The organism is Brevibacillus agri, assembly GCF_004117055.1.
GTDB lineage: Bacteria > Bacillota > Bacilli > Brevibacillales > Brevibacillaceae > Brevibacillus > Brevibacillus agri.
This window is the reverse complement of sequence record NZ_CP026363.1, coordinates 1,610,829-1,666,929: the sequence shown is the minus strand read 5'-3', so window position 1 is coordinate 1,666,929 and position 56,101 is coordinate 1,610,829. Positions and strand designations below refer to the sequence as shown.

At 55.3% G+C, this 56,101-nt stretch carries 53 protein-coding genes and 5 pseudogenes (2 of these 58 only partly in view); 14 read left to right on the top strand and 44 right to left on the bottom strand.

The genetic code is table 11. The features are described from left to right. The 3 genes from BA6348_RS08360 to BA6348_RS08350 all read right to left on the bottom strand — a co-directional run. Positions 1 to 1,023, bottom strand: the 5' portion of a protein-coding gene (locus BA6348_RS08360) for an amidohydrolase (protein ID WP_122953320.1). 609 nt of this gene lie to the left of the window's left edge; only the first 1,023 of its 1,632 coding nucleotides appear in the window; it begins with the start codon at positions 1,021 to 1,023; the stop codon falls past the left edge of the window. Positions 1,024 to 1,086: 63 nt separating this feature from the next. Further along, positions 1,087 to 2,433 carry an APC family permease gene (locus BA6348_RS08355; protein ID WP_005830467.1) on the bottom strand — a complete coding sequence of 449 codons (1,347 nt, stop codon included), beginning with the start codon at positions 2,431 to 2,433 and terminating at the stop codon, positions 1,087 to 1,089. 327 nt (positions 2,434 to 2,760) lie between these two features. Beyond that, positions 2,761 to 3,348 carry a CocE/NonD family hydrolase gene (locus tag BA6348_RS08350; protein WP_174435215.1) on the bottom strand — a complete coding sequence of 196 codons (588 nt, stop codon included), beginning with the start codon at positions 3,346 to 3,348 and terminating at the stop codon, positions 2,761 to 2,763. Positions 3,349 to 3,367: 19 nt separating this feature from the next. Between BA6348_RS08350 and BA6348_RS08345 the strand changes: the two are divergent. After that, positions 3,368 to 3,868, top strand: a pseudogene (locus BA6348_RS08345) (IS1595 family transposase); the annotation flags it as partial. A gap of 155 nt (positions 3,869 to 4,023) precedes the next feature. Here the strand turns inward: BA6348_RS08345 and BA6348_RS08340 are convergent. The 6 genes from BA6348_RS08340 to BA6348_RS08315 all read right to left on the bottom strand — a co-directional run bounded on the left by BA6348_RS08340 (position 4,024) and on the right by BA6348_RS08315 (position 8,123). Next, positions 4,024 to 4,284 (bottom strand): hypothetical protein, encoded by a 261-nt coding sequence (locus BA6348_RS08340; protein ID WP_005830473.1) that lies wholly within the window; start codon positions 4,282 to 4,284, stop codon positions 4,024 to 4,026. A gap of 228 nt (positions 4,285 to 4,512) precedes the next feature. Continuing rightward, on the bottom strand, positions 4,513 to 4,932 hold the full coding sequence (locus tag BA6348_RS08335; RefSeq protein ID WP_026558163.1) for a hypothetical protein: 420 nt from the start codon (positions 4,930 to 4,932) through the stop codon (positions 4,513 to 4,515). Between the two features lie 473 nt (positions 4,933 to 5,405). Next, positions 5,406 to 5,933 carry a dipeptidase gene (locus tag BA6348_RS08330; protein WP_025847564.1) on the bottom strand — a complete coding sequence of 176 codons (528 nt, stop codon included), beginning with the start codon at positions 5,931 to 5,933 and terminating at the stop codon, positions 5,406 to 5,408. Positions 5,934 to 5,939: 6 nt separating this feature from the next. Beyond that, complete coding sequence (locus BA6348_RS08325) at positions 5,940 to 6,593, bottom strand: helix-turn-helix transcriptional regulator (protein ID WP_122953319.1); 654 nt, start codon at positions 6,591 to 6,593, stop codon at positions 5,940 to 5,942. A gap of 34 nt (positions 6,594 to 6,627) precedes the next feature. Beyond that, positions 6,628 to 7,089 (bottom strand): RidA family protein, encoded by a 462-nt coding sequence (locus BA6348_RS08320; protein ID WP_122953318.1) that lies wholly within the window; start codon positions 7,087 to 7,089, stop codon positions 6,628 to 6,630. A 275-nt stretch (positions 7,090 to 7,364) separates the two neighbouring features. Then, positions 7,365 to 8,123, bottom strand: a complete 759-nt coding sequence (locus tag BA6348_RS08315; protein WP_005827386.1) for a TrmB family transcriptional regulator — start codon at positions 8,121 to 8,123, stop codon at positions 7,365 to 7,367. Positions 8,124 to 8,395: 272 nt separating this feature from the next. Here BA6348_RS08315 and BA6348_RS08310 point away from each other — a divergent pair, with 272 nt between their 5' ends. Next, positions 8,396 to 9,580, top strand: coding sequence for a NupC/NupG family nucleoside CNT transporter (locus BA6348_RS08310; protein WP_005827388.1), 1,185 nt, complete (start codon positions 8,396 to 8,398; stop codon positions 9,578 to 9,580). 95 nt (positions 9,581 to 9,675) lie between these two features. Here the strand turns inward: BA6348_RS08310 and BA6348_RS08305 are convergent, their stop codons facing one another. The 11 genes from BA6348_RS08305 to BA6348_RS08255 form a co-directional block, all read right to left on the bottom strand. Then, entirely contained in the window at positions 9,676 to 10,878 is a 1,203-nt protein-coding gene (locus BA6348_RS08305; RefSeq protein ID WP_007786723.1) for a sensor histidine kinase, read from the bottom strand. A gap of 213 nt (positions 10,879 to 11,091) precedes the next feature. After that, complete coding sequence (locus BA6348_RS08300; RefSeq protein WP_025847556.1) at positions 11,092 to 12,255, bottom strand: serine hydrolase; 1,164 nt, start codon at positions 12,253 to 12,255, stop codon at positions 11,092 to 11,094. Further along, a complete protein-coding gene (locus BA6348_RS08295; protein ID WP_005827393.1) occupies positions 12,255 to 13,145 on the bottom strand; it encodes a serine hydrolase in 891 nt (296 codons plus the stop codon). The genes BA6348_RS08300 and BA6348_RS08295 overlap by 1 nt, the downstream gene beginning before the upstream one ends. A 73-nt stretch (positions 13,146 to 13,218) precedes the next feature. Beyond that, complete coding sequence (locus BA6348_RS08290; protein WP_039970410.1) at positions 13,219 to 14,859, bottom strand: peptide ABC transporter substrate-binding protein; 1,641 nt, start codon at positions 14,857 to 14,859, stop codon at positions 13,219 to 13,221. Between the two features lie 284 nt (positions 14,860 to 15,143). Beyond that, complete coding sequence (locus BA6348_RS08285; RefSeq protein WP_007786731.1) at positions 15,144 to 15,425, bottom strand: DUF2325 domain-containing protein; 282 nt, start codon at positions 15,423 to 15,425, stop codon at positions 15,144 to 15,146. A gap of 71 nt (positions 15,426 to 15,496) precedes the next feature. Continuing rightward, on the bottom strand, positions 15,497 to 15,691 hold the full coding sequence (locus tag BA6348_RS08280) for a YezD family protein (RefSeq protein ID WP_005827399.1): 195 nt from the start codon (positions 15,689 to 15,691) through the stop codon (positions 15,497 to 15,499). 390 nt (positions 15,692 to 16,081) lie between these two features. Next, positions 16,082 to 17,047 (bottom strand): ABC transporter ATP-binding protein, encoded by a 966-nt coding sequence (locus tag BA6348_RS08275; RefSeq protein WP_122953317.1) that lies wholly within the window; start codon positions 17,045 to 17,047, stop codon positions 16,082 to 16,084. Next, positions 17,037 to 18,023 (bottom strand): ABC transporter ATP-binding protein, encoded by a 987-nt coding sequence (locus BA6348_RS08270; RefSeq protein WP_005827402.1) that lies wholly within the window; start codon positions 18,021 to 18,023, stop codon positions 17,037 to 17,039. Before BA6348_RS08270 ends, BA6348_RS08275 begins: the two co-directional genes overlap by 11 nt. 7 nt (positions 18,024 to 18,030) lie before the next feature. Continuing rightward, on the bottom strand, positions 18,031 to 18,963 hold the full coding sequence (gene opp4C / locus BA6348_RS08265) for an oligopeptide ABC transporter permease (protein ID WP_122953316.1): 933 nt from the start codon (positions 18,961 to 18,963) through the stop codon (positions 18,031 to 18,033). Between the two features lie 13 nt (positions 18,964 to 18,976). Further along, a complete protein-coding gene (locus BA6348_RS08260) occupies positions 18,977 to 19,933 on the bottom strand; it encodes an ABC transporter permease (protein ID WP_005827406.1) in 957 nt (318 codons plus the stop codon). Positions 19,934 to 20,169: 236 nt separating this feature from the next. After that, positions 20,170 to 20,505, bottom strand: a complete 336-nt coding sequence (locus BA6348_RS08255; protein WP_025847541.1) for a helix-turn-helix domain-containing protein — start codon at positions 20,503 to 20,505, stop codon at positions 20,170 to 20,172. A 273-nt stretch (positions 20,506 to 20,778) separates the two neighbouring features. On the opposite strand from BA6348_RS08255, the gene BA6348_RS08250 reads away from it, so the two are divergent. Further along, complete coding sequence (locus BA6348_RS08250; RefSeq protein WP_005837477.1) at positions 20,779 to 21,924, top strand: IS4 family transposase; 1,146 nt, start codon at positions 20,779 to 20,781, stop codon at positions 21,922 to 21,924. A gap of 261 nt (positions 21,925 to 22,185) precedes the next feature. Here the strand turns inward: BA6348_RS08250 and BA6348_RS08245 are convergent, their stop codons facing one another. Next, complete coding sequence (locus BA6348_RS08245) at positions 22,186 to 23,571, bottom strand: aminotransferase-like domain-containing protein (RefSeq protein ID WP_005827411.1); 1,386 nt, start codon at positions 23,569 to 23,571, stop codon at positions 22,186 to 22,188. 124 nt (positions 23,572 to 23,695) lie between these two features. On the opposite strand from BA6348_RS08245, the gene BA6348_RS08240 reads away from it, so the two are divergent. Then, positions 23,696 to 24,112, top strand: coding sequence for a GNAT family N-acetyltransferase (locus BA6348_RS08240; protein ID WP_005827413.1), 417 nt, complete (start codon positions 23,696 to 23,698; stop codon positions 24,110 to 24,112). A gap of 82 nt (positions 24,113 to 24,194) precedes the next feature. Here the strand turns inward: BA6348_RS08240 and BA6348_RS08235 are convergent, their stop codons facing one another. Continuing rightward, positions 24,195 to 25,253, bottom strand: a complete 1,059-nt coding sequence (locus tag BA6348_RS08235; RefSeq protein WP_122952985.1) for a CapA family protein — start codon at positions 25,251 to 25,253, stop codon at positions 24,195 to 24,197. Between the two features lie 197 nt (positions 25,254 to 25,450). Here BA6348_RS08235 and BA6348_RS08230 point away from each other — a divergent pair, with 197 nt between their 5' ends. After that, positions 25,451 to 26,254, top strand: coding sequence for a helix-turn-helix transcriptional regulator (locus BA6348_RS08230; RefSeq protein ID WP_242507494.1), 804 nt, complete (start codon positions 25,451 to 25,453; stop codon positions 26,252 to 26,254). Positions 26,255 to 26,287: 33 nt separating this feature from the next. On the opposite strand, the gene BA6348_RS08225 is transcribed toward BA6348_RS08230, so the two are convergent. The 11 genes and pseudogenes from BA6348_RS08225 to BA6348_RS08180 form a co-directional block, all read right to left on the bottom strand. Further along, positions 26,288 to 27,058, bottom strand: coding sequence for a 3-hydroxyacyl-CoA dehydrogenase (locus BA6348_RS08225; RefSeq protein WP_026558155.1), 771 nt, complete (start codon positions 27,056 to 27,058; stop codon positions 26,288 to 26,290). A gap of 321 nt (positions 27,059 to 27,379) precedes the next feature. Further along, entirely contained in the window at positions 27,380 to 27,517 is a 138-nt protein-coding gene (locus tag BA6348_RS26560; protein ID WP_155808718.1) for a hypothetical protein, read from the bottom strand. Positions 27,518 to 27,599: 82 nt separating this feature from the next. Then, positions 27,600 to 28,103, bottom strand: a complete 504-nt coding sequence (locus BA6348_RS08220; RefSeq protein WP_005827420.1) for a DUF2179 domain-containing protein — start codon at positions 28,101 to 28,103, stop codon at positions 27,600 to 27,602. 60 nt (positions 28,104 to 28,163) lie between these two features. After that, positions 28,164 to 29,258 (bottom strand): tartrate dehydrogenase, encoded by a 1,095-nt coding sequence (locus tag BA6348_RS08215; RefSeq protein WP_005827421.1) that lies wholly within the window; start codon positions 29,256 to 29,258, stop codon positions 28,164 to 28,166. Then, a complete protein-coding gene (locus BA6348_RS08210) occupies positions 29,255 to 29,854 on the bottom strand; it encodes a GDSL-type esterase/lipase family protein (RefSeq protein ID WP_122952987.1) in 600 nt (199 codons plus the stop codon). Before BA6348_RS08210 ends, BA6348_RS08215 begins: the two co-directional genes overlap by 4 nt. Positions 29,855 to 29,871: 17 nt before the next feature. Beyond that, on the bottom strand, positions 29,872 to 30,528 hold the full coding sequence (locus tag BA6348_RS08205; protein WP_005827424.1) for an ABC transporter permease: 657 nt from the start codon (positions 30,526 to 30,528) through the stop codon (positions 29,872 to 29,874). A gap of 31 nt (positions 30,529 to 30,559) precedes the next feature. Then, positions 30,560 to 31,465: an osmoprotectant ABC transporter substrate-binding protein gene (locus BA6348_RS08200; RefSeq protein ID WP_026558154.1), complete on the bottom strand. Its 906-nt coding sequence runs from the start codon at positions 31,463 to 31,465 to the stop codon at positions 30,560 to 30,562. Positions 31,466 to 31,517: 52 nt separating this feature from the next. Beyond that, positions 31,518 to 32,156: an ABC transporter permease gene (locus BA6348_RS08195; RefSeq protein WP_122952988.1), complete on the bottom strand. Its 639-nt coding sequence runs from the start codon at positions 32,154 to 32,156 to the stop codon at positions 31,518 to 31,520. A gap of 53 nt (positions 32,157 to 32,209) precedes the next feature. Next, a pseudogene (locus tag BA6348_RS08190) lies at positions 32,210 to 32,935 on the bottom strand (ABC transporter ATP-binding protein); the annotation flags it as partial. A gap of 27 nt (positions 32,936 to 32,962) precedes the next feature. Next, positions 32,963 to 34,420 carry an aldehyde dehydrogenase family protein gene (locus BA6348_RS08185; protein ID WP_122952989.1) on the bottom strand — a complete coding sequence of 486 codons (1,458 nt, stop codon included), beginning with the start codon at positions 34,418 to 34,420 and terminating at the stop codon, positions 32,963 to 32,965. Continuing rightward, positions 34,417 to 35,514 carry an aromatic ring-hydroxylating oxygenase subunit alpha gene (locus BA6348_RS08180; protein WP_122952990.1) on the bottom strand — a complete coding sequence of 366 codons (1,098 nt, stop codon included), beginning with the start codon at positions 35,512 to 35,514 and terminating at the stop codon, positions 34,417 to 34,419. Before BA6348_RS08180 ends, BA6348_RS08185 begins: the two co-directional genes overlap by 4 nt. Positions 35,515 to 35,733: 219 nt before the next feature. On the opposite strand from BA6348_RS08180, the gene BA6348_RS08175 reads away from it, so the two are divergent. Both BA6348_RS08175 and BA6348_RS08170 read left to right on the top strand, forming a co-directional pair. Beyond that, entirely contained in the window at positions 35,734 to 37,116 is a 1,383-nt protein-coding gene (locus tag BA6348_RS08175) for a sigma-54 interaction domain-containing protein (protein ID WP_122952991.1), read from the top strand. A 466-nt stretch (positions 37,117 to 37,582) separates the two neighbouring features. After that, positions 37,583 to 38,107 carry a hypothetical protein gene (locus tag BA6348_RS08170; protein ID WP_122952992.1) on the top strand — a complete coding sequence of 175 codons (525 nt, stop codon included), beginning with the start codon at positions 37,583 to 37,585 and terminating at the stop codon, positions 38,105 to 38,107. 100 nt (positions 38,108 to 38,207) lie between these two features. Here BA6348_RS08170 and BA6348_RS08165 read toward each other — a convergent pair whose 3' ends face one another. The 4 genes from BA6348_RS08165 to BA6348_RS08150 all read right to left on the bottom strand — a co-directional run bounded on the left by BA6348_RS08165 (position 38,208) and on the right by BA6348_RS08150 (position 41,673). Further along, positions 38,208 to 39,185 carry a tripartite tricarboxylate transporter substrate binding protein gene (locus tag BA6348_RS08165; RefSeq protein ID WP_035988430.1) on the bottom strand — a complete coding sequence of 326 codons (978 nt, stop codon included), beginning with the start codon at positions 39,183 to 39,185 and terminating at the stop codon, positions 38,208 to 38,210. 55 nt (positions 39,186 to 39,240) lie between these two features. Further along, positions 39,241 to 40,767, bottom strand: a complete 1,527-nt coding sequence (locus BA6348_RS08160; RefSeq protein ID WP_007783871.1) for a tripartite tricarboxylate transporter permease — start codon at positions 40,765 to 40,767, stop codon at positions 39,241 to 39,243. Positions 40,768 to 40,770: 3 nt separating this feature from the next. Further along, a complete protein-coding gene (locus tag BA6348_RS08155) occupies positions 40,771 to 41,250 on the bottom strand; it encodes a tripartite tricarboxylate transporter TctB family protein (protein ID WP_242507463.1) in 480 nt (159 codons plus the stop codon). 108 nt (positions 41,251 to 41,358) lie between these two features. Further along, positions 41,359 to 41,673 (bottom strand): hypothetical protein, encoded by a 315-nt coding sequence (locus BA6348_RS08150; protein ID WP_007783876.1) that lies wholly within the window; start codon positions 41,671 to 41,673, stop codon positions 41,359 to 41,361. Positions 41,674 to 41,893: 220 nt separating this feature from the next. On the opposite strand from BA6348_RS08150, the gene BA6348_RS08145 reads away from it, so the two are divergent. Continuing rightward, positions 41,894 to 42,421 carry a hypothetical protein gene (locus BA6348_RS08145; protein ID WP_242507462.1) on the top strand — a complete coding sequence of 176 codons (528 nt, stop codon included), beginning with the start codon at positions 41,894 to 41,896 and terminating at the stop codon, positions 42,419 to 42,421. A gap of 150 nt (positions 42,422 to 42,571) precedes the next feature. On the opposite strand, the gene adhP is transcribed toward BA6348_RS08145, so the two are convergent. Continuing rightward, a complete protein-coding gene (gene adhP / locus BA6348_RS08140; protein WP_005827442.1) occupies positions 42,572 to 43,585 on the bottom strand; it encodes an alcohol dehydrogenase AdhP in 1,014 nt (337 codons plus the stop codon). A 273-nt stretch (positions 43,586 to 43,858) separates the two neighbouring features. Here adhP and BA6348_RS08135 point away from each other — a divergent pair, with 273 nt between their 5' ends. The 4 genes from BA6348_RS08135 to BA6348_RS08120 are packed head-to-tail and all read left to right on the top strand — an operon-like array spanning position 43,859 to position 49,058. After that, positions 43,859 to 45,007, top strand: a complete 1,149-nt coding sequence (locus BA6348_RS08135) for an iron-containing alcohol dehydrogenase (RefSeq protein ID WP_005827443.1) — start codon at positions 43,859 to 43,861, stop codon at positions 45,005 to 45,007. A 9-nt stretch (positions 45,008 to 45,016) separates the two neighbouring features. Continuing rightward, complete coding sequence (locus BA6348_RS08130; RefSeq protein ID WP_007783883.1) at positions 45,017 to 46,330, top strand: sensor histidine kinase; 1,314 nt, start codon at positions 45,017 to 45,019, stop codon at positions 46,328 to 46,330. After that, complete coding sequence (locus BA6348_RS08125; protein WP_005827447.1) at positions 46,299 to 47,762, top strand: sigma-54-dependent transcriptional regulator; 1,464 nt, start codon at positions 46,299 to 46,301, stop codon at positions 47,760 to 47,762. Before BA6348_RS08130 ends, BA6348_RS08125 begins: the two co-directional genes overlap by 32 nt. 45 nt (positions 47,763 to 47,807) lie before the next feature. Further along, positions 47,808 to 49,058 (top strand): benzoate/H(+) symporter BenE family transporter, encoded by a 1,251-nt coding sequence (locus tag BA6348_RS08120; RefSeq protein WP_005827448.1) that lies wholly within the window; start codon positions 47,808 to 47,810, stop codon positions 49,056 to 49,058. Positions 49,059 to 49,262: 204 nt separating this feature from the next. Here BA6348_RS08120 and BA6348_RS08115 read toward each other — a convergent pair whose 3' ends face one another. Continuing rightward, a complete protein-coding gene (locus tag BA6348_RS08115) occupies positions 49,263 to 50,138 on the bottom strand; it encodes an SDR family oxidoreductase (protein ID WP_122952993.1) in 876 nt (291 codons plus the stop codon). Between the two features lie 187 nt (positions 50,139 to 50,325). On the opposite strand from BA6348_RS08115, the gene BA6348_RS08110 reads away from it, so the two are divergent. Further along, positions 50,326 to 51,294 carry a helix-turn-helix transcriptional regulator gene (locus BA6348_RS08110; RefSeq protein WP_007783892.1) on the top strand — a complete coding sequence of 323 codons (969 nt, stop codon included), beginning with the start codon at positions 50,326 to 50,328 and terminating at the stop codon, positions 51,292 to 51,294. A gap of 174 nt (positions 51,295 to 51,468) precedes the next feature. Here the strand turns inward: BA6348_RS08110 and BA6348_RS08105 are convergent, their stop codons facing one another. From BA6348_RS08105 to BA6348_RS08090, 4 genes and pseudogenes are all read right to left on the bottom strand, one after another. Beyond that, positions 51,469 to 52,650 (bottom strand): MFS transporter, encoded by a 1,182-nt coding sequence (locus BA6348_RS08105; RefSeq protein ID WP_007783895.1) that lies wholly within the window; start codon positions 52,648 to 52,650, stop codon positions 51,469 to 51,471. 459 nt (positions 52,651 to 53,109) lie between these two features. Further along, positions 53,110 to 53,949, bottom strand: coding sequence for an MFS transporter (locus BA6348_RS08100; RefSeq protein WP_007783897.1), 840 nt, complete (start codon positions 53,947 to 53,949; stop codon positions 53,110 to 53,112). Between the two features lie 134 nt (positions 53,950 to 54,083). Beyond that, positions 54,084 to 54,407, bottom strand: a pseudogene (locus BA6348_RS08095) (helix-turn-helix transcriptional regulator); the annotation flags it as partial. A 61-nt stretch (positions 54,408 to 54,468) separates the two neighbouring features. Then, positions 54,469 to 54,942: pseudogene (locus tag BA6348_RS08090) on the bottom strand (LysR substrate-binding domain-containing protein); the annotation flags it as partial. A gap of 86 nt (positions 54,943 to 55,028) precedes the next feature. Between BA6348_RS08090 and BA6348_RS08085 the strand changes: the two are divergent. Then, positions 55,029 to 55,724 (top strand): annotated as a pseudogene (locus tag BA6348_RS08085) (EamA family transporter); the annotation flags it as partial. Between the two features lie 114 nt (positions 55,725 to 55,838). On the opposite strand, the gene BA6348_RS08080 reads toward BA6348_RS08085, so the two are convergent. After that, a protein-coding gene (locus BA6348_RS08080) for a penicillin-binding transpeptidase domain-containing protein (protein ID WP_007783902.1) crosses the window boundary here: on the bottom strand, positions 55,839 to 56,101 show its 3' portion. The gene runs 1,054 nt beyond the window's last position; only the last 263 of its 1,317 coding nucleotides appear in the window; its start codon lies beyond the right edge, outside the window; the stop codon is at positions 55,839 to 55,841.

Below are 56,101 nucleotides of genomic sequence, written 5' to 3'. Positions count from 1 at the left end.
GGCGTGGAAGCGAATGGAAAAGCCTTCCTTGTCGGCCTCCACCACCCATTTTTTGATCGTCTCCGGCGGAAACGACGTCTCTCCGCGCGTATCCGGCTGGTCGGCGTACGGCTCCAGCAAATAGGCGGTACGCGCCGTAATGACGCCGTCGATGAACTGCTTCAAGCCCGACACTCGCAGCTTGTCTGACTGGTACGTCTCCCGCAGCCTTTTCGCCCGCTCCAGGTCGCCGTCCAGGGCAGGCCAGAGGTGAAGCCGCGCCGTCAGCTCCCCTGTGTCCTCGAACTCCTTGAACAGCTCGTAATCCGTCAGCATATCCATCGATTCTGTGGCGAACAGGTCGTGCACGGCAGTGACGCCGAGACTCGCTGCGTGCGCCAGGAAGTTTTTGAACAGCTCCTGCTTCTTTGCTTTTGTAAAATGATAGGCGTGCTTGACGACGGCCCCCATCGCTTTTTCGTACAGCAGGCCATCCGGCTCTCCGGTTTCGTCTTTGCCGATAATCCCGAAGGCAGGGTCTTCCGTGTTCCGGTCGATGCCTGCAATCTCCAGCGCCTTGGAGTTCACCCAGACGTAGTGGCCTTCGGCGTGGAACATGATCGCAGGCCGATCGGGGACAACCCGGTCGAGGGAGTAGCGATTCGGCAGTCGCTGCGTGTCCCAGTAGCCGGCATCCCAGACCGCGCCGATGACCCACGGTTCATTCGGCTTCGCTTGCGCAAATTCGCGGATGATCTCCAGCGCTTCCGCTTCGGAGCGGGCGGAAAACAGCATCGCGCTTTCCATCATCACCGCTCCGTGCATCACGTGCAGATGGAAGTCGTGAAACCCTGGCATGACGAGCTGATCCTGAAAATCGTATCGTTTTGTCTCTTCCCCTGCGTACTTGCTGATTTCTTCCTTGGAGCCAACCGCGATAATCCGGTTGCCCGCGATGGCAATAGCGGCAGGCTCCGGCCGGTCGGAAAGCCCGGTAAAAACGGCGTTGCTCGATACAATCAGGTCGGCTGTTTGCGTGGTCATAAATATCCATCCTCTCCAGATCGTGTTTGCTGTGAAAAAACGTTTGCCTCATTCCGTACGCCTTTAGTGCACCTCGTCGACAGTGAGCATGGGGGGCGGCTGCCTGAACATTTTCGTCAGCCCCAGCAGATAAAGAAAGCCGATCAGCAGCCAGCTTCCCCCGAGCAGCAAGGAGTGTTTGTCCAGCTTGACAAAAAACAGGCCGATGAGCGCCGCACCGATCAGCGGCAGGAGCAAGTATTGAATCGTGCCTTTGAACGATCGCTGTTTCTCGCGAATGTAGTAATGGGCAATCACGGCCAGATTGACGAAGAAAAAGGCGAATAAGGCCCCGAAATTGATAAACGATACGGCCGTCATGAGATCGAGAAACAGCGCGCTCATCGCGACTACGCCGATGAGGACGATATTCGGAATCGGCGTGCGGAACTTCGGCGACAAATAGCCAAACACTTTTTTCGGCAAAACATTTTCCCTGCCCATCGCGTACAAAATGCGCGAGGCGCTCGTGCCTGACGCTACGGCGGAGGCAAAACCCGCTGTCAGCCCGACCGCAATCACAATGCTCGTAAACACGTTTCCGCCGATGTACGCGGCAATCTCCAAGTAAGCGGAGTCGGGATTTTGGAAGGACTGATACTGCGGGAAAATGAGTTGCGCGAAATAAGAGCCGGAAATAAACAGCAGCCCGCCAATCAGCGTAATCATGTAAATCGCTCGCGGCAATGTTTTCGTCGCGTCCTTCGTCTCCTCCGAAAGCGTCGTCACCGCGTCAAAACCGAGGAAGCTGAAACAGAGCAGCGGAACGACGGACAAAAGCGTCGGAACGTTGATTTTTGCATCGTAAAAGGGCAGCGTCGAGAACAGTGTCCCTGCCCCCTTGCCGTTTTGCAGTCCGTAAATCGCCAAAACGAAAAACAGCAGGAAGACGAACAGTTGCAAAAACAGCATGTACGTATTGAACTGCGCTGCCAGCTTGATCCCGAGAATGTTGACCGCCGTAATGACGGCAACAAACGAAACGATCCAGACGAACATCGGGACGGAAGGAAAGAAGGCGGACAGCGAGATGCCGATGAGCAGCGAGCTAATCATCGGGCTGAACATGTAGTCGATGATGATCGTCCAGCCGACGATAAAGCCGACGTGCGGGCTGATCGTTTTTTGCGTAAACGTGTAGGCCGCTCCCGCATTCGGAAACGCTTTTACCAGTTGCGCATAGCTGTACGCCGTAAACAGCATGACAATCAGCGCAATCGCATACGCCGTGGGCATCATCCCGTTTGTGCTGTGTACGGCAACACCGTAGGTCGAAAAAAACGTTTGCGGGGCCATGAAAGCCAGCCCGAAAAAGACGATGTGTTTCAAGGTAAGCGAGCGTTTCAGCGTTGGTGCAGTCGGATGCTCCATAGATCAATCCCCCAGTTCTTTTGCTAGGCTCCTCTCCTTTTTCGAGAAGTTGTCCTCTGCATATTTTGTACCAAGTCTGATTATTTAGGAATTTCAGTTTATTTTCACCCTGTTTCGAAACGTTTTTGCCGTAGCATCTATGCAATCGCGCATCGGCAACCCATTTTTGCATAATCAGATCAGAAAATTTGGCTGCGACAAGCCATTGGTACAGCCTTAGTTGCACGTATGCTGGCACGAGAAAAAACGGCTGCCGAACTTGCTGGCAGCCGCTGTTTCATGATTGGCATGTGCTGGCGAAAATTCGCCCTGTGCCTGTGCCGCCTGCTACCTGTTTTTTGGCAGCAAAGGAAGGCGAATGTGGCTCGGGTGCTGTTCATCGTGGTAAATGTGCTGCCGGGCCACCACCGTCTCGGTTTCCGTCGCCAAATCTGTCCCGGTGTTCGGATTCGGGAACGAAAAGTTCTCCGCCCCGGACGTGACACAGACCCGAATGCGGTGGCCTTTTTCGAAGACGTTGGCGATTTTGCCCATGCGGATTTCGTAGCGCTCAATCTGGCCTGGCTCAAGCAGCTTCGGCTCGGCAAAAGAATGACGGTAGCGGGCGCAGATGATTCCGTCCGACAGCCGGATGGAGTTGCCCTCTTCATCGACGTCGCTCAGGCGCACCAGCCAGTCCGTATCCCGCGCAGAGCTTGCCGCGTACAGGACAGCCGAGATTTCCCCCGCGATCGCGACGTCTTCCTGCAACGGCTCCGAGGTGTAGACTAGCACGTCCGGGCGCTTTTCGACCTCCCGGTAATTTTCCGGCACGCTGTTTTCGTTTTCGGACAAATCGAGCAAATAAGGCGCGGCGTCCAGCGGGTCAAACAAGTACGCGTCGGCTGGCTCGTTGCCCGGAGCCGCGAGCGTCAGAGCGCCGTCTCCCGCGCTCTTGGGTTGTGTCCATTGTGGTAGTACATCGGTTAAACGGAACGGTATCTATCGCTCAAGACAACGCTATCTATGTAATGATTGTGGAAAATCTTTCAATGATCTGACAAATACGCCATTTTCAGGCTCTCGATACCCTGAAAAATGGGTGAAATACATTGAATTAATGGTAGAGGGATATACCCTACCAAAAATCGCTGAAAAACTCCAAATACACATTTCTACTGCCTTTTATTGGAGGCATAAAATCTTGAACGCATTAGGAAGTCTTGGCTTTAATCAACTGCAAGGTATCGTTGAGAGTGACGAAACCTTCTTTCGTGAGTCTATGAAAGGTAGAGAAATCACTCATAGAAAATCCAAGAAACGAGGTGAAAAAGACGAAAAAAGAGGAATTTCCAACCTTAAAATTGCTGTTGTAGTTGCACAAGACCGTAACGGTAGTGTGATTGCTCGAAAAGCAGGAACAGGTCGTGTAAGAGCTGAAGAAATTGACACTGTTCCGTTGGCTTGAATTAGGCAAGTATTTGGCATTTGAAAAACGTGTTGAGCAAATGCTTATTTCAGCGTGTCAAAAATCGACCAACACCACAGTCAATTCTTTAAGGTCTGTTTTATAAGGCATAAAAAAGGATAGCGTATGCTACCCGTCTTGCATCAATTTTCGGCAATACCATTGGCAAGTAATGAAATATATCCGATTGTACAAATTGCAATAATGTTAAGTATTATTAGTAGCCATTTCATTATGCCTTTTTTGGCTTTTAGTCCCGAAAAAACTCCTAATAATGGGAACAGAAACATCGAAATAATAAATGGTTTACCGAATGTTCCTAACGACACACCACTCAACATTGTATAAAACAAACCAATGAAGATTACCAAAGTAGCAAGTGAAAAAATACTGTATTTATTCAAATGGGTTCACCTCCTGAAAGTTATTTGTTATTCCTAATTTATCATATTCAAACCTTTATACAATTACTATTTTTATATCTTTATTATATCACAATGTTTATTTTTCTCCTTCAGAAGCCACAAAGTTTACGAAAACAGCCTTAAAAATAAACGTGGGCCTAGAATTTGAATAATTTTAATACAGTTAACCTTTTCCCCCAGAGCTCATAAACCTAGCTTCCTTTTCGATTACTTCAGTTTAATAGTTTCCGTATGCTCTATTCCTTTTGTGTCATCCCAAATGATTGTAACATATGCATTGGAAAGCTTACTTCGGAGTTTCCAAACAGGAAGAACCCAAGCATCCATTTCTCCTCCATCAAGTGTCATTAAATAAACAGTATCACTGTATTGGTATGGATTGTGATACTTGATTGTTTTATTAAGACCTAGTTCCTCAGATAGATTTACTTCTATACTTTTTAAACTTATAGGTAACTCCTTAACCCTATATTCAAGCTTCAAATTATCAGTTGTTACATTACGGTTAATTGCTGTCACTTTTATTTCCCCTGACCAGTTGGTTGAAACACCATTTAAAGAACACCCAGCAAAAAAGTTAGGTAAATACACAAAATCAGTATCCCTGTCGCTATTAGTGGCATCCATTTTTTTATTGTCATTTTACCCCTCCCGCTCTCTCTCACTGGCTATTAGGGCTTGCTGAACGAATGAGAAATATACAAGAAATCATGAATAATATGCAGATTTGGTTCCAAAACAGCAAAGTCAGAGTCTGAATGGCATATCAGTAGTATAAAATACTGTTTTTCCGATCCATTTTGAACGTTTCGTGTGCCTCTTGATTGAACGAAATTCTTACTGGTGCAAGGTTTTTCAAAGAATTCCTGCAAAAACCTTGCACTTGGTTATAAATCCAGATTTTCCGCAGTTTTCTTTGATTATTTCACGATTCCTCGCGTTTATGCATTGTTCAGCAAGCCCTATATAAATGCCAAATGGACGGAACTACCTTGTAGGTCATTCCGTTCTTTCGCCATTTGAAACCAGAATCACGTACAGAAAAATCAGTTTATTAGTCCAGAGATTTTTATGCAACGCTGGTGATTTGTTCAATATCATTATTGTAGATGAAATTGTATAAAGCCGCCCTTTTTCCCTTCGCGCACCGGAGCGAAAAAGCTGCCGTCTCCCGCGTAATTGCGGCGGCTCCACGTCAGCCCCAGCATCCGCACGCCCAGCTCGTAAAAAATGCGCAGCAGGCCGAGATCGTTGTACAGCGGCTCTGCGCCTTCCAGCGAGAGGATGAACGAGACTTTGCCTGCCTGTCTGGCTGTGAGCAGGTCTTGCACGCATTTTGCGATGACAAACTGGTCGCCGGACTCCGCCGCTTCCGCGTGCAGGGCGCTCACCTGGTTCAGCGCCTTGCGCAAGGCCATTTCCGGCACAAACGCATCTTCGACGAATACGGCGGCCACGACGGAATGCACGCCGCCCTGCTGAAACCGCGGCAAATACTCCGTCTCGATCAGCTTCGTCCGTCCGTAGCCGCGTTGAATCTCCACATCCATCAAAAGGTCAAAATGCCCGTCCAGCACATGGACGCCATCGTGAAAACGCCGCGCCTGCTCCACAGTCGCATCTGCCATGCTCGCTCATCTCCCGTCTTTTTTGTCCAAATAGTTGTAGATCGTGTACTTCGTGACGCCCAGCAAATCGGCCACATGCTGGACGGCCCCTTTGATTAAAAACAGGCCGACTTCGTCGAGCAGGTGGATAAACTGGATTTTTTCTTCTTTTTGCATGAGAGCGATCGGCTTGCCCGTCTTTTTCAGGCAGTCGTCGATCATTTGCTCCATCAGGCTGGTGACCGTTGGCGCGAACGTTTCTGCCGTCCGGCCTTCCTCCACCTTGTCGGCAAACGCCATCATTTCGCTCAAGGCCGACTGCGCGATCGCAATGTGCGTCAGGTCGATGTTGATGCACAGGCTGCCGATGACCTGTCCGTTTTCGTCCTTGATATAGATCGAGCTGGACTTGATCTGCTTGCCTTTGATCGTGTCGTTGCGGTAGTTGAGGTCGTAGTCCTCCTGGCTCGTCTTGGCGGTGCGCAGCGCTTGCAGCGCCAGATTGGTGACAGGGGAGCCGACCTGTCTGCCGCTCACATGGCCGTTGTGGATCGCAATGATCGAGGAAGACACGTCCGTCAGATTGTGCAGCACCACTTCGCAATGCTGGCCGAATGTTTTCGCCAGCCCTTCCACGACCGGTATGTAGCTGGTGAGAATCGGATGAATCGGTTTCGTCATGAAAAAAGCCTCGCTTCTTTTGTCTAAGATGATGTCAACTGACCTCCACAATCAGCTCAATCTCAAGCGGATTGTTGAAGGGCAGGACAGAGGTTCCGGCTGCCGCCCGCGCATGCTTGCCTGCCTCCCCGAACACTTCGATCAAAAGGTCGGAAGCGCCGTTGATGACTCGCGGCTGCTCGTAAAAATCCGGCGCGCTGCTGACCAGCGCAAACAGCTTGACCATGCGCACAATCCGGTCGAGATCGCCAAGCTCGGCTTTCAGCATCGAAAGCAGATTGAGCGTCGTAATTTTCGCCGCCTCGTACCCTTCTTCGATCGTCACGTCTGCCCCCAGCCTGCCCAGGTAGAGCGGCTTGCCATCGACGTAGCAGCCCGCCCCGGAAGTGTAGAGCAGATTGCCCGTCCGCACGCACGAGACGTAGTTCGCCATCGTCGGCGGTGGCGGCGGCAGCGTATAGCCCAGTTGCTGCAAGCGATTTTCGATCTTCGACATAGCATCACCCCGCGAATGAATGAAAAGTCAGAAATATTTTTCGTTACGTTAACCATACTATTCTGCGCACTTCTTTTTCAACAAATTTTTGAATACGATTAATTTTTTAAAAATCTATCCAGCAAAAAAGCCAGGCACGCTCGCTTGCAAGCATGTCTGGCGGATTGTTGGCGCATTTCTGGCGCATTTCTGGCGCATTTCTGGCGCGTTGCTGGCGATCCCGCAACTCATCTGCACCTGCAAAAGCGGTTTCCCTTCGCCTTCCTAACGGAGCCTCAATAACGAAGCTGCATCAAAATGCTTCTGATCTCGTCGTCATTCATCATCAGATCGTAATGCTTCCGGCTGATTTTCGCCAGCGCGAGATCGTGGTAGAAAAATTCCGTGAAAACTTTGACAAACGGCTTGGACATCGTTTTGATCGCTTGCCACGACTGGTTTTCCTCACAGGCGAAAATCACCTCGCGCTCGTCGATAATCAGCAGGCGAAAGCGCTCCAGCGTGTGGTGCTCTGCTGCCGGAATCAGCGTATGCACTTTGGCGATATTCGGCTTCAACGCCCCGACGACGAGCACCTCCACGTCTACTCCGTCCGCTTCTTTCTGTTCCAGAAGCGGCAAATACTCGACCAGATCGTCTTTCCACGCCGAAATGCGGATGGAGCTTTTCGCTTCCTGAATCATCTGCTTGCTCTGTACGCGAATCGACGTGTCGACCTTCAGGCTCCAAACCAAATCTTCGGAGTAGGACTTTTTGCGCGACTGGATTTTCAACTGCTTGATGTTGTCCTGGAACTCTGCCGTCAGCTTTTCGATGGCAAGCGGCAAGGGCAGCGCACTGTAGAGCTTTTTCTTTTCCGATACCGAATCCAGCACCATGCCTTTTTCGATCATGCGCGACAGCACTTCGTATATTTTCGCTTTTGGCACGCCGGAATATTTCACGATTTTCGTCGCGTCCAACGGTTCCTCGCTCGACACCAGCGCTTCAAAAACTTTGCTTTCATACTGTGAAAAACCAAATTTTTGTAACATGCTTCCTCCTGCCCGTATCAACTGGTTATTTATTTCCTATGATAAAGCATAGATGGACACAAAGCCAACGAACCTCCGAATTGACAGGCGCCTGGCTTCCATGTAAGCTGGTAAAAGCCTGCAAATTAGGTTACTCCACGAGTAGTAACTAAAATTCAAAATCGTTGCACTTCTCTTTCAAAACGCTTTGAAAGCGGCTCCACGGGCCTGGAAGGGACATGCACCTCGCGCAGCATGAGATACTTGTCATAATTGGGAGGCAGAAAGTAGCAATGAATGTCGTTTTTTTGTTGACGGGTTTACTGTTTGTGTTCGGCGTGGGCTTTGCGCTCAGCCATCATCGCAGAGCGATCAGGCTAAAGCCGATTCTCATCATGATCGCCACCCAGCTCGTGCTGGCCTTTCTTTTGCTCAATACCGGGCTCGGGATTGACCTGATTTTGTTTATTTCCAAAGGCTTCGATACACTGATGAAGCTCGGGATCAGCGGAGTGGACTTCGTGTTTGGCGGGCTGGAAAACAACGGCACGTCCACCTTCTTTCTCGATGTGCTGCTGCCGATTATTTTCATCTCCGTGCTGATCGGGATTTTGAACCATTTTAAAATCTTGCCGCTGCTCATTCGCTTCACCGGCTTCGTGCTGAGCAAGCTGAACGGAATGGGCCGGCTGGAAAACTACATCGCGGTCTCCTCTGCTTTTCTCGGGCAATCGGAAGTGTTTCTGACGACGAAAAAGCAGCTCGGGCTCGTCTCCAGCAAGCGTCTCTATACGCTGTGCACCTCTGCCATGAGCGCTGTGAGCATTGCCATCGTCGGCGCCTACATGACCATGCTGGAGCCAAAATACGTGGTCGTCGCCATCGTCGTGAACATCCTGTCGGCGCTGATCGTCGCCAACATCATCAACCCGTACGAGCTGACGGCGGAAGAAGACTTGATCGAGCCTGAGGCAGAAGTAGAGAGGCCTGCCTTTTTCCAGATGATTAGCGAGAGCATCGTGGACGGGCTGAAAATCGCCGTGATCGTCGGCGCGATGTTGATCGGCTTCATCGCCCTGATGAATCTGGTCAACGAGCTGTTTTTGCTGATCTTCCGCATTTCGTTCCAGGACGTGCTCGGGTACATTTTCGCTCCTGTCGCCTTTTTGATGGGCATTCCCCAGGCGGAGATCGTTACGGCTGGCAGCATCATGGCGACGAAAATCGTCACGAACGAATTTGTCGCGATGCTCGACTTCAAGGAAATCGCGAGCAGCCTGTCGGCGAAAACGGTCGGCATCGTCTCGGTCTTCCTCGTCAGCTTTGCCAACTTCGGCTCCATCGGCATCATTACAGGCTCTGTGCGCGCGCTGAATGAAAAGCAGGGCGATCTCGTGGCGAAATTCGGCTTGAAGCTGCTGCTCGGCTCCACGCTCGCCTCTGTCTTGTCCGCCACGATCATCGGCGTCTTTCTGTGATCGGCGGCTGGCTTCCACGCAAAAAACAGGCATGCAGCTCACAGCCATGCCTGTTTTTTTGCGTTCGCAGCTTCTGCGGATTGAGCTTGCCAGCTTCATCTGGCAAGGCAAGCTGGCTCAGCCGGGACGACGGCGCTCAAGCGCAACTCGACCCTTGTCCCTTGCCCTTCTGTCGAGTAAATCTCGATCTGCCCGCCCATTTCCTCGACCAGCTTTTTGCAGACGGAGAGGCCGATGCCCGTCCCCTTTTCCTTCGTCGTATAAAACGGCTCAAACAAATGCTTCTTGCGCTGCTCGGAAATACCGCAGCCGTTGTCCTCAATCGTCACGCTGACCGTTGATTCGGAGGCAAAAAAACGGGTGTGAATCCGGACGATTCCGTTTGTGTCCACTGCGTCGATCGCGTTTTGCATCAGGTTGAGGCAAATTTGCTCCACGTGGGATGGAATCGCCCAGACCCGGACTTGCTCAGGTGAATAATGAAAAGACAAGTGCACATCTTTTTCGATGAGAGAATGCATCGTCAGCTCATGCACCCTCTCCAGCAGCGGGTGCAGCTCGACGATTTCGTTGCGGCTGTTCGCCGCTTCATTTTTGCGGGCCAAAATCAAAAAGCTCGTGACCAGCTTGTCCAAGGTTTGCACCTCGTGCTGGCAAATTTGAATGTACTTGGCAAAGCGCTCCCTGTCTGCCGGAGAGGGAGCCTCCAGTTCCAGACTTTTTCGCATCAACTGCAAAAATCCGCGAATCGCCGTCAACGGATTGCGTATCTCATGCGCCATGCCTGCGGCCATCTGCCCGATGACCCCCATTTTTTGCTGGTGCAAATGGCTGATCTTCTGATCTTTGCTCGCCAAGTATCCGCGCATCGTGTGGTGATAGCGCACGCTTAGCACATCGTGCAGGCGCGACAACAGTTCCTCTCTGGCCAGTGCCTCCGTGCAGGCTCGCCGTATGCCCTCATACGCATGGTGGCGCAGGTTGTGCATCGCTTCGAGCAGCACTTCCTTCGGGATTTCTTCCTTCGCCCACCTCTCCCCCCACTTGTACGACTTCCTGGGCAGCGCCTGCAAATATACCGTGTACTCGCCCTCTTCTGCAAATAGCTGCTGCACCGCTTCTGTCAGCAAGCCGTGAACCCCTATCCGCTGCTGTTGCTGATATTTGCGATAGTAACGGGAAATCGGCTCTCCAAATGAAAGCATGTCTTGCATGTGCAGCTCCACGATTTCCTCCGCAGCGACCAGCAACGGCGACAGCCATCTGTCCCTGACCGAAATCCACTCTTCGTCACTCATTGTTTCCCTCTTGCCCTTCCCCATATTTTCCCAACCAAAGGACAATTCGCTAGACTGTGACTGGTTCCTTCTCACACATAAATAAAAAATGATACGCCGGTTCTCTTTTTGCACGACAACGTCCGTTTGCCGCAGCCAGGCGAAGCGTTTGCTTTTTTCCGGCAAAAAAAGGATACGCAGCGAAATAGCTTACGCATCCTTCTTTATGACAAGCTATTGCTGCTCCGACGAGCCGTTGTTTACAGAAGCTTTCGTCAATTGACGCAAGGCGTAGCTCATCCTCGCGACCTCGCCTTCCCGATCCCGGAAAAAGTCGATCCAGACGATGGAATCTCTCCGTCTAAAAATAAAGCTGTCTTTTGCTACAGGCAATAGCGGATAAACGAGGCCGTCCACTTCCAAATACAACTGCCCATCCCGCTTTGCAATCACGGTATTCAGCCATTCGTTCGATTCATAGCGGCCTGCGTATTCGGACAGTTGCTCGTCTGCCAGCTCATACGGCGCGTATGTGTACACCGGAGCGACGCCCTCTCCGTTCGTGCGGAATACTTCCAGGTAAGCCAACAGATCGTTCACGGTTGATTTGAGAAAGCCGGCGGCGCGCATGGCGGGGGCATCGTGCCAGTGCGGGGCGGCAATCACCTGATTTTCGCCGTCGAGTTTTTTGTTCGTGTACAAAATCGTGACGTCGTCCTTGTCCGCAAGCGCCTCCACGTCAAACACGGTCCGCTGCATCCCGAGCGGCTGCAAAATGTGCTCGGTCACGTACTGTTCATACGTCTGCCCGCTCACCCGCTCGATGATCGCCCCGAGCAAGCCGTAGGCGTCGTTGTTGTAGCTGAACACTTCTCCCGGCTCGCCGAGCGGCTTGGCGTCAAACGCCGCGATCGCCTGCAGGACCTCTTCATACGTGTCCAGGTACGGCAGCTTTTTCAGCTCTTCCTCCGCTTCCGTCCCCGCAATCGCCGGGTCTTGCTCCATACTGCGCTTCATCGCTTTGTCCAAAAAAGGCAGCGGCGCCATTCCCGGCGTATGCGTCATGAAGTGATGAATCGTTATCCGCTTCGTCAGCTCTTCATCCCCGGCGCGAAACTCCGGCAAATACTTGACGACCGGATCGTGGACAGACAGCTTGCCAGCCTCCTGCAACTGCATGATGGCGACGCACGTAAAAGACTTGGTGATCGAGGCGATGCCAAACACCGTGTCGGCCGAGAGGGGCAGCCCGTTTTCCCTGTCGCGGTAGCCGAATGTCTTCTGGTACAGCAGCTTTCCTCCCCGCGCGACCCCAATCGCCGCTCCTGGCGCGTTGGCCTCGGCCAAAAGCTGCTCGGCATACTCTTCAAACGATTTCGTCCATGTCGTCACCTGCATCAGTTCCCCACCGCCTCGTCGTAAATCGCTCTGGCTGCGCGGGCGATGGCCAGCTCTGCGGCCTGCTTGTCGGTCACGCCCCGCGACAGTACGGTAATCGCAATCGTTCCTTTTCCATCAGGCAAATAAATCAGTCCTGCGTCGTTGACCACGGCGTTGACCGTCCCGGTCTTGTGCGCGACCTTCGTTCCTTCCGGCAGCAAGTAAGGCAGGCGGCTGTTGAACTGCTGGCGGCGCAAAATGTCCAGCATCAGCTCACAGGAGGCTTGCGTCAAAATTTCTTTTCGCGCGATCAGCATGAGCAGACGGTTCAGGTCGCGCGGCGTCGCTACGTTGTTGTCTAAAGTCGGCAGCGAAACGTCGTGGACGATTTCGTACTCGCCGGTTTCCTCCCGGCGCTCGTATTCGTCATAGCCTGCCGGGGACGGCGCTGGCTCGTTCATGCCGACACAGCGGTTGAGCAGTTGCCAGCACGTATGCCGCAAATGAATCTGCTTCAGCCCCAGCTCGTGCATGTGCGCCTCGACCTTGTCGATGCCGCCGACAAGCTCGATGATAAGATCGGTCGCGTAGTTGTCGCTGACAATCGTCATCAGCGTCGCCAAGTCCTTGACGGTCAAGGCCGCGCCCGCATCCAGCTCCTGCAAAATGCCTGAACCGGGGACGCGCGTGTCTTTTTGCGTCACCACCCGCTGGTCGAGCCGGACGCGCCCTGCCTCCACCTCGCGCATCAAGGTGACCATGATCGGAATTTTGAATGCGCTCGCCAGTTGAAAAAGCTGATCGTCGAGCTGTCCGGCCGACTCCCCCGTTTCCAGATGCTCCGCTGCGACCCCGAACACGCCTGGCGCGTCCGCGAGCGCTTTTTCCAATGCCTTCTGCCATGCCATAGGAAAGTCTCCTCCTTTTTATGGAAACGGCCAACACACATGTATCACGGGTGTCGGCCATTTCTGTCATGCGCTATTGTTCTTTGTAGCCCCACTTGAAGTCGATATAGCCCAGCGGGTCCACGGTGATGCCTTTGACCTTGTCGTTTTGCACCCAGGAGTTGACGCTGCTGTACACCCCTGTGACCGGCATCTCGTCCATCAGAATGCTTTCGGCCGCAAGCAAATGCTGGTTGCGCTTGGCCTCATCCGGCTCGGCGTACGCCTGCTTTACCAGCTCCACATAGCGCTCGCTGTGCCAGAAGGTCGAGTTGTTTGCGCTGTACTTTTCCATCAAAAGCTCCAGGAAGTTGACGGGGTCGTTGTAATCGCCTGTCCAGCCCGTGCGCGAAATCATGTACTTGCCGTGCTCCTGATCGTCGAACATGACTTTGAGCTCTTTGTTGACGAGCTTGACGTCTACTCCCAGCACCTGCTTCCACTGGGCTTGCAGCGCTTCGGCAATTTTCTTGTTGAGGTCGGAAGTGTTGTACAGGTAGGTGATCTCCGGCAGTGTCGCGATGTTCAGTTCTTTCATGCCTTCTGCCAGTAACTGTTTCGCCGTCTCGGTGTCATTATCCTTGAAAAATCCATCCGGCTTCAGGGAGGCGGAGCGCGGCACGAAGCCCATCAGCGGCGTCTGTCCAGCCTGCCCGATGTTGTCCGCGATGTCCTTGCGGTTGATCGCGTAGGCAAACGCCTTGCGAATTTTCGCATTCGTAAACGGCGGCTTTTCCGTCTGGAACAGCAAGTAGTAGTTGGTCGCGCGCTCCATCGTCTTGAGCTTGCCTTCGTCGCGCAGCGGCCCGATTGCATCCGCTGGCAAACTGCTGATCGGCCCGCCTGCCCAGTCCAGTTCGCCGCTGTTGAACAGCTCCAGCTCGGTATTCGTATCTTCAATCATGGAAAACTCGATTTCGTCCAGCTTCACGACGTCTTTGTCCCAATACTGGTCGTTTTTCGCCAGCTCGATCTTGTTTTTATGCTCCCAGTTCACCAGCTTGAACGGGCCGTTTGTCACGATCGTTTCCGGCTTTCTCGCCCAGTCGGGGTTGGACTCGACCACTTTTTGGTTGACCGGATAGTAGAAGGTGGCGAGCGTCAGGAAGTACGGGGTCGGATTTTCCAGCGTGACCTGCAAAGTCTTGGCGTCGATCACCTTGATGCCGACATCTGCTGCCTGCGCCTTGCCTTCGAAAAAGGCGCGGGCATTTTTGATCGGGTAGTATTTGTAGGCGGAGCCGCTCGCTGTTTTCGGATCGAGCACGCGCATCCAGGCAAAAGCGAATTCGTTGGCCGTCACAGGGTCGCCGTTGCTCCATTTGCTGTCGCGCAGCGTAAACGTGTACACCTTTTTATCGTCCGATATGGAAATGTCCGAGGCTACGGAATTGACCGGCTTGCCATCCTTGTCCAGCCGCACGAGCGAGTCGTACAAAGAGCGGATAAACGCGCCGGAAATGACGTCGTTGGACATGCCGGAGTCCAATGTTTCCGGCTCGGAGGCGTTCATGCGCAAAATCTGGCTGGCTGCCGGTGCAGGCGAAGCCGCTTCGGATGACGGCTGCCCTTGCGAGTCTGGCGCTGCCTGATTCGTGGGCGCACTGTTGCTGCAGCCTGCAAACAATCCGGATAGCAAAACCAAGAGACTTGTGATGACAACTGGTTTTTTCATGCTTACCCCCATTTTTTGGTTCGGCGAACGGTTGATGCATAAATATTCTGCAAATTTTGTGCCAGATCGTTTTTGCGGGCGCTGTTCCCTTCGCGTATTCAACGCTGAATACTTTTTGCTTTGGGCAGTTCCGGCAAAAATTTCCGCCTGTCTTCCCTGGGAAAAAACGCGGCCCACACGATCAGGCTGCCCATTTTTTCGTTTTCCGATTACGCAAAAAAGAAGTATTCAGTCTTGAATACTTCTATTCACGCGCGAATATGGAATTGTCCGGTAGACAGGGGTTAGCTGATCGCTGGCTGGTGCATGGAAACCGCGTCACACGACCGTCTGCAAAAGACGATCGGGACGTGCTTTTGCTTCGCCAGCTTCTTGATGTTTTTGCTGAGACTGTGGCTGACGAAGTTGATAAAGACGAGAACCAGCTCCGTATCGGCAGGAATCGTCGCCTTTACGTCCGATTTTTTTCGTCCGGAAACGTGATACACATTGCGAAACCCTTTATCCTGCAACAAGCTCTCGATTTCCCCTACCCGATCTCCACCTACTACAAGAACGCCTGCCATAACAAAGCTCCTCCTCTCTATTCTCCCGTCAGTATCAATCTGTCGTGCGCTGGGCCTGTTTGCTCCGCTTGCTATCTGCCTGTTCGTGCCTGATTGTACTTCGTCTCCGCCTTTTCAGCAGGGAGCCTGTATTTTTCGGTCCGCTCGATCTGGACCACCTGCGAGTCGTGAACCACGATGTGAATGGAGCCGTATTCCAAGCTGTCCAACGCACGCGCGATTCTCTCCCACAACCGTTCATCCAGGGCATTCTCTTTCTTTGCCATATGGTCACTCCTCCCTGTTTTTGGCGAAAAAAATCAATGTATATTATTCCTACCTATTTAGTATGTTTTGTTTCCTAATGATACCCCTCGGTCCCCTTTTTTGTCAATGAGAGCACGGGGCTTCGAGAGGCTGCGCAAATCCGGTATCGCTGGCGTTCATGTATGTCCATTGCATTTCCACGCTGTGCGGTTGCTTTGGTACTTCACCTCTTTTCCGGTTGATAGCAGAAAGACTCCCGATGAACAAGACATGCTGGTTGTCTGCACGGGAGCCTTCGGTAGTCCGATCAGCTATTTAACAAAAACCGATATACTTACTTTGATTTATAACGAGTTTATCATATACTTTCTCTCTCGGTCAATGCCTCTACTCTCCCTTTTTCGCAGCAGCTAGACCAGATGGCAGGCGACGAATCTGTCCCGGCTTACTTCGCGAAAAGCCGGGGCCTGCTCGCTGCACAGCTCCATCGCGTACGGGCAGCGCGTGTGGAACTTGCAGCCTGCGGGCGGATTGGCAGGGCTTGGCATGTCTCCCTGCAAAACGATCCGCTCGCGCTTGTGCCGCGGAATCGGTAGCGGAACGGACGACAAGAGCGCCTTCGTGTACGGATGAAGCGGCTCGGCAAACAGCTCGTCGCGGGAGGACAGCTCCACCAATGAGCCGAGGTACATGACGCCAATCCGCGAGCACAAATGCTCGACGACGCTCAAGTCGTGGGAAATGAACAAATACGTCAACTGCTGCTGCTCCTGCAACTCCGCAAACAGATTAATAATTTGCGCCTGAATCGACACGTCCAGGGCTGAAACCGGCTCGTCTGCCACGATGAAATCCGGGTTGAGGATGATCGCGCGCGCAATCCCGATCCGCTGGCGCTGACCGCCGGAAAACTCATGCGGGTAGCGGTCGATGTGATAAGGCGCAAGCCCGCACAGCTCCATGACGGCAAGCACCCGCTCTCTCGCCTCGGCGGGCGCGGCAAGCCCGTGGTCCAGAAGCGCCTCGCCCAGCGCCTCCCCGATGCGAATGCGCGGATTGAGCGAGCTGTACGGGTCCTGGAAAATAAACTGCATGCGCGGGCGCAGGGCGCGCAGTTCCGCTTTGGACAGGGCGTGCACGTCGATTCCTTGAAAGCGCACCTCGCCTGCCGTCTTTTCCAGCAGCCGCAAAATCGTGCGCCCGGTCGTGCTTTTTCCACTGCCGGACTCGCCGACCAGCCCGAACGTCTCGCCTTTTTTGATCGAAAAGCTGACGTCGTCCACTGCCTTGACGTGGCCGACCGTCCGCCCCAACAGCCCGCCTGTGATCGGGTAATATTTTTTCAGCCGATGCACTTCCACCAGATTACCGGTCATAGCCAAATTCCTCCTCGTGCAGCCAGCAGGCTACCTTCCTCCCGTCGCCCAGCTCGCGCAGCGGCGGATGTTGCACCCGGCACTTGTCCAGGCAATGCGCGCAGCGGTCGTGGAAGTAGCAGGACTCGCCGAGCGTCGCCGGATGCGGCACCTGGCCGGGGATCGAGTACAGCTTGGCCTGCCGCTGGTTCAGCACGGGCTTCGAGCGAAGCAAGCCTTGCGTGTACGGGTGCAGCGGCGATTCGAACAGCGCTTCGACGGGAGCTTCCTCGACCACTTTTCCGGCGTACATGACCACCACGTGATCGGCCATTTCTGCGACCACACCCAGATCGTGCGTAATCAGCAGGATCGCCGTGCCTGACTCTTGCTTGATCTTGCGCAAGAGATCGAGAATTTGCGCCTGGATCGTCACATCGAGCGCGGTCGTCGGCTCGTCGGCAATCAACAGGCGCGGATGGCAGGAAATCGCAATCGCGATCATGATCCGTTGCAGCATCCCGCCGCTCAGCTCGTGCGGGTACGCTTTGGCGATCTCCCTGGCGCGGGGAATGCCGACCAGCTCGATCAGCTCGATCGCTTTTGCCAGCGCTTCTTTTTTGCGCAGCCGCTTGTGCTCGATCAGCGGCTCCATGATTTGCTCGCCGATCGTCAACACCGGATTGAGCGACGACATCGGCTCCTGAAAAATCATCGCCAGTTCGTTGCCGCGCAGTTTGCGCAGTTCCTCCTTGCTCACCTTGCGCAAGTCGCGGCCCGCGAACCACACTTCTCCGCCGACGATTTTTCCCGCCGCCTCCGAGATCAGCCCCATCAGCGACATGGCCGCAGCGCTCTTGCCGCAGCCCGACTCGCCGACGATGCACACCGTCTCGCCAGGCTGCACGCGCAAGTCGAGGCCGTCTACCGCCTTGACCACGCCCAGCTCCGACTTGAAATGCGTACTCAGCTTGCGAATGTCCACCAGCTTGTTCACGTCCGGCTCACCTGCCCTTCTGCTTCGGGTCCAGTGCGTCTCGCAGTCCGTCCCCGAGCAAATTGATCGAAATCACGGTGGCAAAAATGGCGACGCCCGGCGGTACCCACAGCCACGGCCGCTTTTGAAAATCAATCAGGGAGTTCGCCGCGTCCATCATGTTGCCCCACGTCGGTGTCGGCGGGACGACGCCCAGCCCGAAATAGGAGAGCACCGATTCGCTCAGGATCGCTCCCCCGACGTTCAAGGTCGCCACGACGATGAGCAGCGGCATCAGATTGGGCAGCAAATGGTGAAACAGCTTGCGCCGATCCCGCAGGCCGAGCACCTCTGCCGCCTGCATGAACTCGCTCTCGCGCAGCGTCAGCATCTGGCTGCGCACCAGCCGCGCCAAGCCCGGCCAGCCGATCAGGCTGAGCATGACCATCACGATGTAGATGCGGTAATCAGTCGGGATTTTCCACTCGGAGAGCACCGCGCCCATGATGAAAAGCAGCGGCAAGCCGGGAATGGTCATCAACACATCCGCCAGCCGCATAATCAACTGGTCGACCCAACCACGGTAAAAGCCTGCGAGCGCCCCGAGCACCGTCCCGATCGTGACGGACAGCACCATCGAGGCGATCCCGACCGTCAGCGAGATGCGACCCGCCTGCATCATCCGCGTCAAAATGTCCCGCCCCAAATTGTCCGTCCCGAGCCAATGCGCGAGGCTTGGCGGCTTGTTGATGCTCTCCGTGTTCACGCTGCCGCTGGCGTAGGGCGAAAAAAACGGCCCGATCAAACAAACTGCGGCCATCACCAGCAAAAACACGAGTCCGCCCATCGCCAAACGCTTCTTTTTCAGCCGCGAAAACGCCTCGCGCCACAAGGAGGATCGGCGGGAGGCAGTCCGCCCGTCTCTCGCCAGCTCCGCTGCTTCCCTCGCTACTGTCGCCATCTCGTTTCCTCCCTCACTTCAGCCGGACGCGCGGGTCAGCCACTCTGTACAGCAGATCGGCGGACAGGTTGCCCACGACGGTGAGAATCGCCAAAAACATCGTGAAGCCCATCAACAGCGGGTAGTCCCGCACCGAAAACGCCTGCATGTACAACTGTCCGACACCGGGCCAGTTGAAAATTTTTTCCGTGATGATCGCGCCGCCAAAAAGCGCCGGCAGCTCAAAGCCGAGCAGCGTAATCGCTGGCAAAAGCGCATTGCGCAGGGCGTGCTTGTGCAGGACGACTTTTTCTTTCAGCCCTTTGGCCCTGGCTGTGCGCACGAAGTCTTGCTGGATGACCTCGAGCATGTTCGTACGGAAATAGCGGGTCAGCGCCCCTACGCTCAACAGCGTCAGGACAGCCACAGGCAAAAACATGTGGCGAATGACGTCCCATGCGTAAGCAAGCCCCGTCTCCTTGCTGCCGATCTGCATCATCCCGCCCGCAGGAAACAGCTTGGCATCGACCGCGAACAATTTGATGAACAGCAAGCCGACGAAAAAGACAGGCAGCGACATCGCGGCAAACACCCCGATCGTCACGAGCGCATCGAACCACGAATGCTGCTTTGCCGCAGACAGCACCCCGATGGAAATGGCGATGAGCCAGGTGAAAAACGTAGAGGTGATGGCGAGCAAAAACGAGTTCCAGATGTAGTCGTTCAAAAGCGACATCACCGGCTGCTGGTATTGCAGGGAGTAGCCGAAGTCGCCGCGCAAAGCGTTTTTCATCCAGATGACATACCGCTCCCCGACAGGCTTATCCAGTCCGTACATCGCCTTCAGCTCCAGCTTGCGCTCCGCCGTCAGCTTCGGGTTCGTATCGACGAAGTCGCCGGGCGTCATGGCGTACAAAAGAAAGATCAGAACGGATGCGCCGAAGAGGCTCAGCGCCATGTACAACAGTCTTTTCAGGAAATAGGCGGTCATCGTTTGCCTCCTTTCGGGTGGAAAAGAAGAATGCCCAGCCCCAGGGCCGGGCACAACTCACGGGTGCAGCCATTCGCTACTCACTCTCATCCCGCCCCTAAAGGGGGTGCTATCGCACCGTAGCGGGCTTTCTCTTTCGGAAAATCTGTAATAACCTGCCCGCGATACTTGGGCGATCTCCACCAACCAAGTAATGGGGTACATGTCCTTTAACGAAGAAAGGATGTCAAAGCGATTTATTTTCGGAATGATCCCTCCCCGAATAGATTGGGATTGCGCTTTTTTAGAAACGCGACCTGCGCTTTCAAATAATCCCGTTCTTCCTCCACGCTGGAAAACCTGGTGCGGGGCCGTCCAATAAAAGGATGGGAAGCTGCTTGTTTGCCCCGCTGATCCTGCAGTGTTTCGTGGTTGCGGCATTTCTTTACCCAGCTCTTTACCTGACTAGAACTGCGTATTCCCAGAGCATCCGCCACAGCTTGATAACTTCGTCCACCCTTTTCATATAAATCAACGGCTCTTTGTTTTGTCTCCTCTGAATACTTCACAAATGACTGCCCCTTTTTAGCCAAAGAAAATCCCCTCCAAGTATCAGTGTATCATCCAAGCTCGTTAACTTGGTCTTTTTTCACCGTCTACCTAAAGGGGATAATATCATTCTCCTGATTTTTCTGGTTTAAATCGTTTTTTGTTTTATATACAAAACCACTAGCGTTGCATTAATCTTTTCATACCATTCAAAATCATCATAACTTTCAGCGTTCAAGTGTTCTCAGGCATAAAAAAATCCTTTACACTGGAAAGGTCAGGTAGTTCCTGTCCAAATCCAACGCAAAGGATAGACCATGGACAAGAATACCCTATTTTCTTCATTTGGTAAATACATTTCACCCATTAATATTGTGAAATTTCAACAACGGATAGACGAAACGGATCAGGACAAGTACGTGAAAAAGTTAACGACCAAAGCATATCTACTCCTGTTTTTGCATGCTCAACTTCAGCAACGAGAAGGACTCCGAGCCATTGCAGATGATGTTTTATCAAAGAAATTCCAGCGAGAGTTAGGACTGTCGTCGATTAGTCCCGCTCAGCTTAGTCGCAAAAACAATCGAGTAGATCCAGCTTTGCTTGAAGAAATATTTGTTGACCTTGTAGGGCAAATTCAGAGACACTCGGGCAACACGTATTCCCTTCGAAAAGACATGAAAATCATTGATTCTACAACGATTGGGCTGTGTTTGCAGAAGTACAAATGGGCAACTTTCCGTAAAACCAAGGCTGGCATCAAACTTCATCTTCGTCTCGTCTTTGCCGACCAGGGGGATGTGTATCCTGAAAAAATAACCATCACGGGTGCCAAGTCCAATGACCGCACTCAAATGGAATCGTTGATTGATGAGATCGGTATGATGTACGTCTTTGATCGAGGGTATGTGGATTATGAAAAATTTGATGAATACACGGACAAAGGCATCTTTTTCGCTTCTCGTCTAAAAGATAACGCCGAAATCCGTCATCTTTATGAATTCAAAATCCCCTTGGAAAGCTCCGTTTTATCGGATTCCATGATCCTTCTTGGAACGCCTCAAAAGCGGGTAGATAACGTGCTGCGACTCATTGAAACGCTTGATTCGAAGGGAAATCTCATTCGAATCATTACGAATCGGTTCGACCTGGAAGCAGAAGAACTCAGCGACATCTATCGTTGGCGTTGGCAAATTGAGCTGTTTTTCAAGTGGATAAAGCAGCATGTAAAGATCAAGAACTTCTATGGAACGAGTGAAAATGCGGTACGAAACCAAGTATTACTCGCACTCATTGCCTACTGCCTGTTGCTCCTTGTCAAACTGGAACAAAACAGTCAGCACAGCTTGTTGCAGATCAGGAGATGGCTAAAAGTGTTTCTTTGGCAAACGTTCGAACAATGGATAGGTAGAATGAATTACCAGTCCAAACGAACATCCAGAGGGCGACAGAAAAGGAATTAGGTATTGGTTGCTGTTATCACGATTGTAATAAATGTATAAAACTACCAAATGGACAGTGGCTACCTTTTGCTTGGTTGCTGCCGTTTTTGGTTGTGTAGCTGAAAATGTCATTCAGAATACTTTGACAAATTACGAACGCATTTTTTATGCAACGCTAGTGATACAAAACATAGTTTTCAATTTATATATATTAAATTTTTCCGAACAGTCGAGTCAACGGTAAATATTTTGATAATTCAATTCATTGGCAGCAGCTCCTATTCATCGCCAGTCGATGACTCGCCGCCTGTCCATTTCCCGTTTTTGCGCAAGCGCGCCGGCGACCTCGGCCATGAGCGCCATTCCTCTGTCGATCTCGGCGGCATCCGTCTGAATGATGCTGAGGCGCAGCCCGTTGTCGCTAGCAAAGCTCGGCAAGTAGTTTTGCTCCGTGGAGAACACCCGTACATGGCGCTGCTGCAAGGCCGCGATCATGTCGGGGGCTGCGATTCCTTCCGGCAGGACGATGGTCGTAAAAATTCCCCCGTGCGCCGCGACATACCGAAAGCCCAGCCCCTTGTCCAGATGGCGGCGGCAAGCTGCATCCAGCGCTTCCATCCGCGCCTGATAGCGCTCCCTAACCATCGCCGCATGACGGTCGTACATGCCGCAGTTCAGATACAGTTCCAGAGCAGCTTGGGACAGGACCGACGTGCTGGAATCAGCCGATGCTTTGAACAGGCGAAACGTCTCCAGAAGCGACGGCGGCAACACGACCGCAGCCAGTCGCAGTCCCGGCAGCATGATTTTGGAAAAGCTTTTGACGTAGATAACCTGTCCCGCTGAATCGTAGCTGTAGATCGGGTCGGCCTTCGCCTTCGTCTCCATGTCAGCCAGGTAGTCGTCCTCGACGACAAATACCCCGTAGCGCTCCGCCAACCTGGCGATTTGCTTTTTCTCCTCTGCCGCATAGCTTGTCCCGAGCGGATTGTGATAGCGCGGCACAGTATAAAAAAACTTGATCGGATTGTTGCGAAAATGTCGCTCCAGCTCGTCCAGGTCGATGCCTGCCGCAGTCCGCGCGATTCCGAGCGCCGTTACGCCCAGCAGCCGCAGCGAACGAAGCATGCCGTGAAAAGTGGGCTGCTCGACCAGAACCGCGCTTTTTCCGTTGGGAAAAGGCATCGACGCAAGCAGGTGCAAAGCTTGCTGCGCGCCCGAAACTACGCAGATTCGGGACGGATGCGCGAATACTTGCGAATGGGCGAGATGCTTCTCCAATTCGCGGCGCAAAGAGGAAAAGCCTTGCGGATCGCAATAGGTGAAAAGCTGCTCCCGGTACAGCTCGATGGCGCGGTTGAGGCAATGCTGGAAGTCTTTGTACGGCATGACCTCCGGATCGGGACACGCCGCTGAAAAATCAATGTGCTCCTCCATCCGGCGCGCGCTTTCCTGCGAGCGAAGCACTGCGTAATAGCCGCTTTTTGGCACGGAGTAGATCAAGTGCTCTTTTTCCAGCTCCTGATAGGCCCGGATCGCCGTGTTGATGCTGCAATTCCACAGCGCAGAGGCTGTGCGGATCGAAGGCAGCTTCTCGCCCGGCCGTATGTTGCCCGCCGCCAGTCGCTCCTTGATCTCTTGCTTGACCGCTTCGTATTTTGTCTCCATCCTGTCCCCCGTTCTCCGCTCTGTGTGGGTACAGATGCGCTTTTTGTGCGTAGCTCTCTTTTTGTTCCTTACAGTATAGTAAATCGTAAGTCAGGCAGTAAACAGGAAAGCGGGAGGGGTACAGATGGAGTGGAAGCACGGCGAATGGCCTTATACGATGAGCGATGACAAGGCTTTGCTCGACGAGGACAAAATTTGTGCGTGGCTGGCTACCACCTATTGGGCCAGCGAGCGTCCGTGCGAGATCGTGCGCAAAAGCATCCAGCAGTCGCTCTGCTTCGGATTGCACCACGAGAACGGACAGGCTGGATTCGTCAGGGTCGTGACGGACTACGCGACTTTTTCCTGGGTGTGCGATGTCTTCGTCGATCCGGCGCATCGGGGAAAAGGGCTTGGCAAGTGGATGATGGAGATCGTCATCCACCATCCGGCCATTCGTCATACGAACATGACGCTGGGTACGCGGGATGCGCATGGACTGTACGAGCAGTACGGCTTCGTGCGCAGAGAGATGATGCGCAGGCAGGCAGAGTCTGTGTGAGCGGCGTTGTCCGTTGTCCGTCGGGCACGCCTGAGCGACCAGCCAAAGCCATGCAAAAAGGGAGGCTTCTCCAAAAGCCTCCCTACTTCTTTTTCACTTCGCCGTCCGCTGCGACCGTTGCCCCGTAGGAAATCCGGTTCAGCTTGTCCACCATCCGCTGCCTGTTTTGGCTGTCCATCGGGGCTGGCTGTCCGTTTGCAATCTTGACCGGGATGACCCGCGTCCTCGTGCCGCTTGCGGCAAATGTCAGCTCCGCCATGATGGCTTCACGGCCTTTCGGATTGTGCGAGGTCGTGAACACAAAATTGCCTACGCTGTAGTAGATCGGCGCATTTTTGTAAAACTCGACGCCCATGACCGAATGGCTATGCGAGCCGACTACCGCATCCACGCCGTGGTCGATCAGCTTTTTCGCCAGCTCGCGGGCATACGGCTCGGGCGTGTCCTTGTACTCCAGATTCCAGTGCATGACCGCAATCGTGATATCTGACTGCGCCACCGCCTGCTGCACATAGGAGAGCATCGGCTCATAGGCGTAGGCGTGCGCAAGCCCTGGCCTGTTTTTGCCCGCGTACCAGCGCTGATTGGGCAGCACGCGGCCAAGCCCGATCACCGCAACGCGTTTGCCTTTGATCGTCTGTACGTACGGCGCAAACGCTTCCGCTTCGTTTTTGCCTGCGCCCACGTAGCCGATTTGCTGCTTTTGCAAATGGGCAAACGTATCGAGCAGGGCATCCACACCGTAATCCAGCGTGTGGTTGTTCGCCAGATTGACCACGTCGATTCCGGCAGTTTTAAGCCCCTGCAACGCTTCCGGCTTGGCGCGATACGTAAACTCCTTTTTCTCCGGCTTGCCGCGTGTGCTGACAGGCGTTTCCAGGTTGCCGATAGCCAGATCGGCCTGCCGCAAAAAATCCGCTGTTTTTTGAAACGGGTAGTCAACCCCGTGCCGCGCGATCTGTACCCCTACGCTTTTATCCAAAATGATGTCTCCCACAAACGCGATGCGGATTTCCTCTGCTGCTATTTGCCGCTCGCCCGCCTCTGTCGCCTGGACGAAAGCCGGGCTTGCGCTCGCAGCAGCCAGCAAAGCCGCTGCGACCGCTACCATGGCCGCCCTTTTCCATCGAATAATCTGCATTCGCCGCGCACGTCCTTTTTTTACCTTTCATTGTAGAAGGCGCGCTGCGAAAAGCTTGTTGAAGCGTGTCCGGCGGGGAAAGGAATTTCTCGCCCTATTTTGACGCCGCGTTTTTCCCGTGTCGAACGGCGCATGTCTGCTAGTATAATAGAAGGATACTTTTGCGCTGCAAGAAAGAGGATAAAGACTTGTCAAACATGCCAGCCTCCGCGGAACGCGAGCAATTTGCCAGCGGCCTGTTTTTTGTCCGGGCCAACCTCGTGTTCGCAAACGGCGATTTTGCAAGCTGGGTGGCAAGCGCTGCCCAATTGCAGGACGAGCTGCCCCAAAACCCGCTGTTCTACCATCTGAACTACAACGCGACAGAGCCTTTTATCCGAAAGACGCGCTTCGGCTTGAAAGGGATGATGTCCGATGAGACAGAGCTGGTCGGCAAGCAGTTTTCCCGCATCCTGGAGACGCACGGCTGGGGCGACTTGCTGATTAACAAATACGTGGTGCAGGCGCTGGCCGAATGGCAGCAAGGCAACAAGCCGCAGGCCCTGGCATGCTTGCACGAGGCGCTCACAATCGGAGAGCGGAATTTGTACGTGCGCAGCTTTCTCGACGAAGGACCGGCCATGCACAGCTTGCTGCTCGCCTATCAGCAGCGGGAAAAAGCCCGGACAGAGCCGTTTGCTCCTGCCGTATCTCCCGCTTACGTCGCCCGCCTGCTCGCCCTCTTTCCGCAAACGGGCGCAACCATCAAAGACAATCGCTCCGCGCCGCTTGCAGAGCCGTTGACAGGCAAGGAGCGGATCATTTTGTCCATGCTCGGCAAGGGAGCTACCAATAAGGAAATTGCCGAAACGCTGGGCAATACGGGCGGGACGGTAAAAGTGTACCTGCACGGAATCTACGGCAAGCTCGGCGTCGCCAACCGCACGCAGGCGCTGCTCAAGGCGCAGGAACGGTCGCTGTTGGAAACGGAAGCGCCCAGCCGCGTCAAACCGCAAAGCTGAAACAAAAGCTTGCCCGCTTGCTTCCCCCTTCGCTCACTTCGGCTGCATCCGAATCGCCCCGTCCAGCCGAATCGTCTCTCCGTTTAACATCGGGTTGGTGATGATGCTGTTCACCAGCCTGGCGTATTCGCCGGGTTGACCTAGGCGCGATGGAAAAGGAACGGTCGCTCCCAGCGCGTCTTTTACAGAGCGCGGCAGCTTGTCAAACATCGGCGTATCGAACAAGCCAGGAGCGATCGTCATCACCCGAATCCCGTACGGCGCCAGGTCACGTGCCAATGGCAATGTCATGCCGACGATTCCGCCTTTGGAGGCGCTGTAGGCCACCTGCCCCACCTGCCCGTCAAAAGCGGCGACAGAAGCCGTATTGATGATGATGCCGCGCTCGCCCGTGCTGGCTGGCTCATTGCCTGCCATCTGCTCGACCGCCAGGCGCACGACATTGAACGTGCCGATCAGATTGAGCTGGATGACTTTGGCAAATGCCTCCAACGAATGCGGGCCGTTTCTGGAAAGCGTCTTTTGCCCCAGGACCGTGCCCGCGCAATTGATCGCAGCATGAATGGTGCCAAAAGCTCCCGCTGCGCGGTCAATCGCCTCCCGCACGCTCGCCTCGCTCGTCACATCCGTCTGTACAAACAGGGCTTGCTCACGTCCCAGCTCGCTGGCGAGGGCGTACCCCCGTTCGAGGTCCAGATCAAGAATGGCTACTTTTCCTCCGTGCTCAACCACATTCCTTACTGTGGCTTCCCCCAATCCGGAAGCTCCACCCGTTACCATGGCAACCACATCCCGAATTTCCACGCCATTCTCTCCCTTCCTTCAAATCGGCATTCGCAACATTACCTATGCAAGTTTTGCACCAGCCCGCAAAAGCGTTATCAGCTCCCGCTTTGTCTAAAACACTGCTGTCCATGTCGCGGTCCGGGCACATCCGCGCAGCGGACAGCGGACAGTGACGAGACAACTGTGTCCGGCGATTGGACAACTCTGACCGCTTGGCACTGGTTCGCCTCGGCAATCCGGCTTTGCTCCGCTGCCAGAGCCGCCTTTTTTCTCCGACCGCAACCTTGCCACTCAGTCGCCCCAAACCAAAAGCTGGCAATTCGTCTATCAGATAGTATTTTATGAGCAGACGGCAAAGAAAATGGCAACTGCCTTCACAAACACCCGGGCCAACCAGCCTAACGCCTGCACGGGCAAAAACGCGATTCCGCAAGCCGGGTCGTCACAAGCTGCCGCACCACCCAGGGCAGACAGCAAAAAGAGGCCGCGCTCCCCTGATGCTGCACGGCACCTTTTTATGCGCGGGCTTGGCGCAGGCAGGCTTGGAACAGGCGTGCTTTCAGTTTAGCTTCCCCGGCGTAAACCCGCCGACAAACGTCTTCGGCTCCGAGGAGATGATAAAGGCGCCGGGATCGATTTGCTGGATCGTTTTGATCGCATCCAGGTAATTTTTGCGCTTGGCCAAAATGAGAAAAATCATCCGCGTCCCGTACAGGCCGGAGCCGTGCCACTTGGTCACGCCGTAGCCCTTTTCCTTGAGCACGCTGGTCAGCTCCGCTTCATTGGCCGTAATCACTTGCAGCGTCATGTAGCCGAGGGCGATTTTTTGTTCGATGTACATGCCGAGCAACGTCCCCACTCCATACGACAGGCAGTACGTGAAAATCCCCCAGAACGAATCCATGTAGTTCAAAACGATCGACAACCCGGACAAATAGACAAAAATCTCGACCGTGCACAAGCTCGCGGCCGCATAGTTTCGGCCTTTTATCATCAGCACGACCCGCAGGGAATTGAGCGCGACGTAAATAATCTGGATCAACGCAATCGTCACATAAATCATGCGACACCCTCTCCTCAAAAAGTCGGCTCCGCCATCCAAGCGGCGGAGCCTCCCATCGGTTCAGACTATATGTCCACTCTGCTGAAACAGGCGGATGATTTTGCCTGCGACCTCGTCCCCCACCTCTGCGGTCGCGGACGTCCCGCCCATGTCCGGCGTGAGCACCTCGTGTTCCACCAGCGTCTCCTCGATCCCTTGCAGCACCAGCTCAGCGAGGTGCTTGTAGCCGAAAAATTCAAGCATCTGGCTCGCCGACCAGATTGCCGCCAGCGGGTTGGCGATGCCTTTTCCCGCGATGTCCGGGGCAGACCCGTGAATCGGCTCGAACATCGACGGATACGTGCGCTCGGGGTTGATGTTGGCCCCCGCCGCCAGGCCCAGCCCTCCGGCAATCGCCGCGCCCAGATCGGTCAAAATGTCGCCAAACAGGTTGGAAGTGACGACGACCTCGAACCGCTGCGGCTCTTTTATCATGAACATGCTCGCCGCATCGACCAAATACGAATGCGTCGGCACATCGGGGTATTCCTTGGCGACTTCTGCAAACACCTCGTCCCAGAAAACCATCGAGTAGTTGAGCGCGTTGCCTTTGCTGATACTTGTCAGCGACTTGCCCAGTTCGCGGGCCGTCGCAAACGCGTAGCGGATAATCCGCTCCGTCCCTTTGCGCGAGAACACGCCTGTCTGCAGCACCACTTCCTCCGGCTTTCCGCGAAACAGCCACTCTCCTGCCCCCGCGTATTCGCCTTCGCTGTTTTCGCGAATGAACAGCATGTCGACCGCCTCTCGCGGCACGCCAGCGAGCGGGCAAGGAGCGCCGCGCAGCAGCTTGATCGGGCGGATGTTGACGTACTGCTCGAACCCTTTGCGAATGCGCAAAAGCAAATCCCACAGCGAAATGTGGTCCGGCACTCCCGGATAGCCGACAGCCCCCAGGTAGATCGCGTCAAACTTGCGGAGCTGCTCCATTCCGTCCTCGTCCATCATCTTGCCGTGTTTGGCGTAGTACTCGCAGCCCCATGGAAAATCGTGAAATTGCAGCTCGAAGCTGCCGTCGAGCCGCGCCGCCGTGTCCAGCACCTTGATCCCTTCCCGAAGCACCTCCGGCCCGATGCCGTCTCCTGCAATCACTGCGATCTGCCACGTTTTTTTCATACGATCACTTCCCGTAAAAACGAAGCGGCCGCTCCGGCGATTTTCGCATGCCCCGCTTGATTTGGATGCAGTCCGTCTATGCCCGCAAAGTACGTCTGGTCGACCTCGCCCCGCTCGTCGTGGAAAATGCCCTGAAAGCTCAGGAACAACAGGCCGCTTTTTTTCGCCATCTCTTCCAGCGCCGCCGCGTATTCCTTGCCGCGCCGCAACAGCGTGCCATAGCCGGCTACAGGCTCCCAGACCTGCTCGCCGTCTACCTGGCCCGGGTCGAAGCCGGAGCCGGACGCGCCCATGATCGGCACGATGCCGTGGTGCAGCGCTTGCTTGACCATGGCGTACATATTGGCGAGCAGCGCATTTTCGCTGACATCCCACCACAAATCGTTGCCGCCGCCGATGATGAGCGCATGCGAAGGGTTTTGCCAAACGACATCGTGGGTGAACCGGCCGAGCATTCCCCCTGTCGTGTCCCCCGAAATGCCTTTGTTGATGACCTCCACCCCCAGTTCGCGCTGCAGGAGCGCGGGCCAGGCCGCCGTTTTCGGCACGCCCAGCCCTTCCGTAAAGCTGTCGCCGATGCACACCAGTTTTCTCATCGTTTGCTCGCCCCTTCCTATTTGTTTTTCGCTGCGCGCAGGCGGAAGCTCGATTTTTTCTCGACAAGCCCGAGCAGCAAGTCGACGAGGATGACGAGCAGCGCGGCTGGTATGGCCCCGGCCAAAATTTTTTGATCGTCAGTCGTGGAGATGCCGCGCAAGATCATTTCGCCCAGACCGCCCGCGCCGACAAACGTCGCCATCGTGGCCGCCCCGATCGCTACAACGGCCGCTACCCGCACTCCCGCCAAAATAATCGGCATCGCCAGCGGGATCATGACCATGCGCAAGAGCTGGCCGGACGTCATGCCCATGCCTGTTCCCGCCTCGATCATGTTTTTGTCCACGCCAGTCAGTCCCGCGTACGTGTTGGCGATGATCGGCAGCATCGAGTACAGCGCCAGGGCGACGATGGCCGTGTCATAGCCCAGGCCGAGGAAAATCATGATAATCAACAGCATGGAAATGGACGGAATGGTCTGGATAATGTTGATCGTCGTCTGGATCGCCACGGCCAGCGTCCGGTTTTTCGTCATCAGGATCGCCAGGGGAAGGCCGAGTGCAATCGCAATGACGATGGCGCTGATGCTCATGAACAGATGTTCCCCCGTCAGCTCCAGGATTTGCTCCGAATATTTGTTCATGACGCCGATTATGTCGAGGATGCTGTCCATCGAATCTGCCTCCTTTTCTGGCAAAAGGTCGCTACGGCTGCAAAAGCCCTTGCTCGGTCAAAAACTTTTGGGCGATTTCCGCTGGCTCCAGCTTTTCCACATCCGCCTGGTAATTGAGCGCCGTCATCGTCTTCGTGTCGATTTTGCCCGCCAGCTTGTTCAAAATGTCCGCCAGCTCGGGATGCTTTTTGAGCGCGTCGTTGCGCACGACAGGCGAGGCCGTGTAGTTCGGGAAGAAATGCTTGTCGTCCTCCAGCGTGACCAGATCGTACTCCTTCAGGCGCGAGTCCGTCGAATAGGCGAGCACGATGTCCACGTCGCCATTTTTCACCGCTTTGTAGACCAGCCCGATGTCCATCGGAATCGCCTTGGCAAATTCCAGGCCGTACTCCTTTTTGAACGCCGGATAGCCGTCGTTGGTCCGCTCCAGCCAGCCCGCGTCTGTTGCCAGCTTCATTTCGGCGGCGTGCGCCTGCAGGTCGGAAATCTTTTTCAGGCCGTATTTTTCCGCGATATCTTTGCGCACCGTAAAAATGTACGTGTTGTCAAAGCCGTAGGACGGAAACCATTCCTGGTCGAACTTTTCCTTGACGCCCTGCTTGACCAGGTCGAAGGCGGCGGCAGGGTCTTTCGGAAATTCGGTCATGCCGAGACTGCTCGTGAGATCTGTCCCTACGTAGCGGACGGCGGAAATCTGGATGTCGTTGTTTTGCATCGCTTTGAGCACGACAGGCGTTCCGCCGAGCCCGCCGACCATTTCCACCTTCAGGCTGGAATTGGCTTCAATCAGTTTTTTCAGCATGTTGGCGATAATCTCTTGCTCGGAGGTAGGCTGATAACCGAGCTGAACGGTGTTTCCAGCTCCCCCCTTCGAACAGCCCGTGACCAGCGCAACCGCCAGGACCGCCAAAAACAGCGTGCGAAAAAGCACTCTCATCCCCACATTCATTGCCCCCTTTTTCTCTCAACCTGTTATTGGATCGCTCTGCTCACTTCCGCAAGCCTCGCGGTGTGCACATGCGCTGGAACTCGCGCGTGACGAGGTCGGCGAGCGCCGCGAGCAGGGCAGTCAGGAGCGCCCCTGTCAACAGCATGTTGTCATTCGAGTTGCCAAGCCCCGTGAAGACGAGGTAGCCCAAGCCGCCGCCCCCCACGACAGCGGCGAGCGTCGCCCAGCTTATCGTATAGATCGTCGCTGTCCGCAAGCCGCCCATGATGATCGAGATCGCCAGCGGAATTTCTACCTTGAACAAAATTTGCAGATTGGTCATGCCCATCCCGCGAGCCGCTTCGATCAGCGACGGCTCCACCTCGCGGATACCTGTGTAGGTGTTGCGCAGCATCGGCAAAAGCGAGTACAAAAACAGCGCGACGACGGCCGGAAAAGCGCCAATGCCCAAAAACGGAATCATGAAGCCCAACAGCGCCAGGCTCGGAATCGTCTGCAAAATGTTGACGACGCCGATGACATACTGGCTGATTCGCTCTGCTCTCGTCAATAAAATGCCAAGGGGAACGGAAAGGATGAATCCCGCAAGCACAGCGAGCAAGGAAATGTAGCAATGCTCCCAGACAAGCGAGAGAATTTGCTCGTGCCGCTCGGACAAAAAGGCAAAGAAATCGCTCATGCCCGTCCCTCCCCCTACAAAGCGCCGGAGCGCGGAAACTTTTCGCTCGGCCGTTTGAGCCGCTTGACGCCGATAAAATCCGCGACAAAATCGTTGGCCGGGTGCTGCAACAGGCGGTCCGGCGTGTCGATTTGCACGACAGCCCCGTCGTTCATCAGGCAAATGCGGTCGGCAATTTTGATCGCTTCATCCATGTCGTGCGTGACGAAGACGATGGTTTTATGAATCGTCTTTTGCAGACGGACAAACTCATCCTGGAGTTGCTCTCTGCTGATCGGGTCCAGGGCGGAAAACGGCTCATCCATCAAAATGATCGGCGGGTCTGCCGCCATCGCCCGAATCACCCCGACGCGCTGCTGCTGTCCGCCGCTCAGTTCGGCCGGGTACCTGTCCTTGTATTTTTTCGGCTCCAGTCCGACCAGAGCGAGCAGCTCATCTACCCGTTTCTCGTAGACGGCCGGATCGGTCTTGTTCAGCTTCGGGACCAGGGCGACGTTTTGCGCGATGGTCATGTGCGGGAACAGGCCGATCTGCTGGATGACGTAGCCGATGCCCCGCCTGAGCATAACCGGATCTTTTTTCGCGATGTCTTCGCCGTTGATGGTAATTTTTCCTGATGTCGGCTCGATCAGGCGGTTAATCATTTTCATCGTGGTCGTCTTGCCGCAGCCGCTCGGCCCGATCAGCACAAACAGCTCGCCCGCGCCGATGTACAGGTCCAGGCTTTTGATAATCGGCGCGCCATTGATCGTCTTCGTGACCTTGTCAAAGCAAATCATCCGCATCTCTCCTCGTCATGAAATAGATCATTGCCGCCGGTTCCAGATCACCAGCTTCAACTCCGTCATTTCTTCGATCGCGTATTTGATCCCTTCCCGGCCCGTTCCGCTTTCTTTGACGCCGCCGTACGGCATGTGGTCCACGCGGAAGGTCGGGATGTCGTTAATCAGCACGCCCCCGACATGCAGTTTCTCTGCGGCGTCGAGCGCTGTGTGCACGTTTTCCGTATAAATGCCTGCCTGCAGCCCGAACCGGGAATCGTTCACGCGCTCAATCGCTTCCTCGACCGAGTTCACCCGGTTCACCAAAACAATTGGGGCAAACACTTCCTGGCAGGAGACTTTGAGCGAAGGCCCGGCATCGAGAATCACGGTCGGCTGCAGGATGTTGCCCTCTGCCCTGCCGCCTGCGGCCACCGTCGCTCCCGCCCGTCGCGCCTCGTCAATCCAGTCCAGCGTCCGCTGCACGTCACCCGGGGAAATCAGGGCGGAGATGTCTGTCGTCTCGTCGAGCGGGCTGCCTAACCGCAGCGCCTTTGCGGCTGCGACGAATTTTTCCACGAACGCGTCGTACACCTCCGCATGCGCGTACACGCGCTGCAACGAGATGCACACCTGCCCCTGAAACGAAAACGCTCCGGTGATGCAGCGGGCAATCAGCGGCTCAAGCTCGACGCCTTTGTCGATGATGACGGCGGAGTTGGAGCCAAGCTCCAGTGTCGTCCGCTTCAAGCCCGCCCGGTTGCGGATGCCAATGCCGACACCCGGACTGCCTGTAAACGTCACCATGTTGACCCGCTCGTCCGTGACGATCAGATCGCCGACGACGCGGCCGCTCCCCGTCACGACATTCAATGCCCCGGCAGGCAAGCCCGCTTCTGCCAACAGCTCTGCGATGAAAAAGGCGGACAGCGGCGTCTGCGAGGCGGGCTTGAGCACGATCGTGTTGCCCGCTGCGATGGCAGGCCCGACCTTGTGCGCGACGAGATTCATCGGAAAATTAAACGGGGTAATCGCGCCAATTACGCCAATCGGTTCGCGCAGCGTATAGGCGAGCCGGCCTTCCCCGCCGGGAGCGGCGTCGAGCGGCAACGTCTCTCCGTGAATGCGCTTGGCCTCTTCGGCGGCGAACTTGTACGTTTCAATCGTGCGCGCGACTTCGCCTCTCGCTACCGCAATCGGTTTCGCCGCCTCCTGCGCGATGATCGTGGCCGCCTCCTCGCTGCGTTCGCGAAGCAGGCTCACCAGGCTTTCGAGAATCGCAGCGCGGCGATGCGCCGGCATTTTCGCCATGATGGCTTTTGCCGCGTAGGCAGCCGCGATTGCCTGCTTTGTCTCTTCTTCGTTTGCCGCCGGAATCTCGGCGAGCGCTTCCCCGGAATACGGAGAGCGCAGCTCCGTGTACTGCCCCGCTTTTACCCACTCGCCGTTGATGAACAAGCTTTTTTGCATCGTGTGCATCGCTGGTCCCTCCCCTCTTTTCATGCTTGCGCCTCTTCGATCCCCAACGTCTTCAGCACCATCTCGTGGAACTGCAGGACGGCGTGCTCGGTTGCGGAAAACTTCCCTTTCTGGAAGGCGCGGGACTTGAAGCCGATCTGCTCCAGCTCAACCAGCTCCACGTCCTCGACCCGCACCTGCTCGGTAAACGCCATCAAATCTTTTTCTTCCTGCGTCAACTCGTCATGGCGGAACAAATACGTGTACACGCCCAATGTCGTCTCGTGGTCGATCGGCACCATCTGGATCAGCGACATGTTGCCCGGCCCCGGATAGATCGTCAGCATCAGGTTCGGCCACAGCCAGTAAAAACGGCCGCCCTGCATCTCCGCCTTATTCAGTTCAACCGAGCCGAGTTGCTTATCCGGCTTGACGACCGTCCCTTGCACGGAGTAATTTTCGCACTGGATGATCTGGTACTTCGTCAAATCGAGCGTAGCGGTAAAGCCGGGATGGGCAATCGGGCAATGGTCGCATTCCAGGTAGTTGTCGATGAACGCTTTCCAGTTCGATTTGATGACCCGCGTGTTGACGCTGTATTTTTTCAACTCGCCCAAAAACGGAAACGCCGCCAGATCAGCGAAAAAGTCGCCGTAGGAAGCCGCCAGCGGAACCGCGTCATCATCGAGGTTGACGAAAATCAGCGACGCTTGCACCTCCAGCCTCACCTGGCGCAGACAGGCTTCTGCTGCGCACAGTTGCTCGCCGTTTTTAAAGTTCGGCGCCTTGTTCAGCGAACCGTCGAGCTGGAACGTCCACCCGTGGTAGCCGCATTGCAAAATTTTCTTGTTGCCCTCGGCGTTTTTCTCCAGCTTCGTCGCGCGGTGCGGACAGACGTTGTAAAATGCGCGCAGCGTACCTTCCCGCCCTCGCACGACAAGGATCGGCTCACCTGCCACGTCACAGGTAAAAAAGTCGCCGGGATTTTCGACCTGACTGATATGCCCGACAAACTGCCACGAGCGGGCAAAAATCTTTTCCTGCTCTGCGAGGAGCACCTCCGGATCGGTATATAGACGGTAAGGAAGCGTTTTCACCTCGCGGGTAGTGGAACCAACCTTTGCTTCTTGGATAGACATCTGCCATGACCCCTTTCGTTTTCGCACCATGCGGCATCATTATTGGTTACGGTCTTGCCCCTCCTTTTTGCAAAAACGATGCCACATGCGAAAACCACGGTTATCACGGTGATAATAGTAAAATTATTGAGAAAATTGAGTTTATTCAGGTTCATTTCGAACCGATTTGCACTCACGCGTGGTATGATGGGAAAAACGGCTGCACGCGCGGAGGTTCCCATGTTCAAAGAGTCGGAAAATGGCTTCATCATTGAAATGAGCACGGATATTTTGGAAAAAATCCTCGACCATTCCACCGATGAAATTTACGTGGTCGACGGCGAGACACGGATCGTCTTCATGAACAAAATATGCGCCCAGCATTACGGGCTCAAGCGCTCGGAGGTCATCGGCAAGCGCAACGAGGAGCTGTTCAAGCAAGGCTACTGGACGCCCTCGATCATCCCGATCGTCATGCAGGAAAAGAAGCCCGTCACCATCAAGCAGACGACCTACTACGGCGGCGAGCTTGTCACGACAGCCGTCCCCATCCTGAACCGGACGAAGGAGATCGAGCTCGTCGTCATTACCGCCCATGAGCAGAACTTCAAGAAAATCATGCACACCGATCAGGAACCCGCCGACCAAAACCAACTGCCTAACAACATCATCACGAACAGCCAGAAGATGAAGGACTTGCTCACCTTTTGCCACAAAATCGCCCTGGTCGACTCGACGATTCTTTTGCAAGGCGAGTCCGGCACGGGAAAAGGCGCGTTCGCCGCTTTCATTCACCAGATGAGCCGCCGCAAAAACGGGCCGTTTTTGACGATCAACTGCGCTGCGATCCCGGAGGAGCTGCTGGAGTCAGAATTGTTCGGCTATTCGCAAGGCGCGTTTACCGGAGCGAGCAAAAGCGGCAAGCTTGGGCTGATCGAGGCGGCGAACAACGGCACGATCTTTTTGGACGAGATCGGCGAACTGCCGCTGAAAATCCAGGCCAAGCTGCTGCAGGTGATTCAGGAGCACCGCTTTTTGCCTGTCGGCGGCACCGAGTACAAGCAGGTGGACATTCGTATTTTGTCCGCGACCAACCGGGACTTGTCCAAGATGGTGGAAAACAAGCAGTTTCGCGAGGACCTGTACTACAGGCTCAACGTGATCGACCTGAAAATCCCGCCGCTGCGCGAGCGCCCTGAAGACATCGTACCCCTCACCTATTATTTCATCAACCGCTGCAACAAAAAATACGGCGTGGACCGACTGATTTCCCAGGAGACGCTGCAAGCTTTGAGCAGCTATTCCTGGCCGGGCAATGTGCGCCAACTGGAAAACATGATCGAGCGGCTCGTAGTCACGACAGAGTCGATCATCACCCCGGCCGATTTGCCGGACATTATTCATCAGCATAACCGGAATCATCTGCCTTTGTCTTCGTCCGGAAGTCCTCCGCTGCCCCAGACGCTCGACGCAGCGCTGGCAGAGGTGGAAAAACAGATGGTCCGGCGCTCGTACCAAAAGCACCGCACAACCCGCAAAGTCGCCGCTGACCTGGGCGTGAGCCAGACGAAAGCGACGAAGCTGATTCAGAAGTATTGTCGGGATTTGGGTGAGTTGGAATAGGTTCAAGGGGAGGGGGTTACTTGCCAGTTGGCAGAGGGGCTGGTTTCGGCGATCCTTGTTTTCTGGTTGGGAAGCTGGTTGGGGACGTCCCTTCGTTTTCCGGCTGGAGAGCTGACAGACTCCGAGCACTCCTTCCCTTTCTTGCTGAATACCTGGCCCCTTGCCTCCCCGCTCCCAACTTTTACGGCAATGATGCACATTGCTGCTGGCTACTTGCGAGCGAATCCTGCCCCCCGCCCGCTCATGCCGACGACAAATTCGTCCCTCCGAACTCGCCTGCCAAAAAATCACAAAACGACAATTCCTGTCTCTGTCTCCACCTGTCTCCTCCCATCTCCTCCCGTCTCCTATCCCTTCCTTTTACCCGTAAGCGCCCTGCTACGCCCCAAACGAGCATCATCACCCTTCCTATAATATGGTAACTTTTCCACCCCTTCGCCCGTCTCTTCCATGAGGTGATTCCAACATGCACTTCCACAAATGGTTACGCAAATACGTAGCGGCTGTTTTGGCATTCATCCTGCTCGGCTATCCTCCCCCTTCCGCCCAAGCCTGCTCCTGCGGAGAACAGAGTGCGACGAAGCGGTTGGAAAAAACAGAAGCTGTCTTTCAGGGCGTCGTCACGGACATCCGCCAAAACGGCGCGGATGAAGAGGTGATTTTCGCGGTCACGAAAACGTGGAAAGGGGACAAGCTCCCGGAGCGCCGCACGTTGTCCGCTCCCGGAAGCTGCCATTACCGGTTTGAACGTGGCGTGGAATACGTCGTCTTCGCTTCCGGCTATCAGGCAGAGGACGGATCTACTTCCTTGCGCGTGTACAATTGCTGGGGGACTGCTCCCGTTTCGGAAGCGTATGGAGATATCGCCGAGCTTGATTACGGATTGCCTTTGAACATCCGCCATCTGCTGCCTATTCCCGAGCAGCGCTATGCCTGGTACTTGTCCCTTTTCGATGCGATCAGCGACATCTGCCAGCAGCCAGCCAAATGAACCGTGCACCAAAAACCCCGGAAAAAGAGCGGTGTGCCCTTTTCCGGGGTTTTGCGCGCGAACTGCTCGTGCGGACTCCTCATCCGGACCCCGCCCCTGTTTATTTGCGGATGCCTTTTTTCGTCGCCAGCTCGGTGTACGCACCCGTCTCCTTCTCCGTGTCCTGCGTGAACTGCTGGCGATCCGCATAGGCAGGCTCGACCTGTATCTCGCCGAGCTTTTGCAAATAGGCCGGGTCGCTCGTCATTTTGGCGATGCCTTCTTCCCACTTTTGGATGACGGCATCAGGCGTGCCTTTGGCAAACGACACTCCGGTCCACCAGAACACCGTCAGGCCGTCGATGCCCTGCTCCTGCGCGGTAGGGACATCAGGCAAAAACGGGCTGCGCTCCTCTCCGGCAACCGCGAGAATTTTCACCTTGCCCGCCGCAAGCATCGGCATGATCTCGCCGACTGTGTGCACAGCCAATACCGCGTGGCTGCCCGCTACTTTGGGGACGGAATCGGAAGCGCCTTTGGTCACGATCATCCTCGTCTTGGAAAAATCCGCGCCGATGGCATCCAGCCACTGGGCCACGCCGAATGCGGAAAAGCCCGCGGGTCCCACCGAAGTCCAGGTCAGCTCTTCCGGGTTTTCCTTGACCCACTGGGAAAAAGCGGCGAAGTCTTGCCACGGCGCGTCGGCTTTGACGGCAAAGGCGAGCGTCCCTTTGCCGATCCGCGCTGTATAAATCTGGTCTTCGTTTTGAATCGGGGGATTTTTCATGCCAGCGGCCAGCATCGTCGTATTCGACACGTTGACCGCCAGTGCCGTGTAGCCGTCGTTTTTCGCCTGCTTCAAGGCAAATTCGGCTCCCACGGCACCGCCGCCGCCCGCCTTGTTGACCACGACGATCGGCTGGCCCCATTCCTTGCTCAAATAGTCAGCGGTGGCTCTCGCGACGAGATCGACGCCGCCTCCGGCTGAATACGGCACGATGTACTCGATTTGCCGGGTCGGATAGGCCGCAGCCGTTTCGCCCTGGACGGACTGCCCGGTCGCGCAGGCGCTCACGGTTGCCGCCAGCAAAAAAGACATCGTGACCGACACCCAATGTTTGTATCCTTTCACTACTTTTCCTCCCGTCTCTACACTAGGCTACGTCCACGCCTTTTTTCTGCTCCTCCCGCAACCGCTGGCGGGTTCGCCTGTTCAGCACAAGGGATACGATCAACAGTACCGCGGCCGCAAGCAAAATCGACAGCGACAAAGGGCGGGACAGCACGATACCGAGCGAGCCGCTTCCCATCGCCATCGTCTGGATGAACGATTCCTCCAGCAGCGGCCCGAGAATGAAGCACAAAATCAGCGGCACGACAGGCCATTTATACTTCACAAACAGGTAGCCAAGTCCGCCGAACAAAAAGGCAATCCAGACGTCAAACATGCTGTTGCGCACGCTGTACGCCCCGATCGTGCACAGCATCAAAATGACAGGGGCCATGATGCCAAACGGAACCCGGGTCAGTTTCACCCAGAGCCAGACCATCGGCAAATTCAGCACCAAAAGCATCATGTTGCCGATGAACATGGAGGCGATCACCGTCCAGACGAAGTCGGCATGCTGCGCAAACAACACCGGGCCAGGCGTCAGGCCGTAAATCATCAGACCCGCGAGCAAGATCGCGAGCGGCGGAGAAGACGGGATGCCGAGCGAAAACAACGGGATGAAGCCCGCGCTGCTGGTCGCGTTGTTGGCCGCTTCCGGCGCTGCCACACCTTCGATCGCTCCGGTTCCGAATTTCTCCGGCTGGCGGGAAACTTTTTTCTCCAGATCGTAAGCCAAAAAAGCCGTAATCGCCGCCGAGCAGCCTGGAAGCAGCCCGAGGAAAAACCCGACAAGCCCGCCTCTAAGCATCGGCGCGGCGCTTTTTTTCATGTCCGCCTTTTGCGGATAAACGCTACCAGGCTTGCCAATTACGGTCGCCTTGCGCTTTTCCGCGATGCCCTTGAGCACCTCGGTAATGGCAAACAGCCCGATGATGATGCTAATCATGTCCAAGCCGCCCACGAGCGACGAGATGCCGTAGTCAAAGCGCGGCATGCCGGACGATGGCCCCAGGCCGACCAATGACAGCGCATAGCCGAACGCCCCCATCAAAAACGATTTCAACAGCGAGCCGCCCGACAGGCTGACCATCAAGGTGAGCGCGAGCAGCATCAGCGCAAAATATTCAGGCGGCCCGAACTTCAATGCCTGATCGGCGAGCAACGGCGCGAAAAACACCAGCCCGATCACGCCGACTACCCCGGCGACAAACGACGCGATGGCCGAGATGCCGAGCGCTGGCCCGCCCTTCCCTTGCTGGGCCAGCGGGTAACCATCCAGACAAGTAGGAACGGACGACAGCTCGCCCGGTATATTGAGCAGAATCGCCGTCGTAGAGCCGCCATACATCGCCCCGTAATAAATGCCAGCCAGCATAATCATGCCCTGGGTCGGCTCCAGCACGGTCGTCACCGGCAGCAAGATCGCGATCGCCGAAGTTGGCCCCAGCCCCGGCAGCACCCCTACAAAGGTGCCAATCAAAGCCCCGAGCGCTGCCATGAGCAGATTTTCCAGGCTAAACGCAGTCGCAAATCCGACCAGCAAAAGCTGCAGCGTATCGATGGTCAGCACCTCCTACCACAAATCCCCGCCAGGGAAAGGCATTTGCAGCCACAAAATAAACACCGCGTACATAGCGCCAGTCAACAGAAGCGAGTAGAAAACAGCGACGTACAATCGATAAAAGCCGATCAACATAAAAAAGGCAACGGAAGCAAGCGCCGTAGCAAGCAAATAACCCATCGCGCCAATCAGCCACGCGTAGAGTAGAAGACTCAACCATGCAAACAAAACGCGCGGTCTTTCGTCTCCCGGCGCAACTGCCTGACGCGGCGGCGCAGCGTGCGCTTTGCCGGGATAAGACTGTACCAAAAGCACGCCCCCGAGCATGACGAACCAAAACCCGAGTATCGCAGGCAGCGTATGGTCTCCTACGTACAAGGACTGCGCATAAGCTTGTAACCGATACGCCTCCAGCGAAATCATGACGCCAATCGCCATGCAAAACAACGCGCCGATCCAATCAGCCCGGTTGTGCGGGCGTCTCACAAGCACCACCTCAGCTCCTGAAAAGCTACCATCAACCTATGGCACATTCGCCCATTGTGTGCGGGCAAAAAAAATGCCAATACCAGTCTTTGCGAAGACGGCAATGGCGTCGGATTACCATTTGATTTGGTCACTCATATGGATGATGGCCTGCGCGACTTTTGCTTCGTAGCTTTCCTTGCTGCACAGTTCTTTCCATAGTTGCTCCTGTTCTTCGTGAGTGAGCAGGTCGCTGCGGCCCGCCCTTGTCTGTATGGCCCCCTTCAGCGGCGCGGCGTTTTGGCCGGTTTCGCCGCCGTGGCTGACAAGCTCGTGCACCAGGAGCATGTTCAACAGCTTGTCCATCTTCGCCTGCCTCCGGGCCAGATGCGGCTCCATCCGCTTGGCGACCAGCCACAGCTTTTCTGTTTGCTCTTGTGCGGTTACCATGACTCTTTCGCACCCCCATACTATATATATATCTAAATATAATTACTTATATCTAATTATAATAAACATTTTGCGAAAGAGAAGCCAGATCGACCTGTTTTCATGGATGGGGTTAACTTTTTCTTTGCAATTTCATCCGACTTAGATAAAAATTTGATCCTATACAAAATAGAAAAACATGGTAATTTTGTGATAGAATCTCCAAAAAGGAGCAGTGTTTATGCAAAAGCAAGTAAAAATCATGTTTAGTGGTTTACTCATCGCCGCTGTATCCATTACTGGTGCATCTGTTTTTGCAAGCAAGAGTAATGTAGCCGAATATAGAAGCTATTTAGAAAATCACATTGAAGAGAAACTTGAAGTTGCTTATGATAGTGCGGCAGAAGCATTTGATTTTGATGACAGTGATTACCAGCTTTATCGAGCTGACAGTCTTGACCGACCAGAAAAGATGTCGAAAGAAGACTATGTCTTTTTACGATTGGCCATGGGCGAAACCATCTTCGACACTAACGAAATTGAGAAAGGAGATTTTGCCCCGGCGATTTACATTAAAAATAGCCTGGATGAAGCAGTTGTCCTTTTGAAGAAGCAAAATGGCGAGAATAAAAAGTTTACTTATCAAAAAGATGACACGGCAGAATTAAGATGGAAGCTAGTGGAACAAGAAGCGGTTGATGGCGAGCCGGTAAAAGTAGCTGCGCCGCAATCATTCGATGCCTTTGTGCAAGAAAAAGCTTCAAATTAAACGTCAAAAAGTCGGTTACGCTTCTAGCAAAACCGACTTTTTGCTTGCTCGACATGTGAATACACTTTTGAGCCTCCACAAAAAAACTGCCACCCGCCAGTCAATGAAAACGACTGGCGAGCAGCAGCTCCCCCCTCTTCCCTTATGCGATTATTCCATTGTCAAAACGACGCGGCCATTGACTTGGCCTTTTTCCAAGCGCTCCAGCACCTCGTTGATTTTATCGAGTGGCTGGGTTTCGATGATGGCGCGGACTTTGCCGCGCGCGGCGAAGTCGAGCGCTTCCTGCATGTCTTTGCGCGTTCCGACGATCGAGCCTTTGACGGTTACGCCGTTGAGCACTGTATCGAAAATCGGGATTGGCAACTCCGCATTCGGCAAGCCGACTACGACGAGCGAGCCGCCGCGGCGAACGGACTTGTACGCCTGTTCAAACGCTTTTTTCGTCACAGCCACGCTGATCGCGCCGTGTACGCCGCCGATCTGCTCCTGAATCGCCTGCACAGGATCAACCTCGCTGCCGTTGACGGTCAGGTCAGCCCCTAGTTCTTTTGCCAAGTCCAGTTTTTCCTGGTGAATATCTACCGCGACGACGTTGTAGCCCATCGCCTTTGCATATTGCAACGCTACGTGGCCCAGTCCGCCGATGCCGTAAATCGCTACCCATTCGCCCGGCTTCACGTTCGCGACCTTCAGTGCTTTGTAAGTAGTGACTCCTGCGCACAAAATCGGCGCTGCCTCTACGTCGCCCAGCTCATCCGGAATGCGCGCGACATAAGCTGCCGGCGCTACGCAATACTCTGCGTAAGCTCCATCTGCGGAGTAGCCGCCATTGAGCTGCTGCAGGCACAGCGTCTCCCAGCCTGTGAGGCAGTAGTCGCATTCGCCGCACGCCGAGAACAGCCACGGGATACCTACGCGATCGCCCAGCTTGAGCGACGTGACGCCTTCGCCGAGCTTTTCAACCACGCCTACGCCTTCGTGTCCCGGAATCAGCGGCAGTTTTGGCTTGACTGGCCAGTCTCCGTGCGCCGCATGCAAGTCAGTATGGCAGACGCCGCACGTCTTGATTTTCACCAAAACCTCGCCGTAGCCGACCTCTGGGACCGCTACTTCCTTCACTTCCAGCTTTTGATGGAACTCGTTGACCACTGCTGCTTTCATTTGGACCATCCTCCTCTTTCCCCCTGGGCATTATGTATGCCTGTTCGACGGTAATCCGCTTACGTCCCTTTATCATTGCAAGCAGCATGCCAAACTGTAAGCGCTTTACATTTCGCGGTTTTTCGCGATATGTCGCGGAAATTCGCACTCGGACTGGCCGTTTTTTCGGCCCACTCAGCCAAAAATTCGGCCAGCCAGCCAAGCTTTTGGCCAAAAAAGGGGATTCTCCCCTGTCTGCGGTATTACTACATAGCGGAAAAAGGGGGTAAAAGCATGCAAATATCCAAGTTCATGACACCGGAGATCATCTTCGGAAACCAGTCCATCGGCCAAGTCGGGGAAAGTCTTCGCAGATTGGGTGCCTCCCGTGTCTTTCTTGTCAGCGACCCCGGTGTCGTGAAGGCAGGCTGGGTCGAGCGGATCATCCACTACTTGCAGCAGCAACACCTCGATTATCATCTGTGGACAAACGTGACAGCCAATCCCAAAGATTACGAGATTCACGCCGGAATCGCCGCTTACCGCGCGGGCGAGTGCAACGCGATTCTCGGCGTTGGCGGCGGCAGCGCCATTGATGCGGCCAAAGCCATCGCCCTGCTTGCCACCAACGAAGGCAGCATCGTCCAGTACGAAGGCGTCGATCGCATCCTGCATCCGCTCCCGCCCATGGTCATGGTGCCGACCACTGCTGGCTCCGGCTCGGAAGTATCGCAGTTTTCCATTATTGTCGACAGCGAGCGAAAAGTAAAAATGACGATCGTCTCCAAATCGCTCATTCCCGATATCGCCATCATCGACCCGCAAACGTTGATGACCAAAGACCGACAGCTCACCGCCAATACAGGCATGGACGTCCTGACGCATGCCATCGAATCGTATATTTCCCTCGCCGCGACACCGCTCACCGAGGTACACTCGCTGCAGGCGATGCGGCTTATCGCCCAGCATTTGCGCCCATCTGCCGCCAGCCAGTACAACGCTTGCGCCAAGCAGGCGATGGCCATGGCGAGCTTGCAGGCGGGTATTGCTTTTTCCAACGCCATCCTCGGAGCCGTACACGCCATGTCCCATCAACTGGGCGGCTTTCTCGACGCGCCGCACGGGGAAGTGAATGCGATCCTTTTGCCTCACGTACTCGAATACAACTACATTGCCGCCCCGGAAAAATACAGGCAAATCGCCGAATGCCTGGGCGAGAACACTTCGGGCCTGAGCACCCATGACGCTTCCCGCCTCGCGCTGAAAGCGGTGAAGGACCTGGCAAACGACCTCGACGTCCCCCACTCGCTGTCTGCCATCGGGCTGCACCCGGAGCAAATCGAGCTATTAAGCTCGCTCGCCCTGCTCGACGTCTGCATGACCACCAACCCGCGCGACATGAGCGTCCAGGACGTCGCTGCCCTTTTTCGCCAAGCATTATAGGAGGCCGCCATGCAAAACAAACAGGAGATATTGGAAAAGCTCACCGGGATATCGTCCTCGCGCAAAAGCTACTACAGCGAGCTTGTCTATCTCGTGGAAGAAATGAAAAAGAAAAACCGCCAGCTCGCCGTCATCAACGAGCTGACGCAAATCCAGATCAACGCCACCTGGCCGCAAACCAGCAGCTATCTCGCCGCGCAACTGTCGCAAATTCTCGCCTTCGAGCACTTTGCGCTGACAATCGTAAAAGGCGGCATGCCCGCTTCTTACTTGTGCATCTGGACCGACTCCGACTGGCAATGCCGCACCTTGACCCAGCCCGCGGCTGCCGATCCGGCGCTGTTTATCGAGCAGGTCCACCAAAAGCTGGCGGAGGTGCTGCCGCAGCATTTTGCCACGTCCGTTCCGCTGCGCAGCCAGTTGAACCAGACGTTCGGCTTTTTGACCTTGCTGCACCAGGAAAAGCGCCAGGCAGACAAGGAGGAAACAGAGCTGATCGAGCTGGTCGCCAGACACGTTGGCGTCGTCGTGGAAAACAGCCTCTTGTTCCAGGATGTGAACGAAAAAATCAAGATCGAGGCGCAACTGATCCAATCCGCGAAAATGGCCGCAATCGGGGAAATGGCGGCCGGAATCGCCCACGAGCTGAACAGCCCGCTGACTGCGATTCTCGGCAATTCCCAGTTGCTCCTGCGCGACATGGCGGATGGCCCCACCGCTCCGCTCATGCGGGACATTTACCAGTGCGGGGTGCGCTGCAAAAAGATCATCCAAAACTTGCTGACTTTTTCCCGGCAGGAGGAATATTTGTTTGAGACTGTCTCCATCGACGAGGTCGTGGAAGATGTGCTCGGGCTGATCGGCTACCAGTTGTCTGTCTCCGGCCTGACCATAACCCGGGAAATGAACGTGCCGAGCCTGCTGTTCCACGGAAGCCGCCATCAAATCGAGCAAATCGTCATCAATCTGCTGCTGAACGCCAGAGACGCGCTCGCAGACAGTGAAGCGCCGCAAATTGTCATTCGCTCGTTTCTCGCAGAAGAAGCTGGCGTCCGCTACGTAGGCTTGTCCGTTTACGACAACGGGACAGGCATCCCGAAGGAGCAACTGCCGCAAATCTTCCAGCCGTTCTTTTCCACAAAGGAACGGACAAAAGGAACCGGACTGGGCTTATCCGTCAGTCTCGGCATCGCGGAAGCGCACGGCGGCAGGCTGTTTGCGGAAAGCGAAGAGAACGGCTACAGCAAGTTCACGCTGCTGCTGCCGCTGCTTGAGAGAGAGGAGGACAACCATGGAGCCGAAACGAATTTTGATTGTCGATGATGAGACAGAAGTAACCACCTTTTTCACCTATTTTCTCCAGCGCAAAAACTGCGAGGTCGTCGTGGCGAATACAGGCAAACAGGTCGAGCGGCTGCTGCATGACGCCTCCCAGCACTTTCATGCCGCCCTCGTCGATTTGAAGCTGCCGGACGCCGACGGCCTGGAGCTTTTGCGCGAGATCAAGGCGGTCCATCCCGCGTGCGAGGTGCTGATTATGACGGGCTACAGCACGATCAAATCGGCGGTCACCGCCATGCAGTGGGGCGCCAAAGACTATTTGGAAAAGCCGTTTGACGACCTGGACAGCCTGGAGCATGTCATCGACTCTGTTCTGTCTGCCTCGGCGAAGCAAAAAGATGACCTATCCCAAGAGGCCGCGCAATATGGTATCGTGTATTCAGCAGAAAGTCCGATGGCCCAAGTGACGGCCATTGCCAAAAAGTTGGCAAAAAAAGCAATTCACGTCCTGATTGAAGGAGAAACAGGCACGGGCAAGGAGCTGATGGCCCGTTTTCTCCACGGAGCGAGCAACCGCGCTCAGCAGCCGTTCGTCGCCTTCAACTGCGGTGCCGTTCCGGAGTCGCTGTTGGAAAGCGAGTTGTTCGGCTTTGAAAAAGGCGCTTTTACCGGGGCGATCAAGTCGCGAAAAGGCTTGTTTGAGCTTGCGCACAACGGCACGCTGTTTCTCGATGAGATCGGTGAAGCCCCTCTCTCGATTCAGGTCAAGCTGCTCCGCACGCTGGAAACGGGAGAGTTCATGCGGGTCGGAGGCGAACAGGTCGGCCAGAGCAACATCCGCTTCATCTCGGCCACGAACCGCAACCTGGAGCACGAAGTCGAAATGAACCGTTTTCGCAGCGATTTGCTCTATCGGCTGGAAGGAATCAAGCTGGCGATTCCTCCCCTGCGCGAGCGGACTTGCGATATCCCGGCCATCGCCCACTACTATTTGCAAAAGCGCAGCGGCACCCCGTGCGAGATCGAGGCGGACGCTCTGGAGCTTTTGCAGCGCTACGACTGGCCTGGCAACGTCAGACAACTGCTTAACGTGCTCAACCAGACCATCGCCCTGCACGAATGCGAGCGGCTGCGCGCAGAGCATCTGCCAGCCCAGCTTCGGCAAAGAGCGGCGCAGCCGAAGCTGCAAGGGCGAGAGCAGCCCGCCGAAGACCAGCCACAGCCCGGCAGCATCGAGCAGGCGATCGAGCGGGAATGCGCGCGCTTCGTGGAATCGCTCACCCGCAACATCCCTTCCATCGAAGGCGTCGACTTCGAATATTTGCAAAAACGAATCAAGCTCCTGGAAGGGGAAATCGGGCGGGCGATCATCGAAAAAGGACTGAGCGAGACAAAAGGAGACAGGCAGTTGTTGAGCAAGAAATTGAATATCACCAAGCGGACGATCCGCTACATTCTCAATGAAAAGGGGTAATGCCTCGCCGACCTGCGCTGATCCCCTGTTAGGAGGCAATACGTTGTGGTACCCCAAAAACAGCAATCTGGGTTGATCGCCAACCTCAAAAACATCCCGGCTGATTTTTCGCTCTCTGCCGTTATCGTCGGCCTGATCGCTACGATGGTGTCGTATGCGGGGCCGCTTCTGATCGTGTTTCAGGCAGCGCAAGGCGCGGGCCTCAGCGAAGCCGAGCTGTCCTCCTGGATATGGGCCATCTCGATCGGCAGCGGCCTGACCGCGATTATTCTCAGCATCTGGTTCAAAACGCCAGTCATTACGGCATGGTCGACGCCTGGTGCCGTCCTGCTCGTATCGAGCCTGACCGTCTATCCGTACAGCGATGCGATCGGGGCGTACCTGTTTTCCGCCGCCGTCATCACCCTGCTCGGCGTCTCCGGCTTGTTTTCCATCTTGATGAAATACGTGCCGCAGTCGATCACGACCGCGATGCTCGCCGGGATACTGTTGTCCTTTGGCGTCGATGTGTTCGTTTCGATGCAGCATTTGCCTGCCCTGGCTTTGCCGATGATTTTTTGCTACCTGTTCGCCAAGCGCTGGTCTCCGCGCTACGCGGTCGTGCTCACGCTCCTGGTCGGGCTGGCCGTTGCCTTCGCGATGGGGCGCCTGCAACTCGATTCCGTCCAGATGGCGTTGGTCAATCCCGTGTTCACGCTGCCGACCTTCTCGCTCGATGCGATTGTCGGCCTGGGGATTCCGCTGTGCATCGTCACGATGGCTTCGCAGAACGCGCCGGGAATCGGCGTCCTGAAGGCAGACGGCTACGACACGCCTGCAAGCCCGCTCGTAGCCACGACCGGGATCGCTTCGCTCTTGCTCGCTCCGTTTGGCTCGCATGGGATCAACCTCGCTGCGATTACGGCTGCCATCTGCACGGGAAAAGAAGCGCACCAGGACCTGTCGAAGCGCTACATTGCGGGAATTGCCTGCGGTGCCTTTTACCTCGTGTTCGGCATGTTTGGCGCTACGATCACCTCTGTCTTTTTCGGGCTGCCGAAGGAGCTGATCGCCGTCATTGCGGGACTGGCTTTGTTCGCTTCGCTCAGCTCGAGCCTCGCCCAAGCGATGAGCGATATCAAGGAACGGGAATGCGCCCTCGTCACCTTCCTCGTCACGATATCGGGCATCTCCATCGGCGGGATCGGCGCCGCCTTCTGGGGGCTGATTGCGGGAGTGATTACGAATTTGATTTTGAATGGAAACGTGCGCAAGTGGTTCGTGCGGCGGAAAAAGGACGCGCGGCCGTTGGCTTAGTTGGGCTGCTTTGCAGGAAATGTCTCCCTGTACATGGAAAATCTGGCCTACGCCCCCCTTCCAGCTCTTGATCCATCGGAAAAATAAATACATTTTTCTTTCGCAAACTAAAAAGCGGGCGTCCTCTTTGAGAGATACCCGCTTTTTTGCTGCTGCCGTTTCGTCGCGTGAGCCTGCGTGATGAACGCTGTCTTTGTCGTGCCGTTACCGATACAGCCCTTGCTCGCGGGCGTAGTTTCCCCAATGCGGGCGGCTGCCGTCCCGATCGACAAACGGATACTCGTCGGAAAGCCCCCACGTGCTCAGTGCCTGCCCCGCTTTTTCGGCGATGGCGGGATCAGCGGCGAGCGCGGCGACTGCCCGCCCGATATACAGCGGAGTTTCCGACACGATGAAATGCGGATCTTTTTTGACCGCCTCTTTCCACGTCTCTTCCGTCACGCCAAAATAGTCGAGCATCTCCTCTGAACGCAAGAACCCCGGTGTCAGCGCCAGAGCGGTAACGCCATGCGGACGCAGGTCCTCGGCCATCGCCTGAGCCAGATGGATCACTGAAATTTTGGCCAGACTGTAGTACAAGTGCTGGCGATACCGATAGTCGACCCCGTCCGTGATCTCGATGATGAGCCCTTTTTTCCGCTGCACCATAAGCGGTGCGGCATAGTAGCTCGTAATCATATGCGTGTGGACTGCGCGCTGTTGCATCAGCAAACCATCTGCCAAAGAATGCTCCCAAAACGTTTTTCCCCAGACAGTCAACTTCTCTCCGCCCCAGATGTCGTTCACCAAAATGTCGAGCTGGCCGTTTTGCTCTGCTTTTACCCGTTCAAACAGCGCTTTCACTTCGTCTTCCTGCGAATGATCGACTCGGACCGCAATGCCGACTCCGCCGCTGGCCGTCACCAGCTCGGCCGTCTCCTCAATCGTCTCGGGCCGGCCCAAGTCAGACTGCTGGCCTCTCACGCTGCGTCCCGTTACATACACGGTTGCGCCCGCTTCCCCCAAGCCGACGGCAATCCCGCGCCCTGCCCCTCTCGTTCCTCCTGCGACTACTGCGACTTTTCCTTGCAAGGCTTTCATCTTCGCATTCCTCCCTTTTCGTTTCGCACCACGCATAAGTGCCTGACGCGCGATGTTACGCTGCATGCCGGCGGTCGGTTGACCACATGGAACAAGTGTAGCGTTTTATATATGACATCGTCTGTCATATTGGGTAAAGTAAAATGAACAGACATAGCAAACGATCTTTTGGTGAGGAGTGATTATCATGCGGGCTGACCGACTGCTCTCGATCTTGCTGCACCTGCAAAATCACGGCCGGATGACAGCCAGGCAACTGGCGGAAAAACTGGAGGTGTCCGAGCGGACGATCCATCGGGACATGGAAGCCTTGAGCGCATCTGGCGTGCCCGTCTACGCCGAACGGGGCTCTGCTGGCGGATGGGTTTTGGCGGAGGGCTATCGCAGCAATTTGACCGGGTTGAAAACAGATGAACTGCAATCGCTCATGCTATCCTCCCCGTCCGCTCTGTTGAACGACCTGGGGCTTCGGGACGAGTACGAGCAAGCTTTTCTCAAGCTGCTGTCCGCCTTGCCGCAGAGCGTTCAGCAGGACGCCTGGCACGTGCGGCAGCGGCTGCATATCGACGGAGCTGGCTGGCACGAGTCAGATGAATCGTTTCCCCTGCTCGCCACCATCCAGGACGCCGTCTGGCTCACCCGCAAGCTCTGGGTCCGCTACCAGCGTGAGGACGCGCTTGTCGAGCGAATCGTGCACCCACTCGGACTGGTCGCCAAGCGTAGCGTCTGGTATTTGGTGGCGCAGGTCGACGCGGATATGCGCACGTACCGGATCTCCCGGTTTACGGAGGCGCGGGTGCTGGAGGAGTCTTTCGTCCGGCCTGAAAACTTTGATCTCGCCAGCTATTGGGAAGAATCGACGAAACAGTTCAAGGCAAGCCTTCCGCGCTATCCGGCTGTCATTCGCGTCCGCGAAGAGGCGCTGCCCCGGCTGAAACAGGAGCGCTACGTAAAAATAGCTTCCATCCAATCCGTTGCCACAAACGGTTGGCTGGAAGCCGAGGTGGAATTTCATACGCTGGACTCTGCCTGCATTTTGGTGCTCGGATACGGTCCGGCGCTCGAAGTGCTGCAGCCGGATGAGCTGCGGGCAGAAGTCGTAGCGAGTGCTGCTGGTATCTTGCGGTTGTATGGGGGCGGGGGCCTTGCCAACTGAGGTCTGGCTGACCGCTTAACTGATCGCGCGACTTTCCGCTTGCCTGTTCAAACGACTAACCGCTTGCCTGTTCAAACGACTAACCGCTTGCCTGTTCGCTCGGCCTTCCGCTTGCCTGTTCGCTCGGCCTTCCGCTTGCCTGTTCGCTCGGCCTTCCGCTTGCCTGACCGCCGCTTAGCTTACGCTCGCGGCGTCAGACGGCCGCGTTTCTTTTCCGTACACGAGCAGGACGGTTGTGCCGACGAACAGCACGATCGTAAACACGCTGAAAATGAACGTATAGCTGTAGTGCAAGGCCGAATAGTAGCCGACGAGATAAGGCGCGATAATGCTGCCAATCCGCCCGATGCCGGAAGCGACGCCAGTGCCTGTCGCGCGCAGAGGCGTCGGGTAGTTTTCCGGCGTGTAGGCGTACAAAGCGCCCCAAGCGCCGAGATTGAAAAAGGAGAGCAACGCGCCTGTGACCAGCAGCTCGGTCGTCCCGCTGCTCTGCCCGAAGGCGAACGCCATCACGGCGGTCATCAACAAAAAGGTTGCCAGCGTCTTTTTGCGGCCCCAGTTTTCCACGAGATACGCTGCGGCGAAGTAGCCCGGCAACTGCGCCAAGGTCATAATGAGGACGTACTGAAAGCTTTTAATCATCGTAAAGCCTTTGTCCACGAGCACGGACGGCATCCACAAAAACATGCCGTAGTAGGAAAAGGCGATGGCGAACCAGACCGCCCACAAGGCGATCGTTTCCCGCTTGTGCGAGGTGAGCAGCTTCTGCAGCGGCACCTGCTCGGCGCGCTGCTGGAACTGGGGCGATTCGGGAATGGCCCTGCGCGCGTACCACGCGTACACAATCGGCAAGGCCCCGATGATGACCGCCACTCGCCAGCCGTACTCCGGGATGATGAAGTACGAGATCACCGCTGCCGCGATCCAGCCAACGGCCCAAAAGCTTTCCAGCAGCACGACGGTACTCCCGCGTTTTTCCGGGGGTGCGAACTCGTTGACGAGCGTGGAGGCAACAGGCAGCTCTGCGCCCAGGCCCAAGCCCATCAAAAAGCGGAAGAGCAGCATGGTGAGAAAGCCTGTGGCAAAAGCGCTGGCGAAGCTGGCCGCGCCAAACAGCAGGAGTGTGAGGAGAAAGACTGGCTTTCGCCCGATCCGGTCTGCCATGTAGCCGCCTGCAATCGCCCCGATAGCCATGCCTACGAGGTTGCCGGTCCCCAAGAGGCCGGCTTCTTCCGGAGACAATCCCCATTCTTGCCTGAGTGCAACCATAATAAATGATAAAAGGGCAACATCCATCGCGTCGAACATCCAGCCAAAGCCGGCTGCCCAAAACACTTTTTTGTAAGGTGCTGACATTTGTTTTCCCTGCTTTCTTTTCGTTTGCGCGCATTCACGCCTTGTAAACATTTCGCGTGTCGTTCGTTTTTCCTGCCCGCAAATAAAAGTTCGACGATTTGCAGCTAGTTTTTCCCTTTGGGTGGGAAGTCATTAGTTTTTGGATGTGGGGGAAGAAGTTTAGCCAGGGTTTATTAGTTATTTTGAATCGTTGAAAGTGGTTACTAAAAGCCCTTTATCGCGGCCATAGTGGTGGCGAGGAAAGAGGAGAAATCGCTGTAGCTTCTTGGGCTCCCTGCGCGGAAGCTTCACTGCCCGGCTCCGGGGAAAAAGCGAAACCGCGTCCAAAGTGGTCCTTTCGAGGAAGCGTCTCAGAGTGGACGCTTAAAGGCGTGTTTCGCTTTTTCCCCTCCACCTCGGTTGGGTTCCCAAAGAGCTTTCGCTTATTTCTTCTCTTTCCTCGTCAGGGGCTTGCGGGGGTTACATCCGAAATACTTTATACGTAAAAGTGCGCAGATCAAGCAGCGGCTCGGCCAGGCGCAACTGCCGCCAGGTGAACAGGATGAGGGCGACAACCCCGATGGCGATCGGCCAAAGCACCTCGTTGCTCCCCCAGCCGCCAGAACCTTCTCCCGCGCTGCTGAAGCCAAACACGATGCCCCCGAAGCCACAGGTAGACAGCAGCAGCGAAAGCACGTCTACGCGCGGGCGAGAAGTTTCCGTCACGTTTTTCAGTCGGAAATAGGCGAAAGCGATCACGAACAAAGCAATCGGCAATACGCCGTAAAAGAGCGCGCGCCAACTGAAATGTTCGACGACGATGCCGGACAGCGTCGGTCCGATCGCCGGTGCAAACGTAATGACAATCCCGATCGTTCCCATCGCGGAACCGCGTTTTTCAATCGCGACGACGGACAGCACCACATTCGTCAGCAAAGGGAACAACAGCCCCGTTCCCGCAGCTTGCAGCACCCTGCCGACCAAAAGCAGGCCGAATCCCGGCGCAATCGCCGCCGCGAGCGTCCCCAGCGCGAACAGCCCCATCGCAGACAAAAACAACGCCCGCGTTGTAAACCGTTGAATGAGAAAGGCGGTAATCGGGATCAATACGCCAATCACCAGCAAATAGCCCGTTGCCAGCCATTGCGCCTTGCTAGGAGAAATGCCGATGTCATCCATAATTTTCGACAAGGCCACGTTCAGGAGCGTCTCGTTGAGAATGGCTACAAAAACGCCGAGGATCATGACCATGACGACGAGGAAGTTGCTCCTGCTCCCGAACGTCCCTCCGCTCTGCTTTGCATCTTGATGATTTTCCACTTGGTTTCTCCTTTCGATCGTCCAATTGCGAGTATGCGCACTCACTTCATCTCTTCTCTAAATCGGTAACCCATCCTATCCTACCATGACCCATAGCTTGTGATTTCTTTTCGATTGCTATGATGCCAAGATCAATAAAACTGCCTCCAGTCGGAAAGCAACCGCAAAGAGCGCAGTTGGTCGTCAGCCCGCTGTGCAGACTCGCGAAATTCGCTCGGCGATACGCCCACTTTTTCGGCAAATCGGCTGGAAAACGTCCCAAGGCTCTGCTGCCCGATTTCCCGGCCGATATCGCGAACGCTCATGTTCGTGCGCAGCAGCAAATCCTTCGCCTTCTGCAAGCGCATCGAGGAGACGTAGTACAGCGGAGACAGGCCGATCCTTTCCATGAAAATACGCGCAAAATGGTATTGGCTGTAGGCAACATGACTGGCCAAACGGGAAAGTGGCAGAGGTTGACTGCATCGTGCTCGTGATGACGGCGTCTTTTCGGCGGATGAAAACCGTCGTCACGTCCCGGTACGGCTTCGGCACCGCATGCAGATGAACTTGCCCGCTTTCAGCCATATGCCGTACCGCCGACCTGGGCAAAATCGTCATGCCGATGCCTGCTGCGATACCGCCGATGATCGTTTCATACGTTCCAAACTCCATGACCTTTTTCGGAATCAAGCCTTCCAGCTTCATCCAGCTCTCCAGCCGCTCGCGGAACCCGCAGCCTTTGTTGTACAAAAGCAGCGCCTTTCCCGTAACCTCCTCAAGCGCAAAGGAGCTTCCTTTGGTAACGAGCACCAGCTCCTCGGTAAAAACCTGCACCTGCTCGATCAACGGATGACTGATCGGCCCCGTCACGAACGCCCCGTCCAGCTCCACATCGAGTACGTGCTGGAGCAGACGCTCGGTTACGCCAGCCGTAAGCGAGAGATCGACCTGCGGATACCGGCTGCAATAGGCCGACAACAGGTCAGGAAGCTGATTGATCGTCTCGACCATGCCGATGGAAAGCACGCCGGACGGCACGGACGTCTGATGAAAAAATCGGTGCATATCCTCCATTTTCGCCAAAATATCGCGCGAAAAAGCTTATGGGAGAAACAGGCACGATCGCTGCCTCCATCATGGAAGTGCTCATGCCGATGATCCCCATCGCGCTGCTTGCCCTGCATACCAGAAAATGGCCGCCGGCTTATGCGATCACGAGCATTGCCATCGCTTTGGCCGGGGCGCTCTTGGTCATTACAAACGGGAGCCTGGCCTTCTTCGTCACGGCAAGCGACCAGCTTTTCCCGCTGCTGCTCATCTTCACAGGCGTCGTCGGCTGGGTCGTCTACTCGATGGGGAGCGCGCGTTTTGGCGGCTGGTCGACGCTGCGCTACTCGACATTGACGTGCTTGCTCGGCACAGGCGTCTCTTTTGGCGTGGTCGCGACTGCCACTCTGCTTCAATGGATACCCGCCCCGAGCTGGGAAAGCATCAGCTCGATCCGCTATGAAATGGCCTTCATGGTCCTGCTACCGGGACTAGTCGCCCTGTTAAGCTGGAATGAAGGGATAAAAAGGCTCACTCCGCTCAACGGGATCTTGTTCATCAATCTGGTTCCGGTCACGACGTTTGCCTTGATGGCGCTTCAAGACTACGAAATCAGCATGTTCGAGTTTTACGGCACGTTGCTGGTCATTTTTGCCCTGATCCGCAACAACCATTTTCAGCGAAAACAGCTCCGATACGGGAAAAGGCCGGAAAAAACCAAGCGGGCCGGGGCGCCGACTGCGTGATTCATCTATCGGGACGATCAGCCGAAAAAACAACGGGATTCGCGAGAGCATGCCCTGCCCTTCGCGAATCCCTGTTTCTGCCAATCAGCTATCCTGTTTTCGCCTCGCCGCCGCTCATCGCTTCTGTATATGCTGCAAGCTGTTTTGCAAGACCTGCTGGAATGGCTCAGCGACGATTTTTCTCCAACTGAGCACTTCTGGCCACTCCCTTTGCGGCTCGTCCACCCCGATATACACCAAAACTTTCGGATCGTCACTGGGCGCAAATCCGATCACGGAAACAACGTACTTTCCGGTTGCGTTCCCCTGCTGATCGGTCTTCTCTATCACACTAGGCTTTCCCGCTACCGAATAATCTTCCTGCGCAAGACGAAGGC

What these genes read in the sequence shown, in the direction of transcription:
- BA6348_RS08220 (WP_005827420.1), bottom strand. Translation starts at nt 28,103, where the DNA reads ATGATTTATGTGACGATTGCGTTGATCCAGATTATTTACGTCGCGCTC.
- BA6348_RS08230 (WP_242507494.1), top strand. Translation starts at nt 25,451, where the DNA reads ATGCCAGCCTCCGCGGAACGCGAGCAATTTGCCAGCGGCCTGTTTTTT.
- BA6348_RS08170 (WP_122952992.1), top strand. Translation starts at nt 37,583, where the DNA reads ATGCACTTCCACAAATGGTTACGCAAATACGTAGCGGCTGTTTTGGCA.
- adhP (WP_005827442.1), bottom strand. Translation starts at nt 43,585, where the DNA reads ATGAAAGCAGCAGTGGTCAACGAGTTCCATCAAAAGCTGGAAGTGAAG.
- BA6348_RS08335 (WP_026558163.1), bottom strand. Translation starts at nt 4,932, where the DNA reads ATGGATGCCACTAATAGCGACAGGGATACTGATTTTGTGTATTTACCT.
- BA6348_RS08150 (WP_007783876.1), bottom strand. Translation starts at nt 41,673, where the DNA reads ATGGTAACCGCACAAGAGCAAACAGAAAAGCTGTGGCTGGTCGCCAAG.
- BA6348_RS08320 (WP_122953318.1), bottom strand. Translation starts at nt 7,089, where the DNA reads ATGTCGAAGATCGAAAATCGCTTGCAGCAACTGGGCTATACGCTGCCG.
- BA6348_RS08295 (WP_005827393.1), bottom strand. Translation starts at nt 13,145, where the DNA reads ATGGCATGGCAGAAGGCATTGGAAAAAGCGCTCGCGGACGCGCCAGGC.
- BA6348_RS08115 (WP_122952993.1), bottom strand. Translation starts at nt 50,138, where the DNA reads ATGAAAGCCTTGCAAGGAAAAGTCGCAGTAGTCGCAGGAGGAACGAGA.
- BA6348_RS08205 (WP_005827424.1), bottom strand. Translation starts at nt 30,528, where the DNA reads ATGGACAGCATCCTCGACATAATCGGCGTCATGAACAAATATTCGGAG.
- BA6348_RS08300 (WP_025847556.1), bottom strand. Translation starts at nt 12,255, where the DNA reads ATGCAGGTGACGACATGGACGAAATCGTTTGAAGAGTATGCCGAGCAG.
- BA6348_RS08305 (WP_007786723.1), bottom strand. Translation starts at nt 10,878, where the DNA reads ATGAGTGACGAAGAGTGGATTTCGGTCAGGGACAGATGGCTGTCGCCG.
- BA6348_RS08245 (WP_005827411.1), bottom strand. Translation starts at nt 23,571, where the DNA reads ATGGAGACAAAATACGAAGCGGTCAAGCAAGAGATCAAGGAGCGACTG.
- BA6348_RS08125 (WP_005827447.1), top strand. Translation starts at nt 46,299, where the DNA reads ATGGAGCCGAAACGAATTTTGATTGTCGATGATGAGACAGAAGTAACC.
- BA6348_RS08260 (WP_005827406.1), bottom strand. Translation starts at nt 19,933, where the DNA reads ATGACCGCCTATTTCCTGAAAAGACTGTTGTACATGGCGCTGAGCCTC.
- BA6348_RS08325 (WP_122953319.1), bottom strand. Translation starts at nt 6,593, where the DNA reads ATGACGAAACCGATTCATCCGATTCTCACCAGCTACATACCGGTCGTG.
- BA6348_RS08105 (WP_007783895.1), bottom strand. Translation starts at nt 52,650, where the DNA reads ATGTCAGCACCTTACAAAAAAGTGTTTTGGGCAGCCGGCTTTGGCTGG.
- BA6348_RS08110 (WP_007783892.1), top strand. Translation starts at nt 50,326, where the DNA reads ATGCGGGCTGACCGACTGCTCTCGATCTTGCTGCACCTGCAAAATCAC.
- BA6348_RS08210 (WP_122952987.1), bottom strand. Translation starts at nt 29,854, where the DNA reads ATGAGAAAACTGGTGTGCATCGGCGACAGCTTTACGGAAGGGCTGGGC.
- BA6348_RS08185 (WP_122952989.1), bottom strand. Translation starts at nt 34,420, where the DNA reads ATGAAAAGAGGGGAGGGACCAGCGATGCACACGATGCAAAAAAGCTTG.
- BA6348_RS08285 (WP_007786731.1), bottom strand. Translation starts at nt 15,425, where the DNA reads ATGGCAGGCGTTCTTGTAGTAGGTGGAGATCGGGTAGGGGAAATCGAG.
- BA6348_RS08235 (WP_122952985.1), bottom strand. Translation starts at nt 25,253, where the DNA reads ATGCAGATTATTCGATGGAAAAGGGCGGCCATGGTAGCGGTCGCAGCG.
- BA6348_RS08145 (WP_242507462.1), top strand. Translation starts at nt 41,894, where the DNA reads ATGCAAAAGCAAGTAAAAATCATGTTTAGTGGTTTACTCATCGCCGCT.
- BA6348_RS08195 (WP_122952988.1), bottom strand. Translation starts at nt 32,156, where the DNA reads ATGAGCGATTTCTTTGCCTTTTTGTCCGAGCGGCACGAGCAAATTCTC.
- BA6348_RS08180 (WP_122952990.1), bottom strand. Translation starts at nt 35,514, where the DNA reads ATGTCTATCCAAGAAGCAAAGGTTGGTTCCACTACCCGCGAGGTGAAA.
- BA6348_RS08355 (WP_005830467.1), bottom strand. Translation starts at nt 2,433, where the DNA reads ATGGAGCATCCGACTGCACCAACGCTGAAACGCTCGCTTACCTTGAAA.
- BA6348_RS08330 (WP_025847564.1), bottom strand. Translation starts at nt 5,933, where the DNA reads ATGGCAGATGCGACTGTGGAGCAGGCGCGGCGTTTTCACGATGGCGTC.
- BA6348_RS08175 (WP_122952991.1), top strand. Translation starts at nt 35,734, where the DNA reads ATGTTCAAAGAGTCGGAAAATGGCTTCATCATTGAAATGAGCACGGAT.
- BA6348_RS08310 (WP_005827388.1), top strand. Translation starts at nt 8,396, where the DNA reads ATGAATGTCGTTTTTTTGTTGACGGGTTTACTGTTTGTGTTCGGCGTG.
- BA6348_RS08250 (WP_005837477.1), top strand. Translation starts at nt 20,779, where the DNA reads ATGGACAAGAATACCCTATTTTCTTCATTTGGTAAATACATTTCACCC.
- BA6348_RS08215 (WP_005827421.1), bottom strand. Translation starts at nt 29,258, where the DNA reads ATGAAAAAAACGTGGCAGATCGCAGTGATTGCAGGAGACGGCATCGGG.
- BA6348_RS08280 (WP_005827399.1), bottom strand. Translation starts at nt 15,691, where the DNA reads ATGGCAAAGAAAGAGAATGCCCTGGATGAACGGTTGTGGGAGAGAATC.
- BA6348_RS08135 (WP_005827443.1), top strand. Translation starts at nt 43,859, where the DNA reads ATGCAAATATCCAAGTTCATGACACCGGAGATCATCTTCGGAAACCAG.
- opp4C (WP_122953316.1), bottom strand. Translation starts at nt 18,963, where the DNA reads ATGGCGACAGTAGCGAGGGAAGCAGCGGAGCTGGCGAGAGACGGGCGG.
- BA6348_RS08130 (WP_007783883.1), top strand. Translation starts at nt 45,017, where the DNA reads ATGCAAAACAAACAGGAGATATTGGAAAAGCTCACCGGGATATCGTCC.
- BA6348_RS08290 (WP_039970410.1), bottom strand. Translation starts at nt 14,859, where the DNA reads ATGAAAAAACCAGTTGTCATCACAAGTCTCTTGGTTTTGCTATCCGGA.
- BA6348_RS08200 (WP_026558154.1), bottom strand. Translation starts at nt 31,465, where the DNA reads ATGAGAGTGCTTTTTCGCACGCTGTTTTTGGCGGTCCTGGCGGTTGCG.
- BA6348_RS08240 (WP_005827413.1), top strand. Translation starts at nt 23,696, where the DNA reads ATGGAGTGGAAGCACGGCGAATGGCCTTATACGATGAGCGATGACAAG.
- BA6348_RS08315 (WP_005827386.1), bottom strand. Translation starts at nt 8,123, where the DNA reads ATGTTACAAAAATTTGGTTTTTCACAGTATGAAAGCAAAGTTTTTGAA.
- BA6348_RS08165 (WP_035988430.1), bottom strand. Translation starts at nt 39,185, where the DNA reads ATGTCTTTTTTGCTGGCGGCAACCGTGAGCGCCTGCGCGACCGGGCAG.
- BA6348_RS08275 (WP_122953317.1), bottom strand. Translation starts at nt 17,047, where the DNA reads ATGACCGGTAATCTGGTGGAAGTGCATCGGCTGAAAAAATATTACCCG.